34 protein-coding genes (1 of these 34 only partly in view) are annotated in these 42231 nt (G+C 62.3%); 16 read left to right on the top strand and 18 right to left on the bottom strand.

Annotated features, from left to right (window positions below):
• From EPO61_10830 to EPO61_10820, 3 genes are all read right to left on the bottom strand, one after another.
• Positions 1-107, bottom strand: a 107-nt coding sequence (locus EPO61_10830; GenBank protein TAJ08573.1) for a twin-arginine translocation signal domain-containing protein, incomplete at its 3' end; no start/stop codon positions are given.
• A gap of 557 nt (positions 108-664) precedes the next feature.
• Positions 665-2176, bottom strand: a complete 1512-nt coding sequence (locus EPO61_10825) for a sigma-54-dependent Fis family transcriptional regulator (protein ID TAJ08572.1) — start codon at positions 2174-2176, stop codon at positions 665-667.
• Positions 2130-4268 carry a HAMP domain-containing protein gene (locus tag EPO61_10820; protein ID TAJ08571.1) on the bottom strand — a complete coding sequence of 713 codons (2139 nt, stop codon included), beginning with the start codon at positions 4266-4268 and terminating at the stop codon, positions 2130-2132. Before EPO61_10820 ends, EPO61_10825 begins: the two co-directional genes overlap by 47 nt.
• A gap of 350 nt (positions 4269-4618) precedes the next feature.
• On the opposite strand from EPO61_10820, the gene EPO61_10815 reads away from it, so the two are divergent.
• Entirely contained in the window at positions 4619-6439 is a 1821-nt protein-coding gene (locus EPO61_10815; protein ID TAJ08570.1) for an APC family permease, read from the top strand.
• A gap of 2 nt (positions 6440-6441) precedes the next feature.
• Positions 6442-7542 (top strand): hypothetical protein, encoded by a 1101-nt coding sequence (locus EPO61_10810; protein TAJ08569.1) that lies wholly within the window; start codon positions 6442-6444, stop codon positions 7540-7542.
• A gap of 201 nt (positions 7543-7743) precedes the next feature.
• Here the strand turns inward: EPO61_10810 and EPO61_10805 are convergent, their stop codons facing one another.
• From EPO61_10805 to EPO61_10770, 8 genes are all read right to left on the bottom strand, one after another.
• Positions 7744-8448 (bottom strand): hypothetical protein, encoded by a 705-nt coding sequence (locus EPO61_10805; protein TAJ08568.1) that lies wholly within the window; start codon positions 8446-8448, stop codon positions 7744-7746.
• A gap of 173 nt (positions 8449-8621) precedes the next feature.
• Positions 8622-9017 (bottom strand): type II toxin-antitoxin system death-on-curing family toxin, encoded by a 396-nt coding sequence (locus EPO61_10800; protein ID TAJ08567.1) that lies wholly within the window; start codon positions 9015-9017, stop codon positions 8622-8624.
• Between the two features lie 4 nt (positions 9018-9021).
• Positions 9022-9249, bottom strand: coding sequence for an AbrB/MazE/SpoVT family DNA-binding domain-containing protein (locus tag EPO61_10795; GenBank protein TAJ08566.1), 228 nt, complete (start codon positions 9247-9249; stop codon positions 9022-9024).
• 81 nt (positions 9250-9330) lie between these two features.
• Positions 9331-9549, bottom strand: a complete 219-nt coding sequence (locus EPO61_10790; protein TAJ08565.1) for a putative toxin-antitoxin system toxin component, PIN family — start codon at positions 9547-9549, stop codon at positions 9331-9333.
• Positions 9550-10111: 562 nt separating this feature from the next.
• Positions 10112-10450, bottom strand: coding sequence for an anti-sigma factor antagonist (locus EPO61_10785; protein ID TAJ08564.1), 339 nt, complete (start codon positions 10448-10450; stop codon positions 10112-10114).
• 38 nt (positions 10451-10488) lie between these two features.
• On the bottom strand, positions 10489-10908 hold the full coding sequence (locus EPO61_10780) for an ATP-binding protein (protein TAJ08563.1): 420 nt from the start codon (positions 10906-10908) through the stop codon (positions 10489-10491).
• A complete protein-coding gene (locus tag EPO61_10775) occupies positions 10905-12764 on the bottom strand; it encodes a DUF3365 domain-containing protein (protein ID TAJ08562.1) in 1860 nt (619 codons plus the stop codon). Before EPO61_10775 ends, EPO61_10780 begins: the two co-directional genes overlap by 4 nt.
• 316 nt (positions 12765-13080) lie before the next feature.
• Positions 13081-14646 carry a hypothetical protein gene (locus tag EPO61_10770; protein TAJ08561.1) on the bottom strand — a complete coding sequence of 522 codons (1566 nt, stop codon included), beginning with the start codon at positions 14644-14646 and terminating at the stop codon, positions 13081-13083.
• A 23-nt stretch (positions 14647-14669) separates the two neighbouring features.
• Here EPO61_10770 and EPO61_10765 point away from each other — a divergent pair, with 23 nt between their 5' ends.
• Entirely contained in the window at positions 14670-15017 is a 348-nt protein-coding gene (locus EPO61_10765; protein TAJ08560.1) for a hypothetical protein, read from the top strand.
• On the opposite strand, the gene EPO61_10760 is transcribed toward EPO61_10765, so the two are convergent.
• Positions 15006-15515: a bifunctional nuclease family protein gene (locus EPO61_10760; GenBank protein TAJ08559.1), complete on the bottom strand. Its 510-nt coding sequence runs from the start codon at positions 15513-15515 to the stop codon at positions 15006-15008. The two genes, EPO61_10765 and EPO61_10760, sit on opposite strands and share 12 nt — an antisense overlap.
• A gap of 193 nt (positions 15516-15708) precedes the next feature.
• The gene (locus EPO61_10755; GenBank protein TAJ08596.1) at positions 15709-16338 is read right to left on the bottom strand and encodes an MBL fold metallo-hydrolase; all 630 of its coding nucleotides are present in this window, start codon (positions 16336-16338) and stop codon (positions 15709-15711) included.
• 238 nt (positions 16339-16576) lie between these two features.
• Between EPO61_10755 and EPO61_10750 the strand changes: the two genes are divergently transcribed.
• The 4 genes from EPO61_10750 to EPO61_10735 all read left to right on the top strand — a co-directional run bounded on the left by EPO61_10750 (position 16577) and on the right by EPO61_10735 (position 21584).
• On the top strand, positions 16577-18022 hold the full coding sequence (locus EPO61_10750) for a hypothetical protein (protein TAJ08558.1): 1446 nt from the start codon (positions 16577-16579) through the stop codon (positions 18020-18022).
• A gap of 110 nt (positions 18023-18132) precedes the next feature.
• Positions 18133-19989, top strand: a complete 1857-nt coding sequence (locus EPO61_10745; protein TAJ08557.1) for a hypothetical protein — start codon at positions 18133-18135, stop codon at positions 19987-19989.
• Positions 19990-19998: 9 nt separating this feature from the next.
• Positions 19999-20901: a class I SAM-dependent methyltransferase gene (locus EPO61_10740; protein TAJ08556.1), complete on the top strand. Its 903-nt coding sequence runs from the start codon at positions 19999-20001 to the stop codon at positions 20899-20901.
• Positions 20619-21584, top strand: a complete 966-nt coding sequence (locus tag EPO61_10735; protein ID TAJ08555.1) for a glycosyltransferase family 2 protein — start codon at positions 20619-20621, stop codon at positions 21582-21584. Before EPO61_10740 ends, EPO61_10735 begins: the two co-directional genes overlap by 283 nt.
• A gap of 46 nt (positions 21585-21630) precedes the next feature.
• Here EPO61_10735 and EPO61_10730 read toward each other — a convergent pair whose 3' ends face one another.
• A complete protein-coding gene (locus tag EPO61_10730; protein ID TAJ08554.1) occupies positions 21631-22275 on the bottom strand; it encodes a hypothetical protein in 645 nt (214 codons plus the stop codon).
• A 164-nt stretch (positions 22276-22439) separates the two neighbouring features.
• Between EPO61_10730 and EPO61_10725 the strand changes: the two genes are divergently transcribed.
• Positions 22440-23282, top strand: coding sequence for a hypothetical protein (locus EPO61_10725; GenBank protein TAJ08553.1), 843 nt, complete (start codon positions 22440-22442; stop codon positions 23280-23282).
• 47 nt (positions 23283-23329) lie between these two features.
• Here EPO61_10725 and EPO61_10720 read toward each other — a convergent pair whose 3' ends face one another.
• Together EPO61_10720 and EPO61_10715 are read right to left on the bottom strand one after the other, a co-directional pair.
• A complete protein-coding gene (locus tag EPO61_10720) occupies positions 23330-24187 on the bottom strand; it encodes a hypothetical protein (protein TAJ08552.1) in 858 nt (285 codons plus the stop codon).
• Between the two features lie 51 nt (positions 24188-24238).
• Complete coding sequence (locus tag EPO61_10715; protein ID TAJ08551.1) at positions 24239-25069, bottom strand: hypothetical protein; 831 nt, start codon at positions 25067-25069, stop codon at positions 24239-24241.
• A gap of 566 nt (positions 25070-25635) precedes the next feature.
• On the opposite strand from EPO61_10715, the gene EPO61_10710 reads away from it, so the two are divergent.
• A complete protein-coding gene (locus tag EPO61_10710; GenBank protein ID TAJ08550.1) occupies positions 25636-25875 on the top strand; it encodes a hypothetical protein in 240 nt (79 codons plus the stop codon).
• Between the two features lie 8 nt (positions 25876-25883).
• On the opposite strand, the gene EPO61_10705 is transcribed toward EPO61_10710, so the two are convergent.
• Together EPO61_10705 and EPO61_10700 are read right to left on the bottom strand one after the other, a co-directional pair.
• Positions 25884-27320 carry a glutamate synthase subunit beta gene (locus EPO61_10705; GenBank protein ID TAJ08549.1) on the bottom strand — a complete coding sequence of 479 codons (1437 nt, stop codon included), beginning with the start codon at positions 27318-27320 and terminating at the stop codon, positions 25884-25886.
• Positions 27321-27429: 109 nt separating this feature from the next.
• Positions 27430-31977, bottom strand: a complete 4548-nt coding sequence (locus tag EPO61_10700; GenBank protein TAJ08548.1) for a glutamate synthase large subunit — start codon at positions 31975-31977, stop codon at positions 27430-27432.
• A gap of 282 nt (positions 31978-32259) precedes the next feature.
• On the opposite strand from EPO61_10700, the gene EPO61_10695 reads away from it, so the two are divergent.
• The 7 genes from EPO61_10695 to EPO61_10665 form a co-directional block, all read left to right on the top strand.
• Positions 32260-33264 carry a polyprenyl synthetase family protein gene (locus EPO61_10695; protein ID TAJ08547.1) on the top strand — a complete coding sequence of 335 codons (1005 nt, stop codon included), beginning with the start codon at positions 32260-32262 and terminating at the stop codon, positions 33262-33264.
• 74 nt (positions 33265-33338) lie between these two features.
• Positions 33339-33869, top strand: a complete 531-nt coding sequence (gene amrA, locus EPO61_10690) for an AmmeMemoRadiSam system protein A (GenBank protein ID TAJ08546.1) — start codon at positions 33339-33341, stop codon at positions 33867-33869.
• Between the two features lie 18 nt (positions 33870-33887).
• Positions 33888-35189, top strand: a complete 1302-nt coding sequence (locus EPO61_10685) for a DUF1015 domain-containing protein (GenBank protein ID TAJ08545.1) — start codon at positions 33888-33890, stop codon at positions 35187-35189.
• A gap of 152 nt (positions 35190-35341) precedes the next feature.
• Positions 35342-36745, top strand: coding sequence for a sigma-54-dependent Fis family transcriptional regulator (locus EPO61_10680; GenBank protein TAJ08544.1), 1404 nt, complete (start codon positions 35342-35344; stop codon positions 36743-36745).
• A 102-nt stretch (positions 36746-36847) separates the two neighbouring features.
• Positions 36848-39442: a heavy metal translocating P-type ATPase gene (locus EPO61_10675; GenBank protein TAJ08595.1), complete on the top strand. Its 2595-nt coding sequence runs from the start codon at positions 36848-36850 to the stop codon at positions 39440-39442.
• Positions 39443-39668: 226 nt separating this feature from the next.
• Entirely contained in the window at positions 39669-41696 is a 2028-nt protein-coding gene (locus EPO61_10670; protein ID TAJ08543.1) for an HD domain-containing protein, read from the top strand.
• Positions 41697-41740: 44 nt separating this feature from the next.
• Positions 41741-42231, top strand: partial view of a hypothetical protein gene (locus EPO61_10665; protein ID TAJ08542.1) — the 5' portion only. The gene runs 277 nt beyond the window's last position; only the first 491 of its 768 coding nucleotides appear in the window; its start codon is at positions 41741-41743; the stop codon falls past the right edge of the window.

Here is a 42231-nt window from a genome sequence, read left to right as displayed (position 1 = left end):
TCGATGACCGGCTGGAGCGCCGTCAGCGCGAGGGCCTTATCGGCCACCGCCACCGCCGCGACCGTCCCGGCCGAGACCTTCAAGAACTGTCTGCGTGATAAAAACATCGAAAACACCTCCCTGCTAAAAAGGCCGACCGATGATAACTACCGCAACACCTTGCAACTCGTGTTTCTCCCACCCCCCTTCTCGTATCCCTGGTGTCATCCTGTTCGGACGAACGGACACGAAGGCCAGGGATAGACGAGCCTCTATCAGCAAGGTTGCTGCCAGCTTGAGTCTTTTATTCCAAACTTGGCAGCCAGTGCTCGTAAGCAATTGTTTTTAAATTAGAATGTGCTGTGATGCGGTGAAGGAAATCTTTAGCAAAAAGGCGGCGGAATGGCAGGAGCGAATATCAAACTATGCCTGACCAGCAATGACTTGATTTATTATGAAGTATTTTCAACTGCTTTACTTGTCGCATACGAAAATATTTAGCCAAAATTTTAGGCGTGATTTCTTCGATAGCCATCCGAAAACCATAAGCAGGATAATTTTCGAGTGAGTGCTTGTCACGAAAGAGAAACATCGACAAGCCGAGAGGGAGATTTCGGCGAACTGTCACCATGGCACGTCACCGCCGGGAAACGCAGAGAGCGATGTTGCCTTGTGGTCGCTCGGGCTAATGGGAGGCGTCGTGATCGAGGTAGCGCTTCATCAGGAGAGAGAAATGCTGTCGCGGGATGCCGCTGTCTTCGGCAGCTTTGGTGATGTTGCCATCGTGAATGGCCAATTTGGCCTTGAGATAGGAAACCGTAAACTCTTCGAGCACCCGTTTCTTCGCCTGCATATACGGCAGGACGGTGGTGGGCGGTTGCTGCGCATCCCCGACGGCTTTCTTGGCCGATGGGAGCAAGGCTTTGATCTCGGAAGAGGAGATCGCATCTTCCGTCGCCAACATCACCGCCCGCTCGATCACGTTTCGAAGCTCGCGGACGTTCCCGGGCCAGGAGTATGCCACCAATTCCGTCATGGCGGAGGCGTCCAGAACACATCGCGGCTTTACCATTTCCCGTCCGAATCGGGCGGTGAGGTGGCGGGCGATCACCGGAATGTCCTCGATCCGTTCTCGCAAGGGCGGCACGGGGATCGACAAGACGGCGAGGCGGTAATAGAGATCTTTGCGGAATTCTCCGTTGCGCACCTTCGCTTCCAGGTCCTGGTTGGTCGCGGCGATAAACCGCATGTCCACCCGTTTGACCCTCGTGCCACCTACCGGACGAACCTCGTTGTCCTCCAGAACCCGCAATAATTTGGCTTGCAACGGAAGCGGCAACTCTCCGATCTCGTCCAAGAACACCGTGCCTCCGTCGGCCAACTCGATCAAGCCCGGCTTGTCCGCCACCGCCCCCGTGAACGCGCCCCGCACGTGACCGAACAGCTCGCTCTCGACCATCCCTTCGGGAACGGTCGTGCAGTCGATGACCTGGCAGGGCTTGTCGCGCTCCCGGCTCTGCTCGTGAATGGCCCGCGCGATCAAGCCCTTGCCCGTCCCTGTTTCTCCGGTAATCAGCACAGTGGACCGCACCTGCGCGGCCTCGCGGATCTTGCCCGTAATGTGCTGAAACGCCTCGCTGGCCCCGACCAGCTCCCCGGCCTTGGGGCCTTGCCTGGCGCTGCGCTCATACGCGGCGTTCCGCCGAACGATTTCGGACAATCGAATCGCCCGATGGAGGCGCATGCCGAGATCTGACGGGTCCACCGGCTTGATGATGTAGTCGTAGGCGCCGCGCCGCATCGCATCCACCGCCGTGGAAATTCCACCCATTCTCGTCACAACCAGCACGGGCAGGTTTCGATCAAGATCCTGTATTTGGCTCACCAGATCCAACCCGTCGATCCCCGGCAAGACCATGTCGGTCACGACCACGTCCACGGACTGCTCGCTGAGCACCTGGAGCGCCCCTTCGGCGGTGGCGCGCACTTCCAGCTTCACCTCCCCTTCGATCGACTTCAGCTCCGCCTCCTCAATGGCGTGCAGCATCAACTCCGCATCGGTAGGATTATCCTCGACGACGAGGATGGTAAACGGAGCCCGTGCGGATCGTTTGGACGTGCCGGAAACCGCCATCAGATTCGCAGCCTCGTCATCGGGACATCTCCTCTTCGATCGGACCATCCCGCCCAGCGCCATCGGCCGTGTCGGCCTGGGAGCTCGGCAACGACAGCCGTTCAACGATCTGTGCGGAGGGCGGCTGCTCGTCCTCCCGGGTCAACTCCCCCAGCATCGGAAGCGTCAACGAGATGGTGCACCCTGGGCCCTCGTTCGGTTCGACCCAGATTCGCCCCCCATACATTTCCACGATGCGCCTGACAATCGTCAAGCCGATCCCGCTGCCTCCGGCGGCATCGGGGGTGAGCCGGACAAACGGTTCGAACACACGCTCCCGCTGATTCGCCGAAATGCCCGGCCCATTGTCGCTGATCCGGAACCGAACCTGTTCGCCCTCGCGTCGGCCTCCGATCGTGATGGCCGGCGCGGGACTCTTCGCCGAAAATTTGATCGCGTTGGAGATCAGGTTGTCGAACACCTGATGCACATAGGCCCGATGGCCCGCAACAAGTGGCAGCCCGCGCTCGACCTCCACGGCGATCCGCCTCTCTTCAATCTCCCCCGCCCTGGCCTTCAGCACCCCTTCGATCACCCAGACAGGATCCACCGCTTCGACCGCCGCGGCCCGTGATCCCACTCGCGCCACCGCCAAAATACCATCCACGCGCTGGGTCAAGTCCTTCCCGTTCTGCTCGATCATCCGTAACCACCGTGCGGCCCGCTCGTCCAGCCGCTCTCCGTATTCCGCCAACAACAGAGAGGCCATCCCCTCCATGCGCTCGCCCGGCGCCTTGAGGTCATGGGCCAGCATTTCGGCTTGCTGTTCGAGTCGCCGCAGCCGAATTTCCAAGCCCTTTTCTTTTTGATGCGCCGCCTCGTAGAGGCGGGCATTGGAAATCGCGACGGCGGCGGCGTCCGCGAATCCCCGCGCCAGACGGAAATTCCAGGTGTGTTCGGAAACTTTTTGCTCTTGCAGCAAGGCCAAGACCCCAAACGGGACCCCCTGTGAGAGCAAGGGCACGGCCAACATGCTCTCACCGATCAGGTTCCGCCTGACCACTTCAGGCCTGAGATCCAGACGCAGGTCCTCGCCGCAAGCAGGTTCTTTCGTTTCAAACGCCTTGACGGAGACCGGCAACTCCTCCCACAACAAGACAGACTTGTGCAGCCGGTCATGCCACTGTCCGGACGCGGCCTCGACGACCCAACAACCCATCCGCTCATCCCGGATGAGGACCAGGCAGACATCTGTCTGGAGCAGCTCGACCGCGTGATCGGTGATGCGGCGCAGCACCCCGTCCAAACCATCCGGCGCGAGGGTGCTAATGGCGCCGCCCACGGCAATAATGGCCTCCAGTTCACGGACCTGCTGCCTGATGCGCCCCGCCATGTCTTCGTACGCGCGGGCCAACTGGCCGATTTCGTCGAGCGACCCGATGGCGATCTTCTGTTGCTCCTGGCCCGAAGACGGTTCCCGGCCCAGGGCGGCCACGGACGTCTGGAGCGTCGCCAGGGGCCCGGTAATGGACTTGGCCAGCAGCTTGGCCCCGGCGAGACCGAGCCCCAACCCGCCGAACACCGCCAACAATAGGCCGGCGAACACCCGCTTGGCCAACGCTTCCCGTTCCTCGTCCAGCTCTTGAATCCGTTGATCCAGACGATCCTGGATGCGCCGAAAATCCTCCCGCAATCCGTCCGAAAGCGCGATGCCCTGCCCGGAACTCACATAGGCCAATACTTTGTCCGCTTGACCGGCATGAACCTGGCGGATCAGTACATGCTTGGACTCCAACAGACTCGCCAGCCGTTTTGCCGTATCACGGACATCCTGCGTCAACCCCGGGATACCAAGCACCAGCTCCGCCGCTTGGGCCGCAGCCGGTTCAAATTTCGGCTCAGCCTCCTCCAGTGGAATGAGGAAGGCCTCCTGCCTGGTCAGCAGAAACCCACGGAACGCGTCTTCAATGTCCACGGCGATGCGGCGCAGAATGAGGACTTGCTTGCGGGCGGTGGCCAGCTGCCGATGCTGGGACTGCTTCTCCAACAAATCATTGATGATCGATGCATGCCAGGCCAGGGCGGAGACGACCGGCACGAACACCACCAGCAGAATGACGAACACCTTCTGCTGGACTCGCAGGCGACGCCAGAACAGGTTGCTCAACTCGCGCATACAGGACGCCCCGGTTCAAAGCGAACAACAGCAAACAGAGGTCAATTAGCAGGCTGTTGAAAAACTATTTTGGACCCACTCGGACACCAATGGCTCGATGGTCGGGGACGACATGAGAATCCCCCGCAGGATGGTCAAAAAGGCCGTCCAGCGAGGCCGCAGCGAGCAAAGAGGCGACGCGTACTCCTGGCCGTACGTGGAGCCTCTGAGCGATGCGAGAACAAAGCTGGCGGACTTTTTCAACATCCTGTTAGTCGAACCGCCAACGATTGTCAAGGTTCCTCTGCCAACAGGTCGCGGGAGAGCAACCGACATTTCCCCCCTGCCTGCCATTGTGCGATAATACTACCATGCTCTTAAAGCGTTGGCTGGTCGGGCTCCCCCTCAAAACGGCACAGGCGGTTCACGAACGGCTCTCCAAGCGGCTGGCCCTGGCGGTATTTTCGTCCGACGCCCTGTCCTCCGTCGCCTACGCCACCGAAGAAATCCTGCTGGTCCTGGTCCTGGCCGGCACGGCCGCCGTCTCGGCCTCCATTCCGGTCAGCCTGGCCATCATCGGATTGCTCGCCATCCTGACCATGTCCTACCGGCAGATCATCTTCGAATATCCCAACGGGGGCGGCGCCTATATCGTCGCCAAATCCAACCTGGGGGATTGGGCCGGCCTGACGGCCGCCGCCGCGCTCATGATCGACTACGTGCTGACCGTCGCGGTCAGCGTGGCCGCCGGCATCGCGGCCCTCACCTCGGCCATCCCCGCGCTCTTTCCCCACCGCGAGGCGTTCTGCCTGCTGGCCATTATCCTGGTCGTGATGGTGAACCTTCGCGGAGTCCGCGAGTCCGGGAAGATCTTTGCCACCCCGACCTATGTCTTCATCGGCAGCATTCTCCTCATGTTGCTGGTCGGCGTGGCGCAGGTTGTGTTGGGGAAATCCCCCGGCAGCCTCGAAACCGGCGCGGCAGCCCCGACGGCGGTCGAGGGCCTGACGGTGTTTCTGCTGCTCCGCGCCTTCTCGTCCGGTTGTACCGCGCTGACCGGGGTGGAGGTCATTTCCAACGGCGTCTCCGCCTTCAAGCCGCCGGAGCCCAAGAACGCGGCTCTCACCATGATCGGCATGGCCGTCATCCTGGGCACTCTCTTCATCGGCATCAGCCTGCTGGCCTACCAGTATGGAGTCCTGCCGCGCGAGGATGAAACCGTGGTCTCCCAGATCGCGCGCCAGGTTTTCGGCGGCGGCCCGCTCTACTACCTGGTCCAGGCCTCGACCATGATGATCCTCATCCTGGCGGCCAACAGCAGCTTCGCGGGCTTCCCGCGCCTCGCCTCCCTGCTCGCCAAGGACAGTTACATGCCGCACCAGATGCAGATCATGGGCGACCGGCTGGTCTTCTCGAACGGGATCGTCATCCTGGGGCTCTTCTCCTGCCTCCTGATCATCCTGTTCAACGGAGACACGCACGCATTGATTCCTCTTTACGCCGTCGGCGTCTTCCTCTCCTTTACCTTCTCGCAGGCCGGCATGGTCAAGCGCTGGCTGGTGAAGGGAGGCCCGGGCTGGCGCCAGAAACTGATCGTGAACGGGATCGGCGCCGTCGCGACCGGCATCGCCACCCTGATCATCGCCAGCACGAAGTTCCTGCACGGGGCCTGGATCGTCATCGCCCTGCTGCCGCTGATCATCATGTGGTTCCGGGCCATCCACGCCCACTACATCGCGGTGGACGAACAGGTGGCGCTGGAGCGGGACCACCGGCCCCCGCCGCCCCGCCGCAACACCGTGATCATCCCGATCAGCGGGGTGAATCGCGCGGTCGTTCGGGCCGTGGACTATGCGCGCGGCCGGTCCGGAGACATCCGCGCCGTGATGGTCAACGTGGACAAGGAAGAAACCGCCCTGACCCAGATCAAATGGGCCCAATGGGGCTGCGGGGTCCCGCTGATCCTCCTGCATTCTCCCTACCGCTCGGTGATGCGATCGCTGCTGGAGTACATCGAGGACTTGCTCGACAAGGACCCGGACGGCTGGGTGACGGTGGTCATTCCCGAAATCCTGCCGGCCAAATGGTGGCAGAACATCCTGCACAACCAGCGGGCGCTCATGCTGAAGGCGGCGCTGCTGTTCAAAGAGCGGGTCATTCTCACCGACGTCCCGTTCCATTTGGAGCGATGATCGTGATGCGTCAGACGTGGGCGGGGTACTTCTGCCTTCTGCCTTCCATCTTCTGCCTTTTGCTCGCGACACAGCCTGCATATGCCTTCAAGATCGTGACACCGGCCGAGCAGGCGGTCCTGAAGGCGGGCCAGACCGTCACGGCGAAAGTGGACCTGGGCCACGATACCGGCGTCGTCAAGGTCCGGTACTATTGGTACGCCGAACAGAGCGAGACCCTGGTGGAGCAGGAGGAGGTCAAGGGAGAAGCGGGGGCCGGCAAGAACAAAATCGCCGATGAACGCTATTGGCAAAAAGACAGCACCGGCGGCGCCATCATCGCCCTCGCCTCGCTCGTCGCCACGGCACAGGACAGTCCCCCCTTCGGCGGCCCCCTCCGAATCCCATCGGACGCCATCGGCACCATGCGCTTGCTGGCCGTGGGCGAAATCTCCCGCGGTCGGCTGGGAACCCGCACCCTGTTCGATGAAATCCTCGTACAAGTCCAGCCCGAGGCCGAATTGGTCTCCATCGACTTCGAAACGGACAAGCCGCTCCAGCTCGGGCGGACCGGACAATCAGCCAGCTACGGACAGATCGACTCGCTCGGCAAGATCTTCGACCTGCCGGTCGTCGGCTTGTTCGCCGACGGAGTCACCAGACCAATCGCCCATCCCTCGGCCGGCACAGCCTATCAGTCGTCCAACAGCAAAGTAATCAAGGTCCTGCCAGGCGGGATGTTGCAAATCGTCGGGAAGGGCCTGGCCGCCATCACCGTGACCAACCGCGGCAAGCAGGCGACGCTGGACGTGAAGGTGGAAGTGAACGACGAGCCGAACGAACCGCCCATTGCGGACGCAGGCCCGAACAAGAGCGTGAAGGCCGGGACAAAAGTTGAGTTAAACGGATTGAACAGCCGCGATCCGGAAGGCGAAGCGCTGTTTTATTCCTGGAGCCAGGTGCGCGGGAGCAAGGTGCCGCTGCTGGACGTCAACATGCCCAGGGCCAGCTTCCTGGCTCCGCAAGTCTCCGAGAAACGACTGTACCGCTTCAGGCTGCGTGTCACAGACAAGAGCGGGGCGGATAGCCTGCCGGCGTTTGTCGATGTGATCGTCGAACCCTAGCACGGCTGCTGAAAATGGCCCCCAACTTCGTTCTCAGTCGTCCGTCTCCTTGTAACGTATCAAATCATACGCCTCAGTCGCCGGACTCCCTGCGGCCTTGTTGGTTGACCGTTTTGAGCAGCCGAAAGTCTGAAGGAAAGTCTCTTACGCCTGGCCCGCTGATTAAGAATACTGACCGAATCCCGGCCGCACTCTTAGAATTTAGCCTTCTTCCTCAAAACCGAGTATCTGATAGATTCGATGGCACGGCATCTGTTTGCGAGACCTAATTGAGCTTCCCTCTGCCTTAAATACTTCAGGAAGGTTGCTGAAATAGGCTCGATAAGGCACCTCGTCTCCTTTGATGGTGTCTCCAGCAATGGCCTTTTTTATATCTCCCTCAACGTGCAGTTGCGTTCCATCCTCAAATTCCTTGATAGTTGCAATCTGATCCTCCTTCGTCTCAAACCATCCTCCATTCGTGATATCAATGACTATCCAGCCCCGCTGCGCTTTCATAAAAATCAGGTGAGCATGATTTTTAGCTGCGACTGGTGGCTGAGCCCCTGCCCAACGAACCTCGTAGCCCATATACGCTGCCAGCAATGAGAAGACTTCAGCTTGTTGGTAAGACGATCCGTAGCCACGTTCTATTGTCGTAGCAATGTGCTCTTCCTTAGCTCCCTGCTTCAATACAACCTTCTTCCTTGTCCACTGCACTAACTTGACCATCTGCTGCTTCTGATCTGACTCCAGAGCTTCTGCCATCCATTGTTGATACTTGTCGTTGCGATCACAAAACTGAGTTACCTTTTCCCAGGGCCATAGAAAGTGCTCGGTTATCCCATCGCTGTCAGCGGTTTTAGTGGTGCAGCCAACCAATAGAGCGAAAAGGATTCCAGCGCAAGCAATTCGATTGCATGTCATTTGTCTTCTCGCTTATTCGTAAAGGTGGGCTCTCCTACGCTCCATTCTACATATGCGTCCGGGCAGTAAAGCCTGACTCATTTCCTCAGCTAAATCGCACATGATAGATGATCGCGGCACTGCCAGGAATCTGGCCAGGCGGCGGTATGAGGCGATCGGCCACCGGCCTTCTCTTACCGCCGTGGTTTGATCTGACTCTGCACCCACTTCGTTAACTGATCCTTGTTCATCTCTCCTGCTGCCACCTGCCTGGTCGTCGCTTCCAGTTTGTCCGGTGCCGGCAGATTTTTAACGCCATTGAGGTTCAGAAAGACGAGCGCGGACATCACCGCGGCACGCTTATTTCCATCCACAAAAGGATGATTTTGCGCGATGTGAAAGAGATAGGCCGCCGCCATCGCCGCAAGGTCCTCGTGCAGAAATTGGCCGCCGAATTGCTGGCGTGGCATGGCAACCGCCGCGTCCAATAGGCCGTGATCTCTGAGCCCGTGCGAACCGCCGTCGGTGTCGATGGTATCGGCGTGGAGTATCAGAACATCCTCCACATTCAAGAAGATAACGGGCTTCACGGTTTCAGTCTGCCAGTCGTTTCAGCATCGGCCCGTACCGTTTGCGGATATCCTTGATGATCTCCTTCATCCGCTCCGGGCCGATACCCACGTTGGCCGGAGTTACGACCAGCGCGTTCCCGTTGACAGTCACTTGCAGCGGAGTCTCTTCCGTGATGCCGAGCGCTTCCATGACGGGCTTTTCAATGACGAGCGCCACGCTGTTCCCATGCTTTTGCAGCTTCTTAATCATGCCCCACCTCCAGTCCTTACAATGTTAGTACATATCTATTCTGGTGTCTAGTGGGAAGATGGAAACTGGAGGGAAGAGGGATCAAGGGCTAAGCTTTGCGGTTACACATCTGGCAGGGCGCTCGAAAGGTCGCACTTTCAGAGGGAACATAATCAGAACCGTTTCAAGCTCGGCCAACGTGTCAGGACTCAGGACAGGGATCAGGAGCCCTTGCAAGAGGGCATTCACGATTTTGGCGGGTGGGCCAGAAGAGGAAATCAGACCGGAGACGATGATGTTGGTATCAACGATGACTCGCACGCTTCCGCCGGACCGCCGCTACTTCACGTGCCATCGCTGCGGCCGTCAGTTCCCCGGATGATCCCGCAGCCCGTCGCAGACGCTGCACCATGCGGGCTGCACGCCTCCGGGCCGCTCGGCGCTCCTCCGATTCAATGAACAGCACATTCCCCTGCCGTTGCACGGAAACTGGGCCGCCTATTCCCTTGAGCAGGGAGGACGGAATTAATAACCCCTCTTTGGTCTGTCGCAATTTATTCATCGATACCTGGCGGCAATGATTGTCTCAGTTTGGCACGGCTTGCGCGGAAGACTTCGGCTGCTGGTTTCGGCGTGAGAAGCCCATGGCGATAGGCCTGATACCGACGCTCCGCTTCTTCCAGCCATTCGGCCACGCCCTTTGCCATAAAAATGCCTCCCCGCAACCAGTGCGATAACTCCATGCCAGGCCTACTAGATTTGCAACCGCCACTCTGCCAGCCGCTTGAAAGCAGGTTTGAGATATTGCAATCCACACCGTTCAGGACGTTCAAAAAGGCCGCCCAGCGATGCGAGAACAAAGCTGGAGGCTTTTTTCAACGTCCTATGACTGGAAGCTCCCAACCGCCGCATCCTGCTGATCATACGTCGGAAAGATCGCCGAGAAGCCGGCGATATCGAATACTTCCCGGATATGGGCCTTCAATGACGAGAGCACGATGCGCCCGTTCAGCCCCTTGAGTTTTTTGGCCGCCATCAGGAGGACCCGCAAGCCGGCGCTGCTGATGTAGTCCAGGTTCATGAAGTCCAGGACGAAGCTCCGGTTGCCGGCCTCGATCAGGCCCACCAGCCGTTCTTCCAGCTTGCCGGCGGTGCCCGCGTCCAGCCGCCCTGTCAGCACCAGCAGCACCACCGATCCCTTTTTCTGCTCCGTAATCTCCATCAGCCGCCTCCCTCGCGTTCACGTGATTCTTGAGCCGGTCACACCGGCAGTTTCTTTTTCATCACCAACAGGTTTTTCCCCGCATGGCGCCGATACTCGACCCCGTCCATCAGCGTCCGCAAGAAGTGCACGCCCAGCCCGCCGATCGGCCGGTCCTCCAGCGACTGGGTCAGGTCCGGCTCCGGCGCGTCCAGCGGATTGAAGGGCTTGCCGTCGTCCTCCACTTCCGCCGCCACCTCTCCCGCCTGCAGGGAGAGGCGCAGCGTAATCTGGTGGTCGGCTTGGTCGTCGTAGGCATAGGAGATCACGTTGGTGACGACCTCGTCTATGCAAAGGGCCACCGCCTGCACCACTTTGCCCGGCAGGTTGTGGGTTTCCCCGAACGACTCCACCACCTCCCCCACCCGCTCCAGCTCGGAGAGACGGTTCTGCAGCCTGACCTCGAGTGTCCGGCTCATGCCCGGTTCGACTCCGTTGGTCCTTGCAGGTACCGCAACGCCAGCATCGTGATGTCGTCCGCCTGCGGCTCGCCGGCCGCGTAGCTCCGCACCTCCGCCACGGTGTCGCGCACGAGCTCCGTAGGCGACCCGTTCTGGATGCGCCGCAACAGCCGCTCCAGCCGCTCGACTGAGAACAGGTTGCCGGCCGCGTCCATCGCTTCGGTCACCCCGTCTGTGTAGAACAGCAAGCCGTCGCCGGCGCGCAACTGCACCCGCTTCACCGGATAGGCGCTGTCTTCCATCACCCCCAAGGCCATGCCGCCAGGATTCTCCAGCACCACGATGCCGCCCCGGCCGGACAAAAGGTACGGCAGGTTGTGGCCCGCGTTGCCGTATTCGAGGACACCGGTCCTGGTATCCAGGATGGCGTAGAAGACCGTCACGAACATGGACGCCTCGTTGTCGGGACAGAGGAGATTATTGACCTGCCGCAGACAGTCGCCTGGCGAGCCTCCCTGCATCGCGGTGGCCTTGAGCATGGTCCGGCTGACGGCCATGAAGATGGCCGCCGGCACGCCCTTGCCGGAGACGTCGGCGATGACCAGGCCGACTCGGTCCTGGTCCAGGAGGAAAAAGTCGTAGAAGTCTCCGCCCATCTCGCGCGCGGGGATGGATTCGGCGTAAAGGTCGAAATCGTCCCGATGCGGGAAGGCGGGAAAGGTCCGGGGCAGGATGGACTTCTGAATGTCGCTGGCGATCCGCAGCTCGCTGCCGATCCGTTCCTTCTCCTCCATCGTCCGCCGCAGCTCTTCCGTCCGCTCGACGACCCGCTGCTCCAGAAATTGATTGGCATCCCGCAGCTCGGCTTGCTGCGTCGCGATGACCGACTTCATCCGCTCGAACGCGCCCGTGATGTGCGCCACCTCGTCCCCCCCCTGCCCGTCGGGCTGGGTGGAGGGCGCCGGCGTACTCCCCACAAAATCGTCCATAGCCCCGGATAGACGGGCCAACGGCTGGGTCACGGTCCTGCGGCTGCCGAAGGCCACGATCGCCAAGACCAGCACGCACATGCCCGCCCCGCCGGCGAGGGTCAGGGCCAGATCCTGCTCGCCTTCCTTCACGTACTGATCCATGGGCATGACGATCTCCAGCCCGCCCATCACGTCGTTCAGCTTGAAATCGTGCCTGGGGCTCTGCGGATGGCCGTTGTGGCAGGTCACGCAGGACTGCGCCGAAGCCAGATCGGCGGTGAGCACCCGCATGACGGTGCGGCCTTCGAGGGTATCGGTGCGGATGAATTGTTCGGTCTGGTGCAGGGCCAGATAGGCAAAGGCATCCTGCTGAAACCGGTCCTTGAGCCCCTTGTCCTTGTTGATGGGCCAGGGGCTGATCAGATTGGCCGTAAATCCGTTGTGGAACGAGGCCGTGATCTCGGACGCTTCCCGTACGAACGTGGCCGGGAGCGGAAACCGCCCATGCACCTCCCGGTAGTCCGGGCCGAGCGTCCCGCCCAGGTCTTTGACGCGCGGCACCACAACCGAGGCGTAGTATTGCCGGTCGGCCATGATCTGATGCGCCAGACTCTTGGCCCGATGCGCCAGCCGCTCCTGCATCAGGGCCGCGTTCCGCATATGTTCCGTGTAGGCCGCCACCAGGGACAGGAGGGCGATCAGCGGGACGGTCAGGACGATCAGCTTGGTCCCGACGGTCCAGTCAAGTTTGGTCCAGATACGACCGAGGAAGGGACTCGAGCGGGAGGGCACGGGATGGCGGTCCGTCCGACTGTCAGTCCGATCCGCGCCCATCGGGTGGTCCTCCGGCTCGTCGGAGTCCTGTTCATCGGACGGGATGCGAGGCTGCAGGCCATCCCCCATCAGGAGAAGCGATTGTGACTGATCGGCAGCCACTTATACCAGCGCAGTCGAATGAAGTAAAGTCGGACGCATGCGCTGGCCCGCGCAAAAAGTCTTTCTTTCTTGGCGGAAACAAGTATGCTGCACCGTGGTCGTCCCAACCAGCGCGGAGCCCGATGCGGCAACAAGCTCAATGTCCGGCATGCGGCAGTACGAAAGTGGTCCGGCTGAGTCGGCGGCTGTGGGATCGTCTCTGGAGTCTTTTCCGACTCTATCCCTTCCGGTGTGAATCCTGTGCGCACCGTTTCCGGGCCCGGCGGTTCAGATCCGCGTCCGCCTACCCGCGAATCCGCTCATAGGTCATCCGCGCCAGCTCCAGTTCCCGGCCATGGCGGCGCAAGGCGGCCCCTTGGCGCGAACGCTTCACAACGTCGCGGAACGATCCGCTCCTGCGTCCGACCTGAGCGATCCGCTCGGCCAACGCCCGCACCAAGGCTCGTCCGGAGGGACTGAGCCACTTCTTGCGCTCCGCCGCCCAGACCAGATCCTGCACGGAATAGCGGACCGACTCGACCTCTTCCAAACAACGCAAACGGGCGCGCCGGATGTCCCGCTCGCCCAGCCCGAAGGTTCGCAAGGTCACGGCGGACAAGCCCTTCTCCGCCCAGGCCGAGAGCCGCTCGAAGAGCGTGGCTCCCATGGTGAAGGTGAAGGTCGCGTGGAGGATGCCGTGCAAGGGACGCAGGCTGCGCCGCCAGGGTGAATAGAAGATTTCCTGGTTGTGATCGCCCCGGCGCATGTCGAATTTGCGCAGCAACAGATTCAGGTGATGGTGGCTGTTCTCATGGATCAGGTCGTCGATCAGATCCAGGCGATCCCGGTCGAAGGTATTGATGAAGGACAGGCCGGGCCGGTGGCGGTAGCTGAAGCTCACCACGCCCCGCGCCTGCAGCGGGACGATACGCGTCGTCAGCCGCGTGAGCAGCTTGGCCCCCTCCGGCCAGGCCGATGCGATCGCATCCCAGGCGCGATTGATCCGATCGGCCAACCCGTCGGGAGGGACCGCCAGGCGCGCCGGCGTGAGGTCCTTGCCGTAGATCAGGACTGGACCCAGGGTCAATCCAGGCCGCAGCAAGTGAGGCGGCACGAACGTCCAGCCGCCTGCCGGCTGCTGGTCCTCGCCCCACAGAGGCACCGAGGTCTTGCCGATGCTCAGCCAGATTCCTTGTTGCTTGATCTGGAAGCTGGTTCCGGCTCCCTTCCTGGCAAGCCTCCTCCGCAAGGATGCAGGAGGATCGAGATAGGCCCCCTCCAGGCCCACATAGACCCGCCCCGGCAATTCCGCCCGCTCGAAGCTGCCCTGCAAGTCGCACGGCACCATCCCACGCGACCGTTTCACCGCGCCCCTGCTGCGAGCCAGCCAGAGACAGGGCAGTCCGGGCACCAGGAACAGGGACTCCTGGACAACCTGCCTCGCCAGACGCGTACAGAGTCGCTCCAGCCGGCGGTCCAACCCGACCGCGTTCGGCGCACCGGAGGGAAACAGCTCCTCACGATAGCTGTGCTCGAAAAATTTCTCCTGGCACTCAAGAGCGAACTGCTCCACGAACGCCCGGCGATCCCGGTCTTGCCTAAATTGCTGCTGCAGATCGATGAAGTAGAGCAGATCGTTGAGCTCTTCGATCCACCCCACGACCTTCCCGGTTGAAAAATCCTCTCGTTTCAGCCGGCTCCCGACGAACCGGAAGTAATCCAGCGGTAACTGCAACGCCTGGGCCCGGCGGCGATAGTGCCGCTCCAGATCGTCGCAGAGGTCGAACAGCAGCCGCCTCATGCTGGTTTGCAGCTCGCCGACCAGGGTGGCCAGATAGGCCGCGTCAAACCATTGCGTCTGTGCTACCATGCGACCCTTCTTGGAATGAGAGAATGATGAACCGGCACCTGCTCCTCGCCCTCCTGCTGCTGTGCTGCTTCCGGTCCTCACCGGCCGCCGCGGCGGACCCGCCTTGCAACCAGTATCCGCACCCCCAACAGCCCCGCTGCGAGAAGCTCTGGAAACAACTGAACCAGGAATCGGTGGCGGAGATCTCCCGGTTCGGGTTGGATCAGCTCAAACGCCGGCAGGAAGGCAAGATCTCCCAGGAGCAGCACCTCAAAGAAAATATGGAGTTCATCAAACAGTCCACGGACAAGCGGCTGAAGCTGCTCTCGGAGCGGATGGCGCAGGACCAGGATCCCCGGCAGCATCCGGCGGAAAAGCCGCTACAGCGATAGCTCCTTCGATTCCGGCGCCGGCTGGCCGGCCGACTCCAGCAAATCCCGCCCGACCAGAATCGGCGCCTTGAAATGGACGGCCAGCGCAATCGCGTCCGAGGAGCGGCTGTCGAAGACTCTGGAACTGCCCGGCATCGTCACCGTCAACGCGCCGTAGTAGGTCCCGCCTTTGAGCGTGATCACCGCCCGGCTCACCTGGCCCCCGAAAGACGTCAAAATCGCATGCATCAAGTCGTGCGACAGGGGCCTGGGGAACTTCTCGCCGGTCACCGCCCCATGGATGGACCCGGCCACCGTCGGGTCCACGAAGATCGGAATGGTCCGACTCTCTGCCTTCAGCAACACCACCGGCCCACGCTCCGACAGGCGCACCTCCACATCCTTGATCTGAACCAGTTCCGTCTTCGCCCCGCTCGCTGCGCCGGCCAATGAGCCGCTCAGCATCGAGCCACATCCGACGACCATCCCGAACCAGACCCACCAACGGAGTTGTTTCATGGCCGCTCCCCCTTGAGAACAGAAGGCGGAAAGCAGAAGACAGCCTGCCGCTGCTTTCTGCCTCCATACCAAACTTCGTTTGCACCGTTCGCTTCGATCGGCTGCGAACGGAGAAGTTTTTCGCCTCCAGCGACGATCCGTTGCATTCTCGTTGCCTCCGGCCCATTGAATGTTGCTCGTCGGCGCCTACGCGCTATCCTCGCACAAAGGGATTGGACTCCCGCTCGATCCCGATCCGAGTTTCCGGCCCGTGGCCGGTGATGACGCGGGTCTCTTCCTCCAGCGCATAGAGCCGCTCCCGGATGGACTGTTCGATCGCGTCGTAATCGCCGCCCCAGAGATCGGTCCGTCCGATGCCGCCGCGAAAGAGCGTGTCACCCGCCAGGACCAACTGCTCCTGTTCGAAATGAAAACACATGGAGCCGGGCGTGTGCCCCGGCGTATGGAGCGCCAAACCTTCGATCCCGCCCAGGAGAATTTTTTCTTCGTCCTTGATCCAGTAATCGGGCAAGGGCACCGGCCGGTAGGGCACACCGAACAGGCGGCATTGCGTCTCCAAGAGCTCCCACAAGGGCAGGTCGTCCTGATGCAGGCATAAGGTTGCGCCCGTCGCCCGCTTCATCTCGCCGGAGGCCAGAAAGTGGTCGAAATGGGCATGGGTGTGCAGGATGCTGACCACCCTCAACCCCATGGCCTCGACCATCTGGAGAATCTGCTCGTGGGCGCCACCCGGGTCCACCACGATGGCCTGCTTGGTGACCGGATCGCCCAGGATCGAGCAGTTGCACCCCAGCGGGGGCACGGGAAAAGTTTTGCGGATCAAATCACCCACGATCGCCCTCCTGTGGAGGTTTATTGTACACGGATCGCGCAACGCGGTGCACCAATCACAATCCAGCCTGCAGGCCCGGGGCTTGACTGGAAATTTCTATTATGATAATGATACTTGAAATCAATATCATCGACTAAATAACCATCGGCCAGCGGATCGATCCCAGAGCCCCAGGCGACCTTCACGTCGCCTGGGGCTTTTTTTGTGCGTCCAACAGAAAGGAGCCCCCATGTCCGGACAGCGTCCCAAAGTCCCGCGCGGCGCATTCCTCGTGATTATCGGCCTGCTCGCCGTGATGGGTTACGAAGTGACCTGGCAAGCACGAGAGGTCGGAGCCATCCCCGCCTTCGCGCGCAAGTACAACTTCGCGTGCAACACCTGCCACGTGCCCGGCTTTCCCAAATTGAACGATTTCGGGAATCTCTTTCGCGATCACGGCTATCAGCTTGGATCGGATAACGACCTCCCGACCTTCGAAGGTATTTCGATGGGGTACTGGCCTGTGTCGTTCAGAACGACGGTCGGCTATCAGAGCGCCAGCCTCCGCGTGGACGGAGGCGGAGTGGAAACCGGCAGCTTCGGCTTCACCGGCCTGGACATTCTCAGCTTTGGGATTCTCCATCGAGACATCAGTTTCGGCCTCGTGTTTACTCCGGGGCTGGCCAGCGCAGGATTCGGAACCAGAGCCAACAACCAGAGCGATCTCGAATCCGGTTTCATTCGCATGAACAACATCCAACGGTTCCTGGGAGGGAGCAGCGATTCCTACTTCATGAACCTCAAGGTGGGGAAATTTGAACTGGATGTGCCGTTCAGCGAAAAACGGAGCCAGACCCTCAATACGCCCTTCGTCATGTACCACTATCAAGCCGGCACGCCCTACTCGGCCGTCTTGAGCAATCTGGTGGCCTCCCGCTACACGACGTACGGCAATCCGAACGATTTTCAGCTCGGCGCCAACCAGCCGGGGCTGGAACTGGCCGGCATCTCTCCGACGCCGGGCGGCGGTTATTTCCGTTACTCACTGGCCGCCATTTCCAACAGCAACCTCAATATCGGCAACGTGGGCGGCGGGCGGGGCACGAACTTCTATGGACATGTCACGCAATCCTTCGGCGGGTACGGGATTGTGACAGGGCATCGGCTCGGCCTCTTTGCGGCCTACGGCACCGCCCCCACCACGGTGAACCCCCTCTGCCCGGATTGCCGCGGGGTTGCATCGGGAGGGCAGCCTTTCAGCCGCCTCGGCGTCGATGTGAGCACAACCTTCGACAACCAGTGGAATCTCTTCGGCGCTGTCATGCACGGACGCGACACGAAATATCTCTTCGCCTCGCAGGGGATCGCCGACCCGCAAAACGCCAGCTGGTACGGCGCGTTCGTCCAACTGGATTGGTATCCCACGATCTTGTCGATTCTGGACATGCCCAATTGGCTGCTGACCTACCGGTACGACATGATCAGGAATATCCGCCAAGGCGATCCCACCTTCGCTAAAGGCTACAACGACGTGGATTCCCATACCGCCATGGCGCGGTACTACATCCACCAATCGGCCCGCACCGATATCGCCTGGCATGCGGAATACAACCAGTTTCGATCGCAGGGAGTGAGTGTAAACGGCGGGGATCAGGTCGGCCAGACGATTCTTATCGGTTTCGACTTCGCCTATTGAGCGCGACGGTCCGCTCACCCCGTGCGAGTGAGCGGACCGCTCCATCCCACCGAATCCTGAAAAACGGCTTCGCTGTACACCAATCATTCACGCCGGTATACTCCCCGGCAATGGAGCCGCCGACGCCAGCATCGTTGCAGACTCAACCCTGGCGGCACAGTTTCGAAGCCCGTCTCGTCCTCGGAGCGTTGATGCTCCGGTTGCTCTACCTCGCGACGATCCTGGACAACCCCTACTTCCTCCATCCCATCACCGACGAAGCGATGTACGACCTCTGGGCGCAGGCGCTCGTGGCCGGGGACCCGTTCCTCGACCACTATCCCTATTATGACTCGCCGTTACCGGCCTATTTCCTGGCGATCGTCTACAGCCTGTTCGGCCATAGCTACCTGATGGTGCGTGTGGTGCAAGTCCTCCTCGGGACGCTCAACGTGCTGATCCTCTACCGAATCGCAGGGCGGCTGTTTGACCCAACCACTGCGAAAGTCGCCGGCATCCTGGCCGCCGCCTACCTGCCCTTTCTCTACTACGAAGGCCTGCTGCTCAAGGAATCGGTCGCCCTATTTCTGTTGGACAGTTCCGTCCTCCTCATCCTGGGCGCCCTGGCCAGGCCGACGTGGGTGGCCTTCTGGTCCGTCGGGGCCACGGTCGGCCTCCTATCGCTCAGCCGGATCAACGCCCTGGCCTTGGTGGCCGCCTGCCTGATTCTCATTGCGATCTCGCTTCGGGGCCGGACCGGCGGCCGCGCGGTCCTTGCCTTGCTGGCGGGGGCCATCATGGTGATCGCCCCCGTCACGGTCCGCAACAAGCTGGCCTCGGGGGATTGGATTCTGATCACCGTCTCCGGCGGACAGGTGCTGTACACAGCCAACAATCCGGCCAATCAGACGGGAGACCTGGCGCCGGTGCCCTTCGTCCGTCCCACCTCGTTGTTCGAGCGAGTGGACTTTCACCGCCGTGCGGAGGCCGAAACAGGCCACCGCATGACGCCGGCCGAAGTCGGAGCCTATTGGCGGCACAAGAGCCTCGCCTTCTCCTTGGAGCATCCGCTGACGCAAGCCCGCATGGTCGGCCACCGGTTCCTGCGCTTCTGGAACGAGGCGGAGATGCCGGACAACCACTGGATCGAGACCTTCAAGCGGTTCTCCTGGATCTTGCGTGCGCCCCTCCCCGGGTACTGGCTGGTGGCTCCCTTTGCCCTCGTAGGGCTGATCCTGTTGCGCCGATGCTGGCGCGAGCTCGGCTTGCTGTATCTAGTCCTGACCTTCTACCTCCTGTCGCTGCTGCCCTTCTGGGTCTCTTCCCGATACCGTCTGCCCATCGTCGGGATACTCATCCTGTTCGCGGCGGCCGGCATGACGGAAAGTCGCCGCCGCGCCCTCTCGGACCAGGGCCGAGCCTGGATGCTCTCGGCGGTCCTGCTCGCAGGGGCCTGCCTGTTCTGCTGGATGCCGATGGCTGAGCCGGACGTTCCAAGCCTGGAACGGAACCTCGCCTACGCCTACGAACAAGATAAGCAATATGAGAACGCCATCGCGATCTACGAACGGCTTCGCACAAGGGAGCAGAATCCAGACAACGAATTATATCTGGCCAATGCGCTGGGGTTGGCCGGCCGCGCGGATGAAGCCACGGCATTGCTGGCCAAGCTGACGGAGCCGGGGCAACCGGCCGATGTCCGCCGGCGGGCCTATAATTTCAGCGGCGACCTGGCCAGACTGGCCGGACAATGGACAGAGGCCGAGCAGGCCTATCGGGCGGCCCTGTCGCTCGACCCGACTGATTATGGCGCCTGGAACAATCTGGCGGTCGCGCTGACGAACCAGCAGAAGTTCGGCGAGGGAGAACAGGCGCTGCTTCAATCCATCGCCCTGGCCCCGGAAGACAGAGTGGCCAGGCAAAACCTGGAGTTGCTCCGCCGGCGCATCGGCGCGTCCCCACCCCTGCCTGCGCCGACAGGGCGCTGACTGAGGCCCATGGCTGACCCATCGCTGATTCAAGTCCGGTGCCCTCTGTGCGACGAAGGCGGATCTCGCCCCAAGTTTACCAAGGATGGATTTTCGATCGTCGAATGCCCGGTCTGTCGGTTACTGTACGTCAACCCGAGGCCGCCCAGAACGTGGCTCGACGCCTGGTACCGGCATGAATATTTCTCCTTCTCGCAGGAGGATACCGCCGGCATGCAACACGTGCAGCATGGAGCCATAAAGACCGCCACGGCTCGCTCGCGACTTCAGTTGTTCGACGCACCGCTCTCCAACGGCCGGCTCGTGGACATCGGGTGCGGAGGCGGATTTTTCGTCCGCGCGGCGACAGCCGGCGGCTGGGATGCCGTGGGGCTCGAACCGTCCGTCAAGGCGGCGCGCTGCGCAGCCCAGACGCAACGGATCAGGGTCATCGCCGGACGGCTGGAAGAAGCGCCCTTTGCCGCGGGACGTTTCGACGTGATCACGATGTTCGACGTGCTGGAACATGTCGCTACTCCCCGGACAGTTCTGGCTGAGGCCCGCCGCCTGCTAGCTCCGGGAGGCCGGCTCGTGATCGAGACGCCGAACATGGCCGGCTGGATGCCCCGCTTGATGGGGAAACGGCATCCATGGGTGCGTCCGCCCGAACACCTGACCTACTTCACCCCGCTTACCTTGCGCAGACTCCTCGATCAGGGAGGATTTCGGGTGGAGCAGTTGCACCGGAGCACCAAGAAAGTCTTGACCCTGGACTATGTGCTGGCGCTGACCGCCCGCACCAACCCGTTCGCGACGGCCCTGCTCAAAAGCACGCTGGGGCGCTGGAAAACGCTTGGCGCCTATCTGTTCTCCGTGCCCCTTGCTACGATGCTCGCGATCGCCAGGCCCATCCCCCAGGAGAAGTCGGCATGAAAAACGCCCCCACCGTCACCATCGTGATTCCCACCAAGAACGAAGCCGGCGGCATCGCCACCGTGATACAGGAGGTCAAGCGCTACGCGGACGAAGTCCTCGTCATCGACGGCCATTCGACCGACGGCACGGCCGATTTGGCCAGGCAGGCCGGAGCCCGCGTGATCCTGGACAACGGCCGTGGCAAGGGCGCGGGGCTCAGATTGGGCATTGCGGAAGCGAGCGGCGACATTCTGGTCTGCATCGATGCCGACGGCTCCCATGATCCAGCGTCGATTCCCGCACTGCTGGCGCCGATCCTGCAGGATCAGGCCGACCTGGTCATCGGCTCGCGTCACCGGGGCGGCAGCGACGAATGGCACGGCGACCTGGATAACTACCTGCGGAGCGTCGGCGGAGGGATTATTACGATTGCCATCAACTATCGCTGGAACGTCCGGATCACCGACGCGTTGAACGGGTTCCGGGCGATCCGGAAACCGGTGGCCTCGGCCCTGGACCTGACCGCCAACGATTTCGACATCGAGCAGCAGATGGTGACCCGCTGTCTCAGGAAGGGCTTCCGCGTCACGGAGGTGGCCAGCCACGAATACCTGCGCAAGTGGGGCCATTCCAAGCTGCCGACCTATCGCAGAGGCTATCTCTTCCTGGGCCGGCTGTTCCTGGATCTGATCGGTCTCTAACGCCCTTGCGACGCCGCGTCGCCTTGCCCGACCGCCTAAAGAACGGCTAGTCCGTCCGCGCAACCCAGAGCACTTCGGTGCCCAGGAATTCCCAGTTTGGCTCGCTCCGTCGCAGGAGCATGAGCAACCCGCTGCCGCTGCCGTCCTGGCGATCGTCCTCCACATACACCAACGCCCGATCCCGACGCGGCGAAAATCCCACGCGCGAGAATGTGAGGATGCCGACGGTGGGAGGAGCCTCCTGGGTCCGTTCAAGGAAGGAGGCGGGGATCGGCGCGAGCGACACCTCCGGCTCCTCCACCCCTTCTTCCGAAACGAACCGATACGGCACGCCGATGTTGAACTTATCCTCCAGACGGGCCGGTCTGCTGTTCTTCAGAATAAAGTCCGTGACCAGCTCCGATTCCAGGCCCCCCTCGAACGGTGGCCGCTCCTGAAAGTAGGCTTGGCTGGGAATATCTTGCTCACCCGGTCCCAGCCTGGTCGCCGTCAGCCGCCCGATGAGCACCCGCTCGGTCTGGGACGTGAGAAACTTGGTGCCGATCACACGATCATAGATGGGGTATTCCTCCGCCGGGACCGGCTCCGGCTTGAGGGTCGGCCGGTCGGCGGACAGACTCTCGCCGGACGCAACCAGCAGACACATCGTCGTCAGGAGACCCAGGACTTGAGACGATCGCCTATTGCTCATGCCGGCAAGATAGCCTGCGCGAGGACCAGGGTCAAACCGTTTCCCGCAACCCCGTTTGCCTTATCGGGCCAATCTCCCTAGAATCCCCCGTGGTCACCGTGACGCCTCTTTCTAACAAAAATTTCAGGACGGCCGGCTTCCTCGCGTTCGCGGTCGTCTGGATCATGGCCTGCTGGTTGCCGCAAACCTCCCTCGCCCAGCCGGTCAATCCAAGACAACTGGAACCGCGTCTTGCGGCCATCGCCGCCCTGGCAAGCCCTTCCCCCATGGTCCCTATTCCCGCCGGCTGGTTTCTCCTGGGAAGCGTCCGCAAGGACGACGACCCCTATGGCATGGACACCCAGTTCGACGACACCGAGCTGCCGCAGCGGCGCATCTGGCTGGATGCCTACGACATGGACCGCGACGAGGTCAGCCTGGGGGAATACCTGGCCTTCCTTCGTCGGCAGCGGCGCGAACCGCCGGAGGAACTCAAACGCCTCATCTGGCACGTCATCACCGTGCATGCCATGCCCGACCAAGTCCTGACCCGTTGGCCTGCGCTCTACCTGACCTGGAACGACGCCTCGGACTTTTGCCGGGCCAAGGGCAAGCGCCTGCCGACGGAAGCCGAGTGGGAAAAAGCGGCACGAGGCAACGACGGAGGGCTCTTTCCATGGGGCCATGCCACACCCGATCCCGAACTGGCGATTTTCGGGAAATACCATGCCCACGAAATTCCGCTGGTCGCGGCCGTGGACAGCGGAGAAGAAGGCCGCAGCCCCTACGGTTTGCATCACATGGCCGGCAACGTGGCCGAGTGGGTGCAGGACTGGTTCGGGTTCGACTACTATTCCGTGATCCCCGAGCGCAACCCGCCCGGCCCATCGAGCGGCCGCTACCGGGGCGTGAGAGGCGGGTCGTGGAAGAGTAAACCCACCATGTTGCGGGCCGCCACGCGCAGCGGCGCCCCGCCGGACCAGCGCAGTCCCTCGATCGGCTTCCGCTGCGCCAAGTCGCCTTTGTAAATTAGGATCGCCAGCCCGCCTTATTCAAAGGGTCATCGCGATTGCAGCTAGGCGGGGAAGTGCTTCTGGAGGCACCGTGGACAAATGCTGTGACTGAAATCCACGTCGCCATGGGTGCGTATAAACGATTCGACCGTCTGCCAGTACCCCTTGTCGTCCCGCACGCTCTTGCAGTGCGAACAGATCGGCAGCAAGCCGCTGAGCATCTTGACGTTCGCCAGCGCGGCCTGCAATTCCTGGATGAGGAGTTCCTTTTCTGCATGCGTCTGCTTGAGCTCTGCGATGTAATCGATCAGGCCCGCTTTTTCCCGGTTGATCGTGCGGACCCGCTCCACGTTGACGCCGTAGAAGACCGCCATGATGAGCAGCATGGGCAGGCGCAGGATGAGGCCTTCGGAGATGACATGGGTGTGCAGATAGTCCATGTACAGGACGGCGCCGTAAGCCGACGCCAGCACGGAGGAAAACCCGATCACTTCCTTGATGGACTTGGCCAGGGCCGCGATGAGCATAACCAGGAAGAAGGTCAGGTAGATGTCCATCCCGCTGTTGCCGGACAAAAAGATAAGCCCGGCGCTGATCACGGTATTCCCCACCAGAAGTGCGCCGGGAATCCAATTGGCTTCGGTCAGCCGCGGGGGCATCACGATCAGGCCGGCGACGAGGATCAAGAGCCCCAGAATGACCCAATGCTGATGTTCCTGGCTGAGATACGGCTTGTCGCTGAAGAGAAGCTGATAGGACCAGACGATGCTGAAGAGGGTCTGGAGGAGGATGGTTTGTCCACGGGGTGAAGACGTCTCGAAACTGGCCGTGGCCGCCGGTTCGATCGGAGTCGCCGCCACCGTCGCTTCGCCGAGGACCTTAGACACCACGACCTCCAGGGGAGACGAACCATCGGCCACGTGCCGACCTCACCAAGACGCCCCTCATAGGTGAAAAGACATCCGTTCCTGTCAGGCGGGGAAATGTTTCTCGAGGCAACGCGGGCAAATCCCGTGGCTGAAATCCACGTCCGCATGGGCACGGACATACTCTTCGACGCTGCGCCAGTAGCCCTTGTCGTCCCGGATGTTCTTGCAGTGGGCGCAGATGGGCAAGAATCCGCGCAGGGTCTTGATGTTCGCCATCGCCTCCTGCAGTTCCTTGATCAACCGCTCCCGTTCCTCTTCCGCCTGCTTCCGATCGGCGATGTAATCGAGCAGGCCCGATTTCTCATCGTTGATCCGGCGCACCCGTTCGGTGGTGACTCCGTAAAAGATCGCCATAATCAGCAGGAGCGGGAGCCGCAAGAGCTGCCCCTCCTGTAGGGTCCCATCGGTCAATGATTCCAGATAGAGGACTACCCCATAGGATAGACAGAGGAGCACGGAGAGCCAGATCATTTGCTTCAGCGACCTGGTGGTCGCGGCGAGCAGGACGATCAGGAAATAGGTCAAGTAGAGATCGGACACGCCGTTCCCGGACAAATAGACCAGCGCGCTCGCAATCACCGTATCGCTCACCACCAGAACGCCGGGCAACCAGCCGGTCTCCAGGATTTCCTTCGGCAAGACCAGCAGGGCTGCGACCAACGCCAGAAGGCCCAGAATTACCCATTCCTCGGCTTCAATGGACAACATTGCATCCGGGCTGAAAAGCAGCTCGTACGACCAGACGATGGTGAAGAGGATCTGCAAGAGAATGAGCTGGGAACCGGGAGAGGCGAGATCAAGCGGCTCACGACGGCGGGGCTCGGGAATCACGTTATCGTGGACGGCCAAGTCCAGGCCTGCAGATTCGGGCATCGTTTGCTCCGGCAAGGGAAGGGAAAACGACCGAGTCGTTGCGCCTCGGACTCTGACCGGCCCATCCTAGGTGATCACGTATTCCAGGTCAAGCCGTCCACAACTTCTCACTGGATGGAGGAAAAGGGTTTTCCACCATCCAGCTGAAGATCCGCCGGCGCGACAGGTCACGAGGGCAAACCCCAGCCGAGCGGGGCGACCGATCCGATCCCCGCTCTGCCTTGCTTCGACCCGTCCATGGTTTCTAGCAACGTATCGTCCGCTTTGACATGATGTTGCGTCTCGTCCAAAAGGCGCAAGACTTTGCATGGGGAGCCAAATAACGTCACTCCCCCTCTTTCTATCTTAGCCCCCGCAAGCCTGCCCGACTATCCAGACCTGGCACAGACTCAACTCAGTTAAAAAGCTCTTTGTTTTTCAGCCGCTTTCCGAGCCTGAGTTCTCCGTCTTTGCTTCGATCAAATGGGTGGCCCTGGCACGGCTCTTGCGGAACAGAGTGGCTAGTATCGGGCGGGGCAATCGCAGCAACCCGCCACCTCGCAACGGCAACGGAAGGAGACACGACTATGGCGACCGCCGAATCATGGCTCACGGTCTGCGCGGCCTGTCAAAAGGTGCGGAGTGAAGACGGGAGATGGGAAGGACGATCCCAGCCGTTCGACAAGCATGAGAAAGCCCTGATGACCCACACGGTCTGCCCGGACTGCACCCTCCGCCTGTATCCCGAACTGGTTGCAAAGGTGGTTCGCCGGTGCTCCGAGGCCTTCGCCCCGGACAAGCAGGCAGGTGAAATCGAACCGAGGTAGCGAACGACTCAGGCAGCCGCCGATTTGGCGGACTGGCCGGCCCGGAGGTACTGGTCCACGGCGGCGGCCATCTTGCGGCCCTCGGCGATGGCCCAGACGATCAACGAGGCGCCCCGCCGCACATCCCCCCCCGCGAAGACCCCCGCCACATTCGTCATGTAGTTTTGATCGGCCGCCGCATTGCCCCGCGCATCGTACTTGACGCCCAGACCGTCGAGGAGTCCGTTCTTGACCGGACCCGTGAAGCCCATGGCCAGCAGGACCAAATCCGCGTTGAGTTCGAACGCTGAGTCGGGGACCGGGACGAACTTCCCGTTCTCGAAGGAAACCCGTTGCGCGTGGAGTTTCGTGACCTGGCCGCCGTGGCCCGTGAACTTGGTGGTCGAGACGCTCCACTGGCGGTCACAGCCCTCCTCATGCGCATGGGAGGTGCGAAGCTGCATCGGCCACAAAGGCCAGGGTGTGGAAGAGGCCCGTTTCGGCGGAGGCTCCGGCAGCAACTCGAACTGATGCACCTCGGCACAGCCCTGCCGGTGCGCAGTCCCCAAACAGTCCGAGCCCGTGTCGCCGCCGCCGATGATCACCACGCGCTTGCCTTTCGCCGTGATCGGCTCGGCAGTCGTCCGATCCCCCGCGTTGCGCTTATTCTGCTGGGTGAGGTAATCCATAGCCAGGTAGATGCCCTTCAGCTCACGGCCGGGGACCGGCAGCTCGCGTGGCTGCTCGGCGCCCATCGCGAGACCCACGGCATCGAACTGACGACGCAGCTCCTCGCCGCTGATGTCCGCCCCGATATGGACGCCGGGTTTGAACTCGACCCCCTCGGCCTTCATCTGATCCAGACGGCGGTCCAGAACCCACTTTTCCATCTTGAAGTCGGGAATGCCGTAGCGCAGGAGCCCGCCGATGCGATCCGCTTTCTCGAATACCGTCACTTTATGCCCGGCGCGGGCCAACTGTTGCGCAGCGGCGAGGCCGGCCGGGCCGGAGCCGACGATGGCCACCGTTTTCCCCGTGGACGAGGTCGGCAGGATGGGCTGGACCCAGCCCTCGTCGAAGCCCTTGTCGATGATGTTCCACTCAACGACGCGGATCGAGACCGGGTCCTCGTTGATGCCGAGCACGCAGGCCGACTCGCAGGGGGCCGGGCAGAGCCGCCCCGTGAACTCCGGAAAATTGTTCGTCGTGTGAAGCGCCTTGAGCGCGTCCTTCCACCGCCCCCGGTGGACCAGGTCGTTCCATTCGGGGATCAGGTTGACGACGGGACAGCCATTCGTGCTCTGGCAGAAGGGGACACCGCAGTCCATGCAGCGCGCGCCTTGCGCCTTGAGCTTGTCCTCCGGCATCGGCTCATACAGCTCTTTCCAGTCCTGCACGCGGAGTTCGACCGGCCGGCGCTGGGGGCCCTCCCGGGCATATTTCATGAAGCCTTTTGGATCAGCCATCTTTTCCCCTAACGATGAACGCTGAATGCTAAGCGATGAACTTCAGAAATCTAAAACTTTCGTACAGGCTCCCATTCCGCGTTCATCACTCATCGTTCAGCACTCAGCTCTAATGGGCCGCCAGCTCCTTGTCCTTGTGCGCCTTGTCCTTCGCCGCCACCGCCTTGCGCTCCGCCAACACCCGCTTGTAATCGCTCGGCATGATCTTCACAAACTTCGGCAGCATCGCTTGCCAGCCGTCCAGCACCGCCTTGGCCTTGCGGCTACCCGTGTACTTCAGATGCGCTTCCAGCATGGCCTTGAGAATCTGCTTGTCCTCGGCCGTGACGACTTTCTCCAATTCCACCATGCCGAGGTTACAGCGCTGTTCGAATTTCCCGTCCTCGTTCAACACGAAGGCGACGCCGCCCGACATGCCGGCGGCGAAATTCCGGCCGGTCTTGCCAAGCACCACCACGACCCCGCCCGTCATATACTCACAGCCATGGTCGCCGGTGCCTTCGATGACCGCGTTCACCCCGCTGTTGCGCACGGCGAACCGTTCGCCCGCCATCCCATAGCAATAGGCTTCGCCCTGCGTGGCTCCGTAGAGCGAGGTGTTGCCGATCAGGATGGTCTCTTCCGGCACGAACGTGGCGCCCTTGGGCGGCACCACGATGATCTTGCCGCCGGACAATCCTTTGCCCAGATAGTCGTTCGACTCCCCCTCCAGCATCAGCGTGATCCCCTTGGACAGGAACGCTCCGAAGGACTGTCCGGCTGAGCCGGTGAACTTAATCGTGATCGTGTCCGGCGGCAATCCTTCCAGCCCGTACTTGCGGGCGATGTGGCTGGACAGCATAGTGCCCGCGGTCCGGTTCACGTTCCGGATCGGCAGGTCCAGCGTCACCTTCTCGCCCCGTTCGATGGCCGGCTTGCACAGTTCCACCAACTTGTTGTCCAGAATGCCGGCCAGACCATGGTCCTGCACCTGGACACAATGCGTCGCGACATCCGCCCCCACCTGAGGCTTGGCGAGCAGCGCGGTCAAGTCGAGCCCTTTGGCTTTCCAATGCTCGACCGCCTTCTGGGCCTTGAGCTTGTCCACGCGGCCGACCATCTCGGCCACCGTGCGGAACCCCAGCTTGGCCATGAGTTCGCGCATCTCCTCCGCCACGAAGAAGAAATAGTTGACCACATGCTCCGGCTGGCCCGCGAATTTCTTGCGCAGGACCGGGTCCTGGGTCGCCACCCCCACCGGGCAGGTGTTCAGGTGACACTTGCGCATCATGATGCAGCCTTCGACAATCAGCGGCGCCGTCGAAAAACCGAATTCCTCGGCTCCCAGCAGCGCGGCAATGGTCACATCGCGGCCGGTCTTCAACTGCCCGTCGGTTTCCACACGGATGCGGCCGCGCAGATCGTTGAGCACGAGCGTTTGGTGGGTTTCGGCCAGGCCCAGTTCCCAGGGAATGCCGGCGTACTTGATGGAGGACAGCGGAGAGGCTCCGGTTCCGCCCGAATCGCCGCTGATCAACACCTTGTCCGCATGCGCCTTCGCCACGCCGGCGGCCACCGTGCCCACCCCGACTTCCGAGACCAGTTTGACCGAAATCGCCGCCTGCGGATTTGAATTCTTCAGGTCGAAGATCAATTGGGCGAGATCCTCAATCGAATAGATGTCATGATGCGGGGGCGGCGAAATCAACTGCACGCCCGGCGTGGAATACCGCAGCTTCGCGATGACCTCGTCCACCTTGTGGCCCGGCAACTGGCCGCCCTCGCCCGGCTTGGCTCCCTGCGCCATCTTGATCTGCAATTCGCGGGCGTTGACCAGGTAATGGGACGTGACCCCGAACCGGGCCGACGCGACCTGCTTGATGTAGGAGTTCTTGCTGTCTCCGTTCGGCAGCGGAGCAAACCGCTCCGGGTCTTCCCCGCCTTCGCCCGTGTTGCTTTTGGCCCCGATGCGGTTCATCGCGATGGCCAGAGTTTCATGCGCCTCTTTGCTGATCGCCCCGAAGGACATGGCGCCGGTCGTGAACCGTTTGACGATATCCTTGGCCGGTTCGACTTCCTCGAGAGGAAGCGGCTCGGGCAGGAATTTGAAGTCGAGCAGGCCGCGCAGATTCGAGCGCCGCTTGCTCTCGTCGTTGACCAGCGCGGCGAACTCCTTGAAGGTCTTCGGATCATTGTGCTTGGTCGCGTGCTGGAGCTTGTAGATCGTCTCCGGGTTCCAGTTGTGGTGTTCGCCCTGGACGCGGTAATGGATTTCGCCGCCGAAGTCCAGTTGACGGATCGGCGCCGGCTCGTAGGCCAGACGATGGCGGCGCAGCGTCTCCTCACCGATTTCCCGGATGCCCATGCCTTCGACGCGCGAGGGCGTCCCGGTGAAGTAGCGGTCCACGGTTTCGTGGTTGAGCCCGATGGCCTCGAAGATCTGCGCGCCGCAGTAGGACTGGACGGTGGAGATCCCCATTTTGGAGAAGATCTTGAGCAGGCCCTTGTTGATCGCCTTGATGAATTTGCCCTCGGCGGTGACCGCGTCCAGCCCCTCCGGCAGGTATCCGTCCCGCTCCATGTCCACGAGCGTCTCGAATACGAGATAGGGATTGATCGTCCCGGCCCCGTAGCCGATGAGGCAGGCGAAGTGGTGCACGTCGCGCGGCTCGCCGGTCTCCAGGATCAGCCCGACCTCGGTCCTCGTGCATTCGCGCACGAGATGATGGTGCACGGCCGAGATCCCCAGCAGGCTCGGGATCGGCGCCCATTCTTCGTTCACGCCGCGGTCGCTCAGGATCAGGAACTTGTACCCGTCCTTGATCGCCTGGGACGCCTCGCGGCACAGATTGTCCACCGCCGCGCCCAGCCCTTCCGGCCCCTCCGCCACGCGGAACAGCATCCGCAACGTCTTGCTCTTGAAATGGGGGTCGGCGATCTCGCGAATCTTCTCCAGGTCCGAGTTCGTCAGGATCGGCTGCTGCACCTTGATCCGGCGACAGGCCTCCGGCGTTTCCTGCATCACGTTGGGCTTGGGCCCGATGTTCGTCACCAACGACATCACGAGCTGTTCGCGGATGGGGTCGATCGGCGGGTTGGTCACCTGGGCGAACAGCTGCTTGAAGTACTTGAACAGGAGTTGCGGCCGTTCGGAGAGGACGGCCAGCGGCGTGTCGGTCCCCATCGACGAAATCGTCTCCTCGCCGGTCACCACCATCGGCGTGATGACCATCTTGAGCTCTTCCACCGTGTACCCGAACGCCTGCTGGCGCTGCCGGATCGTCGGATGGTCCGGCTGCGGCACGTTCAACGGCTCCGGCAATTCATCCAGGGAGATGCGGTATTGGGTCACCCAGGCCCGGTAGGGTTTCCGGCCCACGATGTCGGCCTTGATCTCTTCGTCGTCGATGATGCGGCCCTGCGCCGTGTCCACCAGGAACATGCGCCCCGGCTGGAGGCGGCCCTTCTGGCGAATCTGTTTCGCCTCGGCCGGCAGCACCCCCGCCTCGGACGCCAACACCACCAGATCGTCGGTCGTGACTTGGTACCGGCAGGGCCGCAGGCCGTTCCGGTCCAGCGTGGCGCCGATCAGCTTGCCGTCGGTGAAGCAGACGGCGGCCGGACCGTCCCAGGGCTCCATCATGGCCGCGTGGTACTCGTAAAATCCGCGCCGGTCCAGGTCCATCTGCGGGTTGCCGACCCAGGGCTCCGGGATCAGCATCATCATCGCGTGCGGCAGGGAACGCCCGCCCAAGACCAGAAACTCGAGCGCATTGTCGAGACAGGCCGAGTCGCTCTGCTGATCGTGGACGATCGGAAACAGCTTGGGGATGTCCGTCCCGAACAGGTCCGACCCGAGCCGGCCCTGGCGCGCCCGCATCCAGTTCACGTTGCCCTTGAGCGTGTTGATTTCGCCGTTGTGGCAGATGTAGCGGTAGGGATGGGCCAGCGGCCAAGTCGGGAACGTATTGGTGCTGAAACGGGAATGGACCAGGGCCAGGGCGCTGATCACGCTGGCATCCGTCAGGTCCTGGTAATAGGCCGCCATCTGATGCGGGAGCAGCAAGCCCTTGTAGACGATCGTATTGCCCGACAGGCTGGGAATGTAGAAGTACTCCCGCCCTTCGATGGCGGACTGGCGAATCGCGTTCTCGATCCGTTTCCGGATCACGTAGAGCTTGCGCTCGAATTGCGCTTCGTTCAGGGTGTCGCGGGCGATGAACACCTGGCGGATCGCCGGCTCGGTCCGGCGCGCCTGGACGCCGATCGCGTCGCTCTTGACCGGCACGTCGCGCCAGCCCAACAACCGGGCTTTCTCCTCCGCCACGACCTTCTCGACGAGCCCCTCGCACTGCTTGCGGGACGCCGCGTCGGGCGGCAAAAACACCATCCCCACGCCATACTCGCCCGCGCCCGGCAGTTTCACCCGCGCATCCGCCGCCGCCCGCCGCAGAAACTCGTGCGGGATCTGCAGCAGAATGCCAGCCCCGTCGCCGGTGCAGGGATCGCACCCCTGGGCGCCGCGGTGATAGAGGTTCTCAAGGACCTGCAGCCCCTGTCGGACGATGCCGTGCGACTTGTGCCCTTTGATGCTGGCCACGAAGCCGATGCCGCAGCCGTCCTTCTCGTTCCGGGGGTCGTAAAGGCCTTGCTTGGGGGGGAGTCCTGGAATGTTCATGGGCCGTTCAATTCCTGCTGGATTGTCGGGTTGCACGATGCGTCACCGCTGGGCCGGGCGCTTGCGGGAGGGGGGAACCGACCCGTGGCAATGACCTCGGTCAGGGCACGGAAAACATGCGCAAAATCGGAGTGTCACCATACTGGATAGAGCGTGATTCTGTCAAGCAATCCACGGCCCATGGTGGCTCGGGCTGAGCAGTCACGGGAATCGCCTGCACAGGGATTTGCCGCGCCCGCCGAGGCTTGACTAACGCCCTGCCCCTGCCCTACTATTCGCCGCATGCGACCGGGCCCCGCCACTGCGACATTCCAGAGCATGGCCGATGTGTGGGAGGCCTACGGCGAGGAACTGGACGGCGTCGAGGATCATATCCGGAAGAACCTCGATTCGTCCGTCACCCTCGTCAACACCGTCTCGGCCCACATTCTCAGCAGCGGAGGCAAGCGCATCCGCCCCCTCCTGCTGCTGCTCTGCGCCCGGCTGTGCGGGAACACCTCCTCCGATCCGCAGAGTCTCGGCAGTCTCGTCGAATTCATTCATACCGCCACGCTCCTGCACGACGATGTGGTGGACGACGCCGACCTGCGCCGCGGCCGGCAGACCGCCCGCAAAGTCTGGAGCAATCAAATCAGCATCCTCGTCGGCGACTATCTCTATTCCCATGCCATGCGGCAAATCGTGACCTTCAAAAACCAGGCCGTCAACGAAACGCTGGCGGAAGCCTGCAGCAAGATGGCGGAAGGCGAAGTGCTGCAACTCTACCATCACGGCAGCATCGCCATGACCGAAGACGACTATATCCGGATCGTGGAGCATAAAACGGCGAGCCTGATCGCCACGTCCTGCCGCATCGGCGCCATCATCGGCCTCGCCTCCGAAGAACAGCAAACGGCGCTGTTCCGGTTCGGCGAGTACATCGGCATCGCCTTTCAAATGGCGGACGACACGCTCGACTACACGGCCAACGGAGCGCGGTTGGGTAAAACGCTGGGGCAGGATCTGCGGGAGGGCAAGATCACGCTCCCGCTGCTCCACTTGCTGCAACACTGCCCGGAGCCGGACCGGCAGATGATCAAGGATCGTCTGGAGACCCGGACTCTGTCAGACACCGACCTGCAACGGATCATCGCGCTGATGCAGGACTATGGCTCCATCGCCTACGCGATGGAGCGGGCGCGCGTCTACGTCGCGGCAGCCACCCGGAGCCTGGCCCTGTTCAACGATTCGCCGGCCATGCGCGCGCTGGTCATCGTCGCCGACTACATGGTCAACCGCGACCGATAACCCGTCATCCGTCATTGCCCTACTGTGGCGCGCTTCGTATGGCTATCTTAACGACGCTTCCTCACACCGGACCCATGACTCGTCACGCGACGCATCCCTTGGTCGGGCTGGCCACGCAGGCGATTGCGGCGTTCCTCGCCGATCGACAGGTGCTGGAGCCCCCGGCCGCTCTCTACGAGGCCTGGCCGGAGGCGCTCCGCCCCGCCGGAGCGTTTGTCTGCCTCAAGCACGAAGGACGTCTCCGCGGCTGCATCGGCACGACCGAACCATTGCACGAGACCCTGGCGATCGAGGTCGTCCGGAACGCCATCGGCGCCGCCACGCGCGATCCCCGGTTCCCGCCGGTGCAGATGTACGAACTGGCGAGCCTGTCTATCGCCGTCGATATCCTCGGCCCCTGCGAGCCGGTGTCCGGCCTCGAGGCGTTGGACCCAGCCCGGTATGGCATCGTCGTGCGGGCGGGCGAGAAACGGAGCGTGCTCCTGCCCGCCATCGAGGGCATCCGTTCCGTTTCGGAACAAGTGGCGGCGGCGCGGGTCAAGGCCGGCCTGGGCGCCGACGATCCGGTCGAACTCTTGCGCTTTGAAGTCCAACGTTTTCATTGAACGAAAAGTGAGGCACGCGTGGCGAATCTGATTCCGTTCCGTGGCGTCCTGTACAATCCGGCATCCGTGGGCGATATCGCCAAGGTGGTGGCCCCTCCGTACGACATCATCGACGCGGCGGGCCAGGCCGCCCTGCACGAGCGCCACCCCAACAACGTAATCCGCATCGAGCTGGGCCTGGACGAGCCGGGCGACGGCCCGGGACGGAACCGGTACACCCGCGCGGCGGACCTGTTGCGCGACTGGCTGGCCAAGGGCGCGCTCACGCGCGATGCGGCGCCGGCGATCTATCCTTACCAGATCGACTACCAAGCGCCCGGCTCAAGCCCAGGGGAAGGGCGGCGGGTGCTGAAGGGTTTCCTGTCCACGGTGGAACTGGCGGAGTTCGGCACCGGTCACATCTACCCGCACGAGAACACGCGCTCCGCGGCCAAGGCCGACCGGATGGAACTGCTCTCGGCCTGCCGCGCCAACGTGAGCCCGATCTTCTCCCTGTTTTCCGATCCGGACGGCGGAGTCCTGGCCTTGATCGACAAGTCCATCGACGTGCATCGTCCGCGGTTTGATTTTCAGGACGACACCGGGTGCCGGCAGCGGCTCTGGACCATCAACGACCCGTCGGTTCTGAAGACGCTGACCGACGCCCTCAAGCCCAAACCGCTCTTCATCGCCGACGGGCACCATCGTTATGAGACCGCCCTGGCCTACCGGCGGCGCCGGCGCCAAGAAGCGGGCCTACCGGCCACCGGCGGGCTGCATCCGTTCGACAGCGTACTCATGCTGTTTTCCAGTTTGGAAGATCCGGGGCTGACCGTGCTGCCGACCCATCGGGTGCTCACCACGTCCGTGCCGCCGCTTGCCGACATCAAGCGACTGCTTGGCGAGACCTGCGACATCGAGGAGGTTCCCCGGCAACAGTTTCTGCGCACGCTCCGAAGCCGCGGGCAGGCTGCACCGGTTTTCGGCCTGGCGCTCCGCGGCGAGGCGGCCCCCCTGTTGCTCTCGGTCAAGCCGAGCCACCGGCCGAAAGTCGGCGCCTCGGAACGGGATAAGCTCGATGTATCGCTCCTGCAAACCCTGGTCATAAACCGGCTCTGCCCCAACGAGGCCGATCAGCATGCCTTGATCTATACCAAGGACGATCAGGAAGCCCTCGACCTTGTCGCCCAGGACAAGGCCACCGCCTCGCTGCTGCTCAATCCGACGAAGGTCGCGGAAGTGCGCGCGGTCGCCCAAGCCGGCGAACGGATGCCCCACAAGTCCACCTATTTCTTCCCGAAACCTTTGACAGGGCTGGTGATAAACGTGATGCAAGAGTAGCCATCAACCATCTGTCCGTAAGGAGGCTCCAGCAGGCTGCTCATGGTAGCCCTCTGTTGGTCCGCTGCCCATCCCGTCGTTTCCGCCTCTCTCCCGCTCCCATCGCATATCCGCACAAATAGGTACAACCCACCAAGCAGGGAGGGTGACGCATGAGACCGAAGATCCTGATCGTGGACGACGATCCGGACATCGTGACGATTCTGCGCGATCGCCTGGACTCGCTGGGTTATGAGACCTGCACCGCGTCGGACGGGTTGCAGGGGCTGGAACGGATCGAGCGGGAGCAGCCGGACCTGATCTTGCTGGATCTGGAAATGCCGCGGCTATCCGGTCTCGAGCTGCTCAAGCGACTGTCCCAAAACAGGCAGCAAGTCCGCGAAGGCGCCGATGTGCCGGTCATCGTCATGACCGCCTACGGCACCATCACGAAAGCCGTCGAGGCCATGAAGGAAGGCGCCTACGACTTTCTCGCCAAGCCCATCGAAGTGGACCATTTGTCCATTGTGCTGCGGAAAGTCCTGGAGCGGGAATCGCTCAAACGGCAGGTGGCCTGCCTCAGGACCGAAGTGGACAGCCGCTATGCCGGCATCATCGGCACCAGCCGGGTGATCACGGAGGTCATGGACCTGGCCCGGCGGGCCGCCAATTCGGACGCCAGCGTGCTGCTGCTCGGCGAGAGCGGCACCGGCAAGGAACTCTTCGCGCGCTCCATCCACCAGTGGAGCCCGCGCCGCGCCATGCCGTTCGTCGTCATCAACTGCGTGGCCCTGACCGAGACCCTGCTGGAAAACGAACTGTTCGGCCATGAGCGGGGCGCCTTCACCGGCGCCGACCGCCAGCAGAAGGGCAAAATGGAGATGGCCGATGGGGGCACGGTCTTTCTGGACGAGATCGGCGACATGCCGCTCTCGCTCCAAGCCAAGCTGTTGCGCTTTCTGCAAGACCACGAGTTCCACCGGGTCGGGGGCACCCGCCTCGTCCGCGTCAACATCCGGGTGATTGCCGCCACCAACAAGGATCTCAAGCAAGCCGTCCGGGCCGGCACGTTCCGGGAGGACCTCTACTTCCGCCTCAACGTCGTAACGCTCACCCTGCCCCCGCTGCGGAACCGGCCCGAGGACATTCCGCTGCTGGCCGACTTCTTCCTCGCGCGGCACGCGCGCGAAGCCAAGCGGCCGCACCTGCGGCTTTCGGTCGAAGCCCTGGACGCCATCACGCAGTACGCCTGGCCGGGCAACATCCGCGAACTGGAGAATGCCGTGGCGCGGGCCGTGGTGCTGAGCCCGCAGGAGGTGATTCCGCCCCAATACCTGGGCCTCTCCGTTTCCGACGGGCCGCCGGCATCGGACGGAGAAGGCCGGACGGACGACGACGACAGCCTCCCCTACCACGAATCCATGGAGCAGCACAGCCGGTTCATCATCCTCCGAGCCCTTCGGCAAACCAACGGCAGCCAAACCAAGGCGGCGGAGCGGTTGAAGCTGCAGCGCACCTATCTGGCCCGCCTGATCAAACAGAAGGGCCTCTCGGAACCCAAGCCATCCTCGAGTTGATTACCTCCCTTCTTGACTTATCTGCTAGGATAGCTGTCAGCTTTCAGCGCGAAGATCCGGAGCCGATGGCTGATTGCTGAGAGCTGATTACTGGAGTTCATGATGGCCATCGATCCCGTCTGCGGCATGACCGTGGATGAACAGACAGCGCCGGCGAAGGCCGTCCACAAGGGCACGACCTATTATTTCTGCGCGCCTGGCTGCAAGCGGACGTTCGAAGCCGATCCGGAGGCGGTGCTCGCGCGGGGCCACCAGCCCATGGTCCCGGGGGTGCCGGTGCAGCTGGTCACACTCACGCCGCGACGGCCCAAACCGGAGTCGGGTTCCGGCCAGCAGCCAGCAGCCGCCAAGTCGGCCGCCGAAACCCTGACGATTCCCATCGAGGGCATGTCCTGCGCCTCCTGCGTCGCCAAGATCGAGCAGGGGCTCGGCGCCCTGCGGGGCGTCACCAAAGCCTCGGTCAACCTGGCCACGGAGCAGGCCACGGTGGACTACCTACCGGCCGTCGTCAGCCCGGCCGACATCCACCAGACCATCAGCAGCCTCGGCTACAAGCCGGTCACGCCGACAGCGATGGAGGGATCGAAGCAGGCGGGCTCATTCGAGCGAACCGACCGGGCCGAGCGGACCGACCCGGTGGAACAGCGTAAACAGGCGGCCTACCGGACGCTCAAGCGACGCAGCCTCATCGCCGCCTCATTGGCCGTCCCGGTCATGCTGTTGGGCATGTCGGAACATCTCGGCCTGCCTCTTTCCCTCTCCACCTCCTTTTGGCTCCAACTTTTGTTGGCCACGCCGGTACAGTTCTGGGCCGGATGGCAGTTCTACCGGGGGGCCTTTGCGGCGGCGCAGCACGGGTCCACCGATATGAATACCTTGATCGCGGTGGGAACCTCGGCGGCATACCTGTACAGCCTGGCCGCGACTCTCAACCCCGCATTCTTCACAGCCGGCGGCCTTACGCCCACCGTCTATTTCGATACGTCGGCCACGATCATCGTGCTGATCCTGTTCGGACGCCTGCTGGAAATGCGGGCCAAGGGCCGCGCTTCGGAAGCCATCCGCAAGCTCGCCGGCCTCCAGCCCAGGCGGGCCAGGATCATCCGGAATGGACGCGAAGAGGAGATCGCGATCGAGGACGTGCAAGTCGGCGACCTGGTCATCATACGCCCCGGCGAGAAGATTCCGGTGGACGGGATCGTGCGCCAAGGGGCCTCGGCCGTCGACGAATCCATGCTCACCGGGGAAAGCCTGCCGGTGGACAAACAGCCGGGCGATCCGGTCGTCGGCGCCACGGTCAACCGGAGCGGCAGCCTGCGGGTGGAAGCCACCAAAGTCGGCCGGGACACGGCGCTGGCCCAGATCATCAGGATCGTGGAAGAGGCCCAGGCGGCCAAGCCTCCGTTGGCCAAGCTGGCCGACCGCATCGCCGCCTTCTTCGTGCCGACCGTCATCGGCGTGGCGGCGCTCACCTTCGCGTTGTGGCTCCTGTTCGGACCGCCGCCGGCCCTCACCCATGCGCTCGTCAATTTTGTCGCCGTCCTGATCGTCGCCTGTCCCTGTGCGTTGGGGCTTGCCACGCCGACATCCATCATGGTGGGCCTGGGCAAAGGCGCCGAATTCGGCATCCTGCTGCGCGGCGGCGAAGCCTTGGAGCGGGCGCACCAACTCACCACGGTGGTGCTGGACAAGACCGGGACGCTGACGCGAGGAGAACCGTCCGTCACGGCCGTGGTCTCCTTGAACGAGGGCTGGACCGCCGAACAGGTCATCAGCCTGGCAGCCTCGGCGGAGCGTGACTCGGAGCATCCGGTCGGACAGGCCATCGTGCGGCATGCACAAGCCAAGGGACTGCCCCTGGAAGAGGCCCGTGACTTCACCGCCATCCCCGGACACGGGATTCGCGTCACCGTGGGCGGGCCGGACCATTATCAGGCCCTGTCTCTCGGCAACCTGCGTCTGATGGAAACGGATGGGGTTCCGGTCGATGCGGAAGCGGAAAAAGCCTTCGACCAGCTGGCCGCCGCCGGATTGACCCCCATGTACCTGGCCGCCAGAGGCGCGCACCGCCAGGGCCATCCATCCGGCTCGGCCGACGCGGCGCAGACGAACGGGACCGGCAAGGTCCTCGGCCTCATCGCCGTGGCCGACCAGCTGAAAGACCATGCCGCCGAGACCGTGGAGGCCTTGCGCCGGATGGGCCTGGAAGTCATCATGCTGACCGGGGACAATCAACGAACCGCAAAATCCATTGCCTATCAAGCCAAGATCGACCAGGTGCTGGCGGAGGTCCTGCCCGATCAAAAGGCCCGCGAGATCCAGCGGCTTCAATCAGCCGGCAAGGTGGTTGCGATGGTCGGAGACGGAATCAACGACGCACCGGCCCTGGCGCAAGCCGACGTGGGAATCGCGCTCGGAACCGGTACGGACGTGGCCATGGCGGCGGCCGACGTTACCCTCGTGCGGGGAGACCTGCGGGGCGTCGTCACGGCCATTGCCCTGTCCCGCGCCACGACCCGGAACATCAAACAGAACCTGTTTGCCGCGTTCATCTACAATGTCCTGCTGATTCCCGCCGCCGCCCTGGGCCTGCTGAGTCCGATCTGGGCGGCCGCCGCCATGGGACTCTCCTCCGTCAGCGTCGTGAGCAACGCCCTGCGGCTGCGCAAGTTCAGCCCCACTCAGGGGAGGCATTAAAAACTCCGCCCCGGGATCGCGTCCACCCAACGTAAACAGATCCAAGGGAAAACGATGTACACTCTGTCTCACGCGACACCTGCATGAGACTATATGAGACTATAAAGTGTCTCTTGCGACACATACCACCGATTCTCAGCCCCGGATTCTATTGACATCAGCAAACTGCAATGAGTATTCTCCCCCAGCTTCATCGGCATAGGAATTGCACCATTGCAAATTGAACATGCAAAAATTCAAAACTCTCCTCGTTGAAAATTTCGAGCGCATGTTCGTAGTGGTGACCCTCACCATCACGATCGCCATCAATTACTTCCTCCCCTACAAAACAGCCTTTCTGAACTTTTACTTTCTGGCCATCATCATGGCCGGGTACTACCTGGGACGACGGCAGGCGGTCCTGGGAGCGTTTCTGTGCATCCTGGTCGTCGGCGTCTATGTCGTCCTGGCTCCGGAGTCGTTCAAGCAGGAGCGGAGCGACCTCGACCTCTACCTGACCATCGCCACCTGGGGGGGATTCCTCATCCTATCCGGCGCGGTGGTGGGCCAACTGCACGAGAAACTCACGCTTGAAGTGGCCGCCGGCAAAGAATTGAACGTGAATCTGCAGCGCCAGCAGGAAGAACTCCGCCAAGCCAACACCGCCCTGCAGGAATACTCGGAAAGCCTCTCCACGCTGAACCGCAACCTGCAGGTGCAGCAGGACGAACTCTCCAGAACCAATATCACCTTGACGGAGCGCACCGAAGAATTGGAGCAATCCAAACGCTCTATCGAATCCCTGAAGGCGAAGGTGGAAGAAACCCTCTATGCGACGATGGATTCCTCCGTCGTCAACCTGCTCATCGAAGGCCGGCTGCGGAACGAAAAACGCACGGTCAGCATCATGTTCACCGACCTCGTCGGGTTTTCCTCCTATTCGGAAGAGAAGCCGCCGGAAGTCGTCATCCGCGAGCTCAACCGTTTCATCGGGGACATGGAGCCGCTCCTGATGGCCTACCACGGGCACATCGACAAGTACATGGGCGACGGCATCATGTGCGAGTTCGGCGCCCCGTTGGAATGCGAAACCCATCGCCTGCTGGCCGTGCTGGCCGCCGTCAAGGCCCAGGAGAAGATGGCCAAGCTGAGCTACCCGTGGAAGATGCGCGTCGGCATCGGGACCGGTCCCATGATCACGGGGTTGATCGGCTCCAAGCGGCAGACCTTCACCGCCATCGGCGACGTCGTCAATGTGGCTTCGCGGCTGGAACAGGCCTGCGCACCGGAGCATGTCCTGATCGATCGCGACACCTACAATGGGGTCAGCCATCTCATTGAGGCGCGGAAAAAGCGGGACCTGCCGAGCAAGGACGGGATCAACCCAGAGAGGGAACAGGAGTTGGAGGCCCTCCACGAGCAGACCGCCGGCAATCCCCAAGACGCCATGCTCTACTCCCGCATCGGCCAGATTCACTTGGAGCTGAACGAGCCGGCGGAAGCGCTTTTCTACTTCGAGCGGGCGCTTGACCTGGACAAAGGCAACAAAGATTTCAAGGTCGCCTATGCCGAAGCCGGCATGAAAATGCGCGAGTTGGAAAAGATCAGCGTGCGGGGCAAACGGCAACGCGTCGAAGCCTTCGAAGTGGTCGGCATCAAGGACATCCTCCTCAACCGCGAGAAGATTCCGCAGAGTTTTTACCAGGACTTTGCGCAGGCGACGAGCCTGATCACGATTCCATCCGACGTCATCCTGCCTGTGGAAGCGCTGGATGGGAGCCTCGGCCATTCCAAGGTGGTGGCCCTCATCGCCTACGCCATCGCCAACGCGTTCGGCCTCCCCGACAAGGACAAGCTGGACATCATGCACGCCGGATTCATGGCCGACATCGGCAAGGAGATCATTCCCCACTACATCCTGAACCGCGGCGGCAGCCTCAGCAAAGGCGAGTTCGACATGGTCCGGATGCACACCTCCGAAGGGGTGCGCATCATGCGCAAGATGGGGTATGAGAACGACGCCATCTTGCAGATCGTCCTTCACAGCCACGAGAACTTCAACGGCTCGGGCTATCCCAACGGCTTGAAGGGCGAGGATATCCCCATCGGGTCCCGCATCGTGGCCGTCGCCGATGCCTACGACGCGCTCACCAGCAAGCGTCCCTATCGGGACTCCTGGGAGCGCCACGCCGCGTTGGATGAAATCGGCCGGGGCGTCGAGACCGGCCTCTATGATCCACAGATGGTCAAAGCCTTGGAACGAATCATGAGCTGACCATCAGTTCATCGACGGAGCCCAACCACCACGGGGGACCGACTATGCATGCGCCCAACATCATCGTCCCCGATATTGTGCCCTACCTCTTCGCCGTCCTGACCCTCCTACTTCTGTGGGAGTTTCACGAAATCCAAGTCAATGCCGGCCGCATCCTGGCCGTGGACCTCTGGGACCGTTCCGGAATCCGTCTGTTCATCCATATCACCCCCTGCGACGGCCGGACTTGCCCCGCCTGCCTGGCCACCTACGGCTTGGCTTTCCTGCCGATCACGGCAGCCAGGAAGAAGGAATTCACCTCCCCGCGCGACCGCTGCACGAATCCGTCGGGCTGCCGGTGCCTGCTGGTGGGACTCTACGGTTCGTGGCCGGAGGCGAGAGCGTTGCTGAAGCGGCTCCAGGACCAAGGCAAGTCCAATCCCAAACCCATCCTGCTCACGACGCCTCAGTTGATCGCCATCGCCAAGGGCCCCTGGGAACAGAGCCTCAGCGCGGCCATGGACCGGGTGTCGGTCCACATGCTGGAAGCCGTACA

It is taken from the genome of Nitrospirota bacterium, from assembly GCA_004296885.1.
Lineage (GTDB): Bacteria > Nitrospirota > Nitrospiria > Nitrospirales > Nitrospiraceae > SYGV01.
Note: the sequence above shows the minus strand (reverse complement) of the source record. Positions and strands in the feature narration are given on the sequence as shown.

Coding starts and splice junctions, on each gene's coding strand:
- EPO61_10825 (TAJ08572.1), bottom strand. CDS start 2,176: ATGGCGCTGGGCGGGATGGTCCGATCGAAGAGGAGATGTCCCGATGAC.
- EPO61_10820 (TAJ08571.1), bottom strand. CDS start 4,268: ATGCGCGAGTTGAGCAACCTGTTCTGGCGTCGCCTGCGAGTCCAGCAG.
- EPO61_10815 (TAJ08570.1), top strand. CDS start 4,619: ATGCTCTTAAAGCGTTGGCTGGTCGGGCTCCCCCTCAAAACGGCACAG.
- EPO61_10805 (TAJ08568.1), bottom strand. CDS start 8,448: ATGACATGCAATCGAATTGCTTGCGCTGGAATCCTTTTCGCTCTATTG.
- EPO61_10795 (TAJ08566.1), bottom strand. CDS start 9,249: ATGATTAAGAAGCTGCAAAAGCATGGGAACAGCGTGGCGCTCGTCATT.
- EPO61_10785 (TAJ08564.1), bottom strand. CDS start 10,450: ATGGAGATTACGGAGCAGAAAAAGGGATCGGTGGTGCTGCTGGTGCTG.
- EPO61_10780 (TAJ08563.1), bottom strand. CDS start 10,908: ATGAGCCGGACACTCGAGGTCAGGCTGCAGAACCGTCTCTCCGAGCTG.
- EPO61_10775 (TAJ08562.1), bottom strand. CDS start 12,764: ATGGGGGATGGCCTGCAGCCTCGCATCCCGTCCGATGAACAGGACTCC.
- EPO61_10770 (TAJ08561.1), bottom strand. CDS start 14,646: ATGGTAGCACAGACGCAATGGTTTGACGCGGCCTATCTGGCCACCCTG.
- EPO61_10765 (TAJ08560.1), top strand. CDS start 14,670: ATGATGAACCGGCACCTGCTCCTCGCCCTCCTGCTGCTGTGCTGCTTC.
- EPO61_10760 (TAJ08559.1), bottom strand. CDS start 15,515: ATGAAACAACTCCGTTGGTGGGTCTGGTTCGGGATGGTCGTCGGATGT.
- EPO61_10750 (TAJ08558.1), top strand. CDS start 16,577: ATGTCCGGACAGCGTCCCAAAGTCCCGCGCGGCGCATTCCTCGTGATT.
- EPO61_10745 (TAJ08557.1), top strand. CDS start 18,133: ATGGAGCCGCCGACGCCAGCATCGTTGCAGACTCAACCCTGGCGGCAC.
- EPO61_10740 (TAJ08556.1), top strand. CDS start 19,999: ATGGCTGACCCATCGCTGATTCAAGTCCGGTGCCCTCTGTGCGACGAA.
- EPO61_10735 (TAJ08555.1), top strand. CDS start 20,619: ATGGGTGCGTCCGCCCGAACACCTGACCTACTTCACCCCGCTTACCTT.
- EPO61_10730 (TAJ08554.1), bottom strand. CDS start 22,275: ATGAGCAATAGGCGATCGTCTCAAGTCCTGGGTCTCCTGACGACGATG.
- EPO61_10725 (TAJ08553.1), top strand. CDS start 22,440: ATGGCCTGCTGGTTGCCGCAAACCTCCCTCGCCCAGCCGGTCAATCCA.
- EPO61_10715 (TAJ08551.1), bottom strand. CDS start 25,069: ATGCCCGAATCTGCAGGCCTGGACTTGGCCGTCCACGATAACGTGATT.
- EPO61_10710 (TAJ08550.1), top strand. CDS start 25,636: ATGGCGACCGCCGAATCATGGCTCACGGTCTGCGCGGCCTGTCAAAAG.
- EPO61_10705 (TAJ08549.1), bottom strand. CDS start 27,320: ATGGCTGATCCAAAAGGCTTCATGAAATATGCCCGGGAGGGCCCCCAG.
- EPO61_10700 (TAJ08548.1), bottom strand. CDS start 31,977: ATGAACATTCCAGGACTCCCCCCCAAGCAAGGCCTTTACGACCCCCGG.
- EPO61_10695 (TAJ08547.1), top strand. CDS start 32,260: ATGCGACCGGGCCCCGCCACTGCGACATTCCAGAGCATGGCCGATGTG.
- amrA (TAJ08546.1), top strand. CDS start 33,339: ATGACTCGTCACGCGACGCATCCCTTGGTCGGGCTGGCCACGCAGGCG.
- EPO61_10680 (TAJ08544.1), top strand. CDS start 35,342: ATGAGACCGAAGATCCTGATCGTGGACGACGATCCGGACATCGTGACG.
- EPO61_10675 (TAJ08595.1), top strand. CDS start 36,848: ATGGCCATCGATCCCGTCTGCGGCATGACCGTGGATGAACAGACAGCG.
- EPO61_10670 (TAJ08543.1), top strand. CDS start 39,669: ATGCAAAAATTCAAAACTCTCCTCGTTGAAAATTTCGAGCGCATGTTC.